The sequence below is a fragment of the Micromonospora zingiberis genome, from assembly GCF_004331455.1.
Classification (GTDB): Bacteria; Actinomycetota; Actinomycetes; order Mycobacteriales; family Micromonosporaceae; genus Micromonospora; species Micromonospora zingiberis.
In genome coordinates this window covers 230,687-275,109 of the sequence record NZ_SJJR01000008.1, presented here as the reverse complement: position 1 = coordinate 275,109, position 44,423 = coordinate 230,687, and the positions used below count along the sequence as shown (strand labels likewise).

32 protein-coding genes and 1 pseudogene (1 of these 33 cut by a window edge) are annotated in these 44,423 nt (G+C 71.2%); 13 read left to right on the top strand and 20 right to left on the bottom strand.

Annotation, left to right across the window (positions count from 1 at the left end; all coding sequences use genetic code 11):
* Window positions 1-2,343 (top strand): M36 family metallopeptidase (locus E0H26_RS14860; protein ID WP_131304218.1); only part of this gene is annotated, 2,343 nt, incomplete at its 5' end.
* Window positions 2,344-2,473: 130 nt separating this feature from the next.
* On the opposite strand, the gene E0H26_RS14855 is transcribed toward E0H26_RS14860, so the two are convergent.
* Window positions 2,474-2,956 (bottom strand): SRPBCC family protein, encoded by a 483-nt coding sequence (locus E0H26_RS14855; protein ID WP_131304216.1) that lies wholly within the window; start codon window positions 2,954-2,956, stop codon window positions 2,474-2,476.
* A gap of 44 nt (window positions 2,957-3,000) precedes the next feature.
* On the opposite strand from E0H26_RS14855, the gene E0H26_RS14850 reads away from it, so the two are divergent.
* Genes E0H26_RS14850 through E0H26_RS14840 form a run of 3 tightly spaced genes read left to right on the top strand, consistent with a single transcriptional unit; the run spans window position 3,001 to window position 4,442 of the window.
* Window positions 3,001-3,375, top strand: coding sequence for an ArsR/SmtB family transcription factor (locus E0H26_RS14850; RefSeq protein WP_131304214.1), 375 nt, complete (start codon window positions 3,001-3,003; stop codon window positions 3,373-3,375).
* A gap of 27 nt (window positions 3,376-3,402) precedes the next feature.
* Entirely contained in the window at window positions 3,403-3,732 is a 330-nt protein-coding gene (locus E0H26_RS14845) for an ArsR/SmtB family transcription factor (protein ID WP_131304213.1), read from the top strand.
* 17 nt (window positions 3,733-3,749) lie between these two features.
* Window positions 3,750-4,442 carry a cation efflux transmembrane domain-containing protein gene (locus tag E0H26_RS14840; protein WP_131304211.1) on the top strand — a complete coding sequence of 231 codons (693 nt, stop codon included), beginning with the start codon at window positions 3,750-3,752 and terminating at the stop codon, window positions 4,440-4,442.
* Window positions 4,443-4,455: 13 nt separating this feature from the next.
* On the opposite strand, the gene E0H26_RS14835 is transcribed toward E0H26_RS14840, so the two are convergent.
* The 8 genes from E0H26_RS14835 to E0H26_RS14800 all read right to left on the bottom strand — a co-directional run bounded on the left by E0H26_RS14835 (window position 4,456) and on the right by E0H26_RS14800 (window position 18,142).
* Window positions 4,456-5,130: a hypothetical protein gene (locus tag E0H26_RS14835; RefSeq protein ID WP_131304209.1), complete on the bottom strand. Its 675-nt coding sequence runs from the start codon at window positions 5,128-5,130 to the stop codon at window positions 4,456-4,458.
* 212 nt (window positions 5,131-5,342) lie between these two features.
* On the bottom strand, window positions 5,343-7,520 hold the full coding sequence (locus tag E0H26_RS29335) for a hypothetical protein (protein WP_165521874.1): 2,178 nt from the start codon (window positions 7,518-7,520) through the stop codon (window positions 5,343-5,345).
* A 164-nt stretch (window positions 7,521-7,684) separates the two neighbouring features.
* Window positions 7,685-8,632: a carbohydrate ABC transporter permease gene (locus tag E0H26_RS14825; RefSeq protein ID WP_131304208.1), complete on the bottom strand. Its 948-nt coding sequence runs from the start codon at window positions 8,630-8,632 to the stop codon at window positions 7,685-7,687.
* A complete protein-coding gene (locus tag E0H26_RS14820; RefSeq protein ID WP_131304206.1) occupies window positions 8,626-9,678 on the bottom strand; it encodes an ABC transporter permease in 1,053 nt (350 codons plus the stop codon). The genes E0H26_RS14825 and E0H26_RS14820 overlap by 7 nt, the downstream gene beginning before the upstream one ends.
* Before the next feature lie 47 nt (window positions 9,679-9,725).
* The gene (locus tag E0H26_RS14815) at window positions 9,726-11,336 is read right to left on the bottom strand and encodes an extracellular solute-binding protein (RefSeq protein WP_131304204.1); all 1,611 of its coding nucleotides are present in this window, start codon (window positions 11,334-11,336) and stop codon (window positions 9,726-9,728) included.
* A 14-nt stretch (window positions 11,337-11,350) separates the two neighbouring features.
* Window positions 11,351-14,866: a glycoside hydrolase family 38 N-terminal domain-containing protein gene (locus E0H26_RS14810; RefSeq protein ID WP_165521873.1), complete on the bottom strand. Its 3,516-nt coding sequence runs from the start codon at window positions 14,864-14,866 to the stop codon at window positions 11,351-11,353.
* Window positions 14,867-14,875: 9 nt separating this feature from the next.
* A complete protein-coding gene (locus tag E0H26_RS14805) occupies window positions 14,876-16,417 on the bottom strand; it encodes an FAD-dependent oxidoreductase (RefSeq protein ID WP_131304200.1) in 1,542 nt (513 codons plus the stop codon).
* Between the two features lie 21 nt (window positions 16,418-16,438).
* Window positions 16,439-18,142, bottom strand: coding sequence for an FAD-dependent oxidoreductase (locus E0H26_RS14800; RefSeq protein ID WP_206025128.1), 1,704 nt, complete (start codon window positions 18,140-18,142; stop codon window positions 16,439-16,441).
* Between the two features lie 269 nt (window positions 18,143-18,411).
* Between E0H26_RS14800 and E0H26_RS14795 the strand changes: the two genes are divergently transcribed.
* Entirely contained in the window at window positions 18,412-19,962 is a 1,551-nt protein-coding gene (locus tag E0H26_RS14795) for an FAD-dependent oxidoreductase (protein WP_165521872.1), read from the top strand.
* A 13-nt stretch (window positions 19,963-19,975) separates the two neighbouring features.
* Window positions 19,976-21,031 carry a LacI family DNA-binding transcriptional regulator gene (locus E0H26_RS14790; RefSeq protein ID WP_131304197.1) on the top strand — a complete coding sequence of 352 codons (1,056 nt, stop codon included), beginning with the start codon at window positions 19,976-19,978 and terminating at the stop codon, window positions 21,029-21,031.
* Between the two features lie 14 nt (window positions 21,032-21,045).
* Here the strand turns inward: E0H26_RS14790 and E0H26_RS14785 are convergent, their stop codons facing one another.
* Entirely contained in the window at window positions 21,046-22,071 is a 1,026-nt protein-coding gene (locus E0H26_RS14785) for a VOC family protein (RefSeq protein WP_131304195.1), read from the bottom strand.
* Window positions 22,072-22,188: 117 nt separating this feature from the next.
* Here E0H26_RS14785 and E0H26_RS14780 point away from each other — a divergent pair, with 117 nt between their 5' ends.
* Window positions 22,189-22,584, top strand: coding sequence for an MmcQ/YjbR family DNA-binding protein (locus tag E0H26_RS14780; protein WP_240742179.1), 396 nt, complete (start codon window positions 22,189-22,191; stop codon window positions 22,582-22,584).
* Between the two features lie 49 nt (window positions 22,585-22,633).
* Here the strand turns inward: E0H26_RS14780 and E0H26_RS14775 are convergent, their stop codons facing one another.
* From E0H26_RS14775 to E0H26_RS14765, 3 genes are all read right to left on the bottom strand, one after another.
* Window positions 22,634-24,403: a family 43 glycosylhydrolase gene (locus E0H26_RS14775; RefSeq protein ID WP_240742182.1), complete on the bottom strand. Its 1,770-nt coding sequence runs from the start codon at window positions 24,401-24,403 to the stop codon at window positions 22,634-22,636.
* 470 nt (window positions 24,404-24,873) lie between these two features.
* A complete protein-coding gene (locus tag E0H26_RS14770) occupies window positions 24,874-25,614 on the bottom strand; it encodes a DUF4184 family protein (protein WP_131304191.1) in 741 nt (246 codons plus the stop codon).
* A 31-nt stretch (window positions 25,615-25,645) separates the two neighbouring features.
* Window positions 25,646-26,020 carry an MmcQ/YjbR family DNA-binding protein gene (locus tag E0H26_RS14765; protein WP_131304190.1) on the bottom strand — a complete coding sequence of 125 codons (375 nt, stop codon included), beginning with the start codon at window positions 26,018-26,020 and terminating at the stop codon, window positions 25,646-25,648.
* Window positions 26,021-26,244: 224 nt separating this feature from the next.
* Between E0H26_RS14765 and E0H26_RS14760 the strand changes: the two genes are divergently transcribed.
* Window positions 26,245-27,042 (top strand): SAM-dependent methyltransferase, encoded by a 798-nt coding sequence (locus E0H26_RS14760; protein WP_131304188.1) that lies wholly within the window; start codon window positions 26,245-26,247, stop codon window positions 27,040-27,042.
* A gap of 60 nt (window positions 27,043-27,102) precedes the next feature.
* Entirely contained in the window at window positions 27,103-28,644 is a 1,542-nt protein-coding gene (locus E0H26_RS14755; protein ID WP_131304186.1) for a hypothetical protein, read from the top strand.
* 364 nt (window positions 28,645-29,008) lie between these two features.
* Here E0H26_RS14755 and E0H26_RS14750 read toward each other — a convergent pair.
* Window positions 29,009-30,394, bottom strand: a pseudogene (locus E0H26_RS14750) (LVIVD repeat-containing protein); the annotation flags it as partial.
* 280 nt (window positions 30,395-30,674) lie between these two features.
* Here E0H26_RS14750 and E0H26_RS14745 point away from each other — a divergent pair.
* From E0H26_RS14745 to E0H26_RS14730, 4 genes are all read left to right on the top strand, one after another.
* A complete protein-coding gene (locus E0H26_RS14745; RefSeq protein ID WP_131304183.1) occupies window positions 30,675-31,355 on the top strand; it encodes a DUF305 domain-containing protein in 681 nt (226 codons plus the stop codon).
* A gap of 126 nt (window positions 31,356-31,481) precedes the next feature.
* Window positions 31,482-34,652, top strand: a complete 3,171-nt coding sequence (locus tag E0H26_RS14740; RefSeq protein WP_131304181.1) for an ATP-binding protein — start codon at window positions 31,482-31,484, stop codon at window positions 34,650-34,652.
* A 109-nt stretch (window positions 34,653-34,761) separates the two neighbouring features.
* Entirely contained in the window at window positions 34,762-36,402 is a 1,641-nt protein-coding gene (locus E0H26_RS14735; RefSeq protein ID WP_131304179.1) for a bifunctional 3-(3-hydroxy-phenyl)propionate/3-hydroxycinnamic acid hydroxylase, read from the top strand.
* Window positions 36,403-36,627: 225 nt separating this feature from the next.
* The gene (locus E0H26_RS14730) at window positions 36,628-38,466 is read left to right on the top strand and encodes a Xaa-Pro dipeptidyl-peptidase (RefSeq protein ID WP_131304177.1); all 1,839 of its coding nucleotides are present in this window, start codon (window positions 36,628-36,630) and stop codon (window positions 38,464-38,466) included.
* Between the two features lie 42 nt (window positions 38,467-38,508).
* Here the strand turns inward: E0H26_RS14730 and hpxZ are convergent, their stop codons facing one another.
* The 6 genes from hpxZ to E0H26_RS14700 form a co-directional block, all read right to left on the bottom strand.
* Window positions 38,509-38,895, bottom strand: a complete 387-nt coding sequence (gene hpxZ / locus E0H26_RS14725) for an oxalurate catabolism protein HpxZ (RefSeq protein WP_131304175.1) — start codon at window positions 38,893-38,895, stop codon at window positions 38,509-38,511.
* 40 nt (window positions 38,896-38,935) lie between these two features.
* Window positions 38,936-40,615, bottom strand: coding sequence for a permease family protein (locus E0H26_RS14720; protein WP_131304173.1), 1,680 nt, complete (start codon window positions 40,613-40,615; stop codon window positions 38,936-38,938).
* A gap of 12 nt (window positions 40,616-40,627) precedes the next feature.
* Entirely contained in the window at window positions 40,628-41,320 is a 693-nt protein-coding gene (locus E0H26_RS14715; protein WP_131304171.1) for a cysteine hydrolase family protein, read from the bottom strand.
* Window positions 41,321-41,328: 8 nt separating this feature from the next.
* Window positions 41,329-42,018 carry a biuret amidohydrolase gene (gene biuH / locus E0H26_RS14710; RefSeq protein WP_131304169.1) on the bottom strand — a complete coding sequence of 230 codons (690 nt, stop codon included), beginning with the start codon at window positions 42,016-42,018 and terminating at the stop codon, window positions 41,329-41,331.
* Between the two features lie 49 nt (window positions 42,019-42,067).
* A complete protein-coding gene (gene atzF / locus E0H26_RS14705; RefSeq protein WP_131304167.1) occupies window positions 42,068-44,026 on the bottom strand; it encodes an allophanate hydrolase in 1,959 nt (652 codons plus the stop codon).
* A gap of 85 nt (window positions 44,027-44,111) precedes the next feature.
* Window positions 44,112-44,423 carry the final stretch of a GntR family transcriptional regulator gene (locus E0H26_RS14700; protein WP_131304166.1) on the bottom strand. The gene runs 354 nt beyond the window's last position, so the window shows 312 of its 666 coding nt (coding positions 355-666); the start codon falls outside the window, past its right edge — the gene reads right to left on this strand; it ends in the stop codon at window positions 44,112-44,114.

Sequence of the window (44,423 nt, the reverse complement as noted above, 5' to 3'; positions counted from 1 at the left end):
GCCACCCCGAAGAGCCCCAAGGTACTCAGCCGCACCGGCGGCGCCGCACAAAAGACCGTCGTCTCCGAAAGCGGCATCTCCGACGAACCCATCCCCGCCAAACTCGGCTGGCAACCCACCGAAGACGGCCTCCGCCTCGCCTGGCAACTCGTCATCGACGACGCCACCGACGCCCACCTCTGGAACGCCACCGTCGACGCCGAAACCGGCGAACTGCTCAACGCCGACGACTGGACCGTGCACCACGACGCCCACGAACTCTCCAGCAACCTGGACGCGATGGCGCCGGGTCGTGCCACGACGCTCAACACCGAGGCCTTCCGCTCGCGTAACCCGGTGCAGGACGGGTCGAGTTACCAGGTGTACGCCGGGCCGGCCGAGAGCCCGAACGACGGCCCTCGAACCCTGGTGACCAACCCGGCCGACGGGACCGCGTCGCCGTACGGCTGGCACGACACCAACGGCGTGCCGGGTGCCGAGTTCACCACCACCCAGGGCAACAACGTCCACGCCTACCAGGACCAGGACAACAACAACCAGCCGGACTTCGGTAGCAGCCCCGATGGCGGGGCCGGGCTGAGCTTCGACTTCCCGATGGACCTGAACGAGCACGCGCAGAGCTACCGGGACGCGGCGACGGCGAACCTGTTCTACTGGAACAACATCATCCACGACGTCACCTACCTCTACGGTTTCGACGAGGCGTCGGGCAACTTCCAGATGAACAACTACGGCCGTGGCGGTGTGGGCGGCGACTACGTCCGCGCCGAGGCCGCCGACGGTGGCGGCAGCAACAACGCCAACTTCTCCACCCCCGCCGCCGACGGCGGCACCCCCCGCATGCAGATGTACCTGTGGCCCGGCAACCAGTTCGGCGCCCAGAACCAGATCGTCGTCGACGGCGTCGGCTCCTTCGACGCCACCTGGTCGCGGTTCAGCCCCGCCCCCTCGGTCGCGGGCCTGCCCGGGCACCGCTTCGTCTACGGCGGCACCGGCTGCAACACGGCGACCTACCCGGAGACGCTGCCGGGTGGCAACTGGATCGCGGTGGTCGACGGCGGCACCACCGCCTGCACCTACCTGCTGCGTACCCAGGTCGCCCAGTCGCTGGGCGCCAAGGCGGTCGTGGTGGCGCACAACGCCACCGGCGCCGCGCCGGTGCTCACGGGCGCGATGACCACCGCACCGGTCACCATCCCGGCCGTCGCGGTCAACCAGGCCGACGGCAACACCATCAAGGCCGCCATCGCCGGCGGCGACGTCACCGGTTCGGTCCGCAAGCACCCGAGCCACCCCGGCATCCGCGACGGTGACTTCGACGCCGGAATCGTCATCCACGAGTACGGTCACGGCATCTCCAACCGGCTCACCGGTGGCCCCGGGATCAACTGCCTGAGCGGCAACGAGCAGATGGGCGAGGGCTGGAGCGACTACTTCGCGCTCACCATGCTGCTCGACCCGGCGTACGACTCGGCCGACGGGGTGCGCGGCATGGGCCCGTACGCCCTCTTCCAGGACGACCGCAGCGGTGCGGGTATCCGGCCCCGGCCCTACTCCCGCAACATGGAGATCCAGCCGTTCACCTACGACAGCATCAAGACCGGCGGCTGGCTCAACGGCACCTCGCTGGCCGCGCCGCACGGCATCGGTCACGGCTGGGCGTCGGTGCTGTGGGACGTGACCTGGGATCTCATCGACCGGCACGGGTTCAACCCGACCATCTACGACCCGTGGAGCACCGGCGGGAACAACCTGGCCATGCAGTTGGTGATGGACGGGTTGAAGATGCAGGGCTGTGGCCCCGGCTTCGTCACCGGCCGCAACGCCATCATCGCCGCCGACGCGGCGCTGACCGGCGGCGACAACTCCTGCACCCTGTGGGCCTCCTTCGCCCGCCGTGGTCTCGGCTACAGCGCCGTCCAGGGCACCACCAACCGGGACGACAACACCGAGGCGTTCGACACCCACCCGACCTGCCGCGCCGACTTCATCGGCCGCAGCGCCCAACCGGAGTTGAACACCCTCCCCGCCGGTGACGCCGCACCGATGAAGTTCAAGCTCGCCACCAACCGGGGCCTGGACATCCTGGCCAGCAACTCCCCGTACTCCCGACTGGTCGACTGCGACACCCTGCGCACCACCAACCCCGGCGGGCCGACCACCCCCCGACCCACTCCCGTCAAGGCCGTCAACCCCGGCAACTCCACGATGTCGGTCAGCGCCAACGGCCAGTACAACTACGTCTGGAAGACCGACCCCGCCTGGGCCGGCACCTGCCGCGAATTCGTCCTGACCCTCGACAACGGATTCCAGTACCGCAGCTACTTCAAGTTCATCGGCTGACCGCAGCGCTTGATCTGCACCGATTGAGCCGGGGGAGCGTTCCAGGACACGGAACGCTCCCCCGGTCCGTGCGCCGACCGGGCCATCGACGGTGGTTACCGCGCTCCTGGGCTGCCCCCGACGAGCCGGGTCAGGCGTAGAAGCCGGTACGCAGGTTGATGCCGTGCTCCAGCCATGCCTTCATGCAGCAGAGCATGCTCGTCCACCCCTCGCAGTTGCCGTACGAGGCGCGCTGACCCTCGGCGGTGGGACGCCAGCCTTCCTCGGCGATGGTGACCAGGGTGCGGTCCCCGCCCAGCGGCTCGAACTCCATCGTGACGGTCGTGCAGTAGGCCCCGGCGGCCGTCGGCTCGACAGTGGCCGGCTCGCCCGGGTCGTCCGCCGCCGCCCAGCGCAGCACGATGCGCCGGTCCTGCTCCACCTCCACCACCTCGACCGGGAAGGCGCCGGGAAAATCGGCGAAATCCCAGCTCACGGTGGCGCCGGTGGCGAGGCGTCCCTTCGCTCCGCCGGTGGTGAAGTAGCCGGAGAGCTGCTCCGGGTCGACGACGGCCTCGAACACCTCATGCACCGGGCGGCTGATCCGTCCGGCGATCTTGAACCGCAGGTCCATGGTGATCTCCTCTGGCGCACGCTGACATGTTGTATTTTTATAACATGTCAGCCGGCCCCGCAGACCCACTCAACGCCGACGCCGAACTGGACGGCGTGTTCAAGGCGCTGGCGTCCCCCACCCGGCGGCGAATTCTCGACCTACTGAAGGACCAGGCCCGCACCACCGGTGACCTGTGCGAGCAGCTTCCGCAGTTGGACCGGTGCACGGTGATGCAGCATCTACGGGCGCTGGAGGCTGCCGGGCTGGTCATCGCCCAGCGCAAGGGTCGCGAACGGTGGAATCACCTCGATCCACTACCGATCAAGCGAATCCACGACCGATGGATCGGCGAGTACGCCAGCGCGGCGGTGGACCGGCTCGCCACCTTCAAGTCAGCCCTCGAAAACCCGACCGGACAGCCCCGGCCCACCCAATAGTTCAGCCGTCGATGTACTATCGCCGTTGTGGCGACACTGACCTACGGAAGCGTCCTGGCCCGCTTCGGGCACGCTCTGTCGGATCCGGTCCGGGCCCGGCTGCTGCTCGCCCTCCGCGAAGGCCCCGGCTACCCCGCTGAGCTGGCCGACCTGCTCGGCACCAGCCGGCAGAATCTCTCCAACCATCTGGCCTGCCTCCGCGGCTGTGGGCTGGTCGTGGCCGTACCCGAGGGCCGCCGCTCCCGCTACGAGCTGGCCGATCCCCGGCTCGCCCACGCCCTCGGCGACCTGCTCGACCTCGTGCTCACCGTGGATCCGGCGGCCTGCCCGGATTCCCCCACCGACAACTGCTGCTGATGGCCACCCCACTGCCGATGGTTCCGAGCATCGCGGCCGGACCGTCGGCCGCGCGCCGGGCGGTACTGATCCGCCGGGTCCGCTGGTTCGTCGGCGCGACCATCACCTACAACGTCATCGAAGCGATCGTCGCGATCACCGCCGGCACCGTCGCCTCCTCCACGGCCCTGATCGGTTTCGGCCTCGACTCGATCGTGGAGGTCTCCTCCGCCGCCGCCGTCGCCTGGCAGTTCACCGCCACCGACCCACGGCGCCGCGAACGCGCCGCCCTGCGCGTCATCGCCGTCTCGTTCTTCGCCCTCGCCGGCTACGTCGGCGTCGAATCGCTGCGGGCGCTGTTCGCCGGCACCCGCCCGGAACACTCCACCGTCGGCCTGGCCCTCGCGGCGCTGTCGCTGGCGATCATGCCGATGCTGTCCGTCGCGCAGCGTCGGGCCGGCCGCGAACTGGGCTCCGTGTCCGCGGTCGCCGACTCCAAGCAGACCCTGATCTGCACGTATCTCTCCGCCGTGCTGCTCGTCGGCCTGGCCGTCAACTCGCTGTTCGGCTGGTGGTGGGCGGACTCGGCCGCCGCCCTCGTTATCGCCGTGGTCGCCGCCAAGGAGGGCCGGGATGCCTGGCGTGGGCGGTCCTGCTGCACCCCGGTCATCGCCGGTCCCCCGGGCCCGTCCGACAGGTGTACCGACAGCGGATGCGCCGACGGCCGGTGAGCACCCGAGCGGGTCACTCCCGCTCGGGTGCCGGCCCGTTGTCGTTGAGCCGGAAACTGTTCGTCGGCGACGCGTCGCCCAACTCCTCCAGGATCAGCCCGGACTGCCGGGAGTGCCGCAGGTACGCCGAGTTGCTGCTGATCAGGTAGGCGTCGGTGTCGTCGGTGGCCGAGGCGATGGTGAACCGTTGGCGCGGCTCGCGCTCGTCGCAGTCGGCGCCCTGCACGGTCAGCGGGCTGGTGTCGCCGGGGTTGTGCACCTGCCAGCAGACCGCCTCGCCGGTGCCCGGGCCACCACCGGCCCCACGGTACGCCCTGATCTGGAAGGTCTGTGCGTCCAGCGGCGTCGGCACGAACAGCTGCCGGCCGCTGTCGTCGTCGACCTCGGCCAGTCGCCCGTCCTCGGTCAACGACAGTCCTGACTCGAAGCCGTCCACCCTGACGATCGTCACCTGACGGGTGCCGGACAACTCCGGAGACGCGGCCGTCGGCGTCGGGGAGGCCGGTACGGACTCGGTGGGAGTCGACGTCGGGGAGGTCGGCGTACCGGTCGTCGGCGTACCGGTCGTCGGCGTACCGGTGACCTCGGAGGTGGCGGCCAGGTCGTCCGGCGTCGTCCCACCGCAGGCAGCCACCGGAAGGGCCATCGCCACCAGACCGACACCGGCCAACCAGCTGCGCATCGACATCACGTACTCCCCTCGCCACGACACCGCCGTCCAGAGATCGACGTACCCCGGCCCGATCGCGCTACACCAACGCGGGCCAATCCAACGCGTGGAGGTACCGCCGGCCCGGGCAGCAGGACTCCGGCGCTCCCGTGAGTCGCCGCGGTGCCGCCGGCCTCCGAGCGGAGGCCGGCGGCACCCGGCCCCGCCTCGGCGCGGAGCGCTTGGGCGGTTCAGCTCACCAACTGGTACGCGAACTGCACCTCCAGCCCGTCGGCGCCCGCCGCGTTGGTCACCCGCAGCCGCAGCCGCTTCGGGGTGTCCGTGCCGTCCACCGCGAACGAGGATGCCAGCGTGGTGGCCTGGAGGGTGGTGTTAGCGGCGAGCCCGGCGCTGCCGGCGGGCGTACCGTCGACGTCCAGCCGTACGGTGCAGGTGCCGGCGGCCAGTCGACGGGTCACCTTGACGATGCGGATGCGTTGACCGTCGAGGTAGAGCTGGTTGGCGAAGTCGACCAGGCCGTTGGCGACGGGTCCGTCCACCCGTGCGGTGAGCCAGCCGTCGAACTGCGCCACGCCCTTGTTGCCGACGAACCGGGTCTGCGCGGTCTCGTTGCCGGCGATCTGGTACGCCCCGACCGTGTTTCCGGCCAGGTCGTTGTCAGCGACCAGGACGTCGGCGGCGTCGCAGACCACCCCGTGATCCTGCCGGTTGATGCCGTCGGCCAACCCGCCGATGGCGTTACCGACGACCACCACCCGCGACGCGGTGGACCTGATGTTGATGCCGGCGCCGTGCCGGTACGCGCTGCCACCTCCGCCGTACCCGTTGGCGAAGCTCACCGGCAGGTCGAAGGCGGTCGGGCTGACCACCGTGATACGCCACTTGCCGTTCGCCTCGGTGGTCCCGGTGACCCCGGAGACGGTGACCCGGTCGCCACTTTCCCACCGGTGCGCCGCGGTGGTGGTGATCCGGACCCCACCGGAGCCGTTGTCGGCGATACCCGCCACGGTACGGGCGAACGTCGGATGGGCGGTGCGCCCGTTGTTGCCGATCAGGCAGCCGGTGACGGTGACCCGGGTCGAGCCGATGTCGATGCCGTGCCGGCCGCAGCCACGGATGACGCTGCCGGTGAAGGTGGCGCTGCCGGTGAAGCCGGAGCCGAGGCGTACCGCGTCGTCGTCGTTGTCGCCGGAGATGTAGGTGTTGGCGAACTGCACCTGCGCGCCGGCTTCCAGCAGCACCGGCACACCGTGGCCGTTCTCGAAGCCCCCACCTTCGAAGTAGACGAACTTCGGGGCGGCCTGCCCGGTCGTGTTGCGCAGCCAGAGGCCGTGCCGGCCGAACAGGATGGCGGTGGCGATGAACTTGATCGACCCGCCGAGCCCGTCGATGATCAGGTTGTCGGTGTCGTTGTTGCCGGTGCCGGCGGCGATGCCGCACTGCACGAACTCGACCGGGTCGGCGCGGGAGGTGTCGTTGACGCCGTTGAGCAGGATGACGTGTTCCCCGTTGAACCCGTTCCAGACGCAGTTGACGAAGCGGATCGAGTTACAGGCGCGCAGCGCGATGCCGTTGTAGCCGTCGCGGAACCGGACGTTGGCGAAGGAGAACATGTAGTTGCTGAAGCTGCTTTCGGCGCCGGAGCGTTCGGTGGCGAGCAGATAGCCGCCGGTCAACCCCTCGCCACGGACCTGAAGGTCACGCAGGCCGCCGCCGCGTACGCCGACCAGCCGGATGCCGTCGGCGGTGCCGGTGGCGACGACGATCTGGGTGGCGTAGTCGAGGGTGTCGGTGACTCCGGCGCCCTGGAAGATGACGGGTACCCCGCGCACCAGGACGGTCTGCTCGATGCGGACCTTGCCCGGGCCGATCTCGATGATCCCGCCGGTCGGCAGGGCGTCGACCGCCGCCTGCAGCCGCTCGGAGTCGTCCGACGTGCCCGCGCCGGTCCAGCCGAACCAGGCAAGGTCGAGGCGGTTGCGCACCGGGCGCACCCACCGTCCGGTGGCCGTCCCGGTGACCGCGAAGATCGTTCCGCCGTCGTCGGGGTCGGTGCTGCCGGCGTCCCAGAAGAGTTCACCGCCGCCGAGGCCGGGCCGACCGGCGTGGTAGCCGGCCAGTTCGATGCGCTGGCCGTCGGCGGTTCCGGCGGTGGTTCGCAGCTCGGCGACGCTGGCGATGTCGGCGGCACCGCCGAGGGCGTGCGGGCTGCGGCCGCGTGGTCCCGGCTCCGACGGTTGGGCATGGGCCGCCGTGGGAGCGAGCAGCGCTCCGCCGGCCAGTGCCGCGCCGGCCATGCCGAGCGTCGAGAGGGCCCGGCGGCTGATCCGGCCGTCGGGTCGTTCGGTCGGTGGCGCGTCGGCCGGCGGTGTCGGTTCGGAGTGGGGGTGCGGACGGTTGCCCTTCACAGCTTCCTCCTGGGTGGGGGGTGTGGTGGCCGGCGGCGGGCAGCGTCGAGCTACCGCCGTACCGGCGACGAGCGCGGTGAGGTGCCGGGTGCGGTGAGGTGCCGGTGCGGTGAGGTCAGGTGCCGGTGGTGCCGGTGGTGCCGGTGCGGCGTCGGTGCGGGCGGTCAGCCCTTGACCGCGCCGATGACGATGCCCTTGGCGAAGTGCCGCTGGAGGAACGGGTACACCAGGCAGATGGGGACGAGAGAGACGACGAGGATCGCCATCTGCAACGACTGTTGGGGTGGCACGACCTCGCCTGGCAGGTCTGCCCCGATGGCGGTGTTGTCGACGACGTAGGTGCGCAGCACCAGCTGTAACGGCCACTTGTCGGTGGAATTGATGTAGAGCACGGCGTTGAAGAACGCGCTCCAGTAGCTGACCGCGTTGAACAGCGCCACCACCGCGAGCACGGCCTTGGACAGCGGCATCATGATGCGGGCCAGGATCTGTAGTTCGCTGGCGCCGTCGATGCGCGCGGCGTCGACGATCTCCTGCGGCACCTCCAGGAAGAAGGCCCGCACGATGATCACCTGGAACGCCGACACCAGGGTCGGCAGGATCAGCGCCCAGTACGAATCGATCAGGCCCAACTGCTTGATCAGCAGGTAGTTGGGGATCATGCCGGCGTTGAAGAGCATGGTGAAGAGCACCAGCAGCAGGATCGGGCGGTGTCCCCAACTGCCCGGGCGTGACAGCGAGTAGGCGAGCAGGGCGACGACCAGGACGGACAACCCGGATCCGACGACCGTGACGCCGACGGAGACGAGAGTCGCGCGGGTGACCACCCCGCCGCTGAAGATTGCCCGGTAGGCGTCCAGGTTCGGGTTCTGCGGCCACAGCACGTAGCCCCCGGCGGCGGCGATCTGCTCCTGGTCGGCGAGGGACGTGGAGATCACCGCGAGGAACGGCGCGACGACCAGGGCGGCGGCAATGAGGAGCACGATGCCCTTGAGGCCGCGTACGGCGAGGTTCGGTGGGGCGGCGCCGTTGATGGTGCGCAGTCGCGCGGCGCGGGTGGCGCCCGGTAGCAGTTTCGGTGGGCCGGGCCGGTGCTTCGTCGAGGTCACCATTTCGCGTACAGGCCCCTCTCCCCGAACAGGTGTGCCACCTTGTTCGCGCCGAGCACCAGGATCGCCCCGATCAGGCCCTTGACCAGGCCGACCGCAGCCGAGGCGCCCCAGTTTCCGCCGACGATGCCGTAGTTGTAGACGTAGGTGTCGAGCACCTCGGAGGCGTCCAGCCCGACCGGCCCCTGCTGGAGGAAGATCTGCTCGAAGCCGACCGAGAGCACGTCACCGAGTTTGAGGATGAACAGCAGGATGATGACCGGGCGGATGGCCGGCAGGGTGACGTGCCAGAGCTGGCGGAGCCGGCCACCGCCGTCGACCGCCACCGCCTCGTACAGTTGCAGGTCGACCCGGGAGATGGCGGCCAGGAAGATGATCGTCCCCCAGCCGGCGTCCTTCCAGATCACCTGTGAGGTGATCAGCGCCAGGAACAGGTCGGGATTTCCGATGATCTCGACCAGTGGCAGGCCGTGGGTACGGGCGAAGGTGTTGTAGAGACCGGCGTTGCCGAGCATGTGCTGGAACAGCGCCACCACGATCACCCAGGACATGAAGTGCGGCAGGTACAGGATGGACTGGCTGATCCGCTTGAGCCGTTCGCTGAGCAGGCTGTTGAGCAGCAGGGCGAGCGCGATCGGAACGGGAAAGACGACCACGATCTGCACCAGCGAGATGACCAGTGTGTTCTTCAGTGCGTTGAGGAAGGCCGGGTCGCCGTTGACGATGACGGAGAAGTTGTCGAAGCCGACCCAGGGGGCTTCCCAGATCGTCAGGTACGGCTGGTAGTCCTTGAAGGCGATCACGTTGCCGAGCAGCGGGACGTACTGGAACAGCAGCACCACGACCACCCCGGGCAGCCCGAGCAGCAGCAGGAAGCGGTCCCGGACGAGCCGCTGCCAGCCGGAGAGCCGCCGGGGCGTCGGGCTGCGACGCCCCGGCCGAGGCTTCCCGATGGTGTCGGGGTCCGGCGACGGGTCGCCGGCGGCGGTCCCGCCCGGCGGGGCGGGCCGGCTCGGCGCCGGTTGCCCGGGCACCACGCTGGAAGCCATCCTCGGTCCTCCTTCTCGTTCGTCTCGTCGGTTCCGGCGCCGGCGGGTCAGCCGCGTTCGGCCCGGGCCTTCTCGTAGTCGGCCCGCATCTGGTCGCCACCGGCCCTCCGCCACGCCGCGACGGCCTCGTCCCAGTGGTCGAGCGGCTTGCGGCCGGAGATGATGTCCAACTCCGCATTGTCGATGATCTTGCTGAGTTCGCCGGCCTTGTCGATGGCGGCGTCCGAGTAGAGCCCCTCGGCCGGGTTACGCACGACCCGCGGGACGATCTTTTCCTGGTACGCCCGCTGCGCGTCCACCCGGGTTCGGTCGCCGGGGCCGAGCACGTGCGGAGACTCGGCGATGTACTCCAGCGGCAGCTTCACCTCGGTGTTGCCCAGGGCGGTACGCACCGGTACGCCGTCCTGCCAGGTGTAGTGCTGGCCCTCCGCACCGAACCGGCGGAACATGTACTCGCTGGTGCCCAGCGGGGTGGACAGCCAGTCACAGATGCCCAGCAGCTGGCGCAGCCGGTCGGGGCTGGCCTTCTTGAACGCGGTGAGGGCGAAGATCGCCGTGCCGGCGCGGTTGGTGCCCGCGCCGCCGTCGAAGCCCGGCGCGGCCATCCCGCCGACCTCGACGTTGTAGGTCGAGGCCAGGATGTCCCAGGCGGCGTAGCCGTCGGCGGTGATCGCGATGGTGCCGTTGCCGAACAGGTCCCGCAGGTTCAGCTTGCCGCCGACCGAGTCGGGGTGGAACAGCCCCGCCTGGTACAGCTCGGTGGCCCGGGCGAGGGCCTGCTTACGCTGGTCGGTCTCGTACTCGGAGGTGAACTTGCCACCCTCCTCCTGCCAGAGGTTCGGCACGCCGAGCATGTTGCTGACGAACTCGATCACCCGCTTCGGGTTGCCGAAGGCCCAGCGGTTGGCGCGGGCGTCGGTCAGCCCCCGGGCCAGCTCGACGAACTCCTGGTAGTTGGCCGGATCGGGGTTGAGGCCGCGCTGCCGGATGAGGTCCACCCGGGAGAACATGATGGTCCCGACGACCGCCCGGGGAATCGGGATCGCGTAGATGCCGGAGCCGAACGCGGTGGGCAGCCAGGAGTCGGTCGGGATGTTCGCCAGGAACGGGAAGTCCTTGACCGCGTTGCCGGAGACCAGGTCGCTGAGGTCGGCGCAGAGACGGGTGAGCACGTCGGCCCGCCGGGTCAGCCGGGCCGAGATCAGCATCATGTCGGGCAGGTCGCCCCCGGCGATGATGGTGGAGAGCTTGTTCAGGTAGTCGGCGGCCGGTGTCATGGTGATGTCGAGGTTGGCGCCGAGTCGGTTGTTGAGTTCCTGCCAGTACCGGTTGCCGCCCAGCGCCGGTGGCACCGGGTTGAACATGTTGGTCAGGACGCTGACGTCACCGGCCCCCTCGGCAGGCTTGCCGGAGAAGGCGTCGACGAGGTTGCGGGGGTAGTCGTAATAGCCGGCCATCAGGCCGTCCGCCGAGGCGGCCAGGTCCGGCCGGACGAGCTGGGACGGGATGTAGTCCGGCAGGGTGGCCGTGGCCGGGCCGCGCGGTGCCGCCGGCTGGCTGGAGCCGCAGCCGGCCAGCAGTCCGCCGGCGCCGGCCGCGAGGGCGGCGCCTCCGCTCAGGGTCAGGAAACGGCGTCTGCTCAAGCTCAGGTCACGCATGGCCGTACCTCCAATCAGGATGTCGCGGTGGGGGGTGAGGCGGGGTGCAGAAGGAGTGAGACGACCTGCCACGGGCCCAGCGGCACCGGTAGCCGGCCGTCCTGGTCGGGCGTCAGCGGTGCGATCGGTCGTTCGTCGGCGTGACAGCGCACGGCGTGGCCGTCCGGGCCCGCCGGGTGCGGCAGCCGGAGCCGGCCGGCGCGGCCGGAGAGGTTTTGCAGGCGCAGCAGCAGGGCGTGTCCGTCGCGGGCGGTGGCGACCGTGGCGTGTACCCAGTCGGGTAGATCCAGGTCCAGCAGGGTGGCCGTCGACGCGGGCAGCGGTCGGGGGTCGGTGTCGTACTTGTCGAGGCGGGTCACCTCGGTGACGGTGGCCGCGGCGCGGACCTCCCGGCCGAACCGGCTCGCCGCGACGGGGTCGAAGGCGGCCAGCGGGGTGAAGGCGTACCGCAGGGTCAGGGTGCCGTCCTGTTCCGGTGGCGTGTTGGTCGGCCAGTAGTTGTTCAGCACCCAGGAGAAGATCGTCCCGCTGGCCGGGGTGAACTGTTCCGCCCACCTGCCACGCACGATGTCACCGGCGGTGAACAGGGGCGCGTCGGCCGAGGTCCAGGCGACGGCCGGGCCGCCGGGTCCGGCGGAGATCACCACGCCGTGCTGGGTGGTGAACCAGTCGTGGCAGGCGCCGGGGGTGTGGTCGGTCGCCGGGTCCACCCAGCCCTGCTGCCGGTCGTAGCGCACGGTCGGCTGCTCGGCGGCGAACGGGAACGCCACGTACACGGATTCCTTGGCCAGCACCCGTTCCTTCACCAGGTGCACCCGCACGTCGACGCGGTCGGTGTGGTCACGCAGCAGGATGTCGACCTCGACCTGCGGCAGGCTGGGTGCGGTGCCGACGACACGCAGCCGCCACCCATCGTAGCTGCGGCGTACGCCGACCGGGCGCATCTGGGCCGCGACGACGGTCAGTTCGGGCAGGTCCACCTCGACCTGGCCGTCGGCCGGGCCGAGGCGCCGGCCCAGCAGGCTGCTGCGCGGGGCGGGCGGATGCTCGTGGGGCACGCCGGTGTGCGGGTGCTCGGTCCCGTCGCCCCGGGTGAGCGAGTCGGGACCGTTGACCACGTGCAGCACGGCACCGAGCCGCCAGGGTGCCTGCGGGTCGAGTAGCTCCCGCCCGGTCGCCCGGTGCCGCAGTCCGCGTACCGCGCCGGTGGCGGGGTCGAGGGTGACCTGCCAGCGGGCGCACTCCAGGGTGTGCGGTACGGGCTGCCAGTCCTGGTCGTCGCGGGCGGCGCCGCCGGTGGCGGCGCCGTCCTCGGCGCCCGGGGCGAGGGTACGGCCGGCGCCGACCGGCAGCGCCCGGTAGCCGAAGCCGGGGACGTCCGGCACGGTGATCCGGACCGTCCGCAGCCCGTTGCACTCGGCCAGCACCTCGGCGGACAGTGGCTCGCCGTCGTACTCGAACGGGGTGTCGCGCAGCGCCTCGACCTCGATCTCGATGTCGCGGCGCCAGGCCAGCGGGTTGTGCACCAGCAGGGTCGGGCCCACGGTGTGCACGAGTTCGCCGAGCTGGCTGAGCGAGCGGCGGGTCTCGTCCCGGGCGATCCGCAACGCGGTGTGCACCTGGTGCCGTTTCCAGTCGAGCTGGTCGTGCACCTGCTCGCCGTGCGGGTGGGCGGTGCCGTGCGCCCAGGTCCAGGTGTGTTCGCTGCCGAACAGCGCCCCCTCCCAGGCGGTGTCCAGGGCAGTCCGGTTGGGCCGGTAGCGCGGGTCGAGGTGGGCGATCAGTGCGGCGAGCCCTTCGGCGGCCGGCAGCGCGGCCTGTGCCTGTCGGTGCTCGGCGGTGACCGTGGCGCCGGTGCCGACGCCGTCCTCCCAGTAGCTGCCGCCGTCGCCGCGCCAGACCGGCAGCCGGTCGGCGAGCGGGCGGATCGCGGCCAGGTAGTCGGCCATGGTGGAGACCCGGATCCGGGGGTACGCGTAGACCGCGTTCCACCGGGCCGCGAAGCCGGCGTCGCCGTCGGCCAGGTCCTCGTTGTCGGCGTGGGTGCCGATCACCGCGAGGTCGGTGGGCAGGTAGTCGGGCCGGTCGTAGCGGGCCAGCAGCCGGCAGAAGGCGTGCGCACCACCGGCGATGGTCTGCGGATCACCGACCATGAAGCGCAGTTGGGAGTACTGGTCGGAGAAGTGGGTGAGGATCCGGTCTCCGCCGATGCCCTCCCACATCACCGGGCTGGCCAGGTGCTGCGTGTCGCTGTCGGCGTTGCCGCCCCGGTGGTGGTTCTCGATGCCGACGAACGCCTCGATGCCGAGCGCACGCAGGATCGACGGCAGGGCCGAACTGTAGGACGGCACGTCGGTCAGGTTGGCGTAGTCGACCGGGACGTCGTACTCGTCGCGGAGTCGGGCGGCCAGGTAGGCGGCCCGGTAGGTTTCCTCCAGGCTGACCACGCCGGACAGGAAGAGGCTGTGGAAGACGTTGACCGCGAGGCGTCCGGAGCGCAGTGCGGCGAGCACCCGCTGCGCCCGGTCGGTCGACCGGGTGGCCAGGTACTCCCCCACCACCAGCGAGCCGTCGACGGAGAAGGCGAAGTCGGGGTCGCGGTCGAGTTGCGCCAGGGCCCGGTCCAGGTTGCGGCTGTGCAACTCCTGCACCTTGCCCTGGGTGTCGGTGTAGCCGACGTCCAGGTGCACGTGCGGAATCAGGTGCAGGGTCCACTTGCGTGCGGGGTGCAGTTCGACGGTGCCGACGGTGGCGGCGTCGAGGCGGATCTCGGCGAGCGTGCCGGTGGCCGGTTCGGGCACCGGGAACCGCACCCGTACCTGCCCGAAGTGCCGCTCGGGGCGGCGCAGGTCGAACCGGTGGACCCGGCCGTCGAGGAGCACCTCGGCCGTGTCCGGCCAGGCGGTGCCCGCCGGCACGGAGACGGTCAGTTCCAGCAGTTCGTGCAGCCCGTCGGGGTGGGCCACGAACAGCGGGGTGGCGACCAGCTCGGCGGCCGGGTGCGCCGGTGCGGTCTCGGCGGCGGGGCGCAGGGTGAGGCGGTGCCAGGTGATGCCGCTGCCGAAGTGGTTGCCGAACTGTTCCCGGTGCCGGCGCGGTTCGTCGCCGGGTACCGGCACCGGGCCGGTGGCCGCCGCCGTGTCGAGGGTGGTGGTGACGGTGATGGTGTGCTCGCCGGGTGCGAGCCAGGCCGCCGGCAGCGGCACGTCGAGGGTGACGTCGCCGGCGATCGGCCCGTGTCGGTACGTCTCGGCGCGGTCGTCGCGGCGTACCCGGGGATGGAACAGCCCTCGGTGGATGCCGTCGACCTCGATCTCCAGGTCGGGGCAGGGGCCGTGGCCGGCGGCGAACTCCAGCCGCAGCAGCCACCCGCCGGTCGGGTTCACGCCGGGTGGGACGTGGACCGGTAGCGCGACCCGGTGGGGTTGCCAGCCGGTGCCCGCGTTGAGCGGACCCGGCTGGAAGGCGGGCAGGTCCACCCCGGGTACGGCGAGGGTGAGCACGGTCGGCGCCAGGATCGGTGCGGCCACGGCGGTCACCTACCGCAGCCCGGGCAGGTCGAGCACGCTGCCGTGTTCGGTGAGGGCGGCGGCGAGTTCGGCGTACCGGTACTCCTGCACCGGCCGGCCGGTACGGATCGTCTGGGCGGCGAGTTCGCCGCACGCCTCGCCGAGCATCCCGTAGTTGGGCTCCATCCGGGGCGACGAATAGCCGACGTGGCTGGCGGAGAAACAGATCCCGACGGTGAGGTTCTCGATGCCGCCGGCGGCGGGAAAGAGGCACTCGGCGGGGATCTGGTAGAGGTCGACCGGCGGATTGTGTTCGGTGCCGCTGAGGGTGCCCTCGCCGACGATGGTGTCGCCGCCCTCGGCGTAGTACTGCACCACGTGGCTGTCCATGCCGTACTTCCAGCAGCAGACCGGGGTGGCCGTGGTGTTGTTGGGTTTGAGCAGGTGGTGCTGGGTCAGCACGGTGGCGCCGAGCAGCCGCCGGGCCTCGCGGATGTAGAGCGCGTGCGGGAAGCCCGGCCCGTGCGGGCTGTCCAGGAACTCGTCGGTGGGCAGGCCGAAGGTGCGGGCGTCGGCGCGGAACGTCTCCGGCAGCGACGGGTCGTTGGCGAGGAAGTAGAGCATGCCCTGGTGCCAGCGGGCCTGCTCGGCGATGATCTCTTCCCGCCGCCGCCAGCTGCCGTCCGGGTAGTCCCAGGAGGCGCCCGGCAGGTCGAAGCCGATGAACAGTGCCTGGTTGGTCTGGTACTTGCCGTTCGGCAGCAGCGCGGTGTGCGTGACGATCGACGACAGTCCCGGGATGCCCCGGTGTTCCAGCAGCTGCCGCAGGTAGAGGTAGCGCTTCGGGTCGTAGTCCTCGGGCTTGGGGAAGGGCAGCCGGTCGGCGTCGCGGGTCAGCACACCGCGGAAGTTGTACGCCTGCGTCTTGTCGTCGCCCTCACCGGCGGCGCTGCGCGGTGCCGGGCCGACCGGATAGAGGGTGTTGGGGCGGAACGGCCCGCGCCGGTACGCCTGCACCGGTTGGAACCCGGCGTACGGCTCGTCGTAGCGGCTGGCCGGCTCGCGGCCCACCACGTACGGCACGCCGGCGGCGGCCATCAGGTCACCCTCGTACGACGCGTCGATGAAGAACCGCGCCCGTCGCCAGCCGTCGGCGGTGCGTACGCCGGTGATCCGCCGGCCGGTGACCTCGACGTCCTGTGGGCCGTGGATACGTTGGTGCAGTTGGACGGTGGCGTTCGCCTCGGTGATCAGCCGCTGGGCGACCCGTTGCGCCACCTTGGGTTCGAAGAGGTACTGCGCGTCGTCGGTGCCGTACTCGGCGCCGATGCCGGCGAAGTAGCGGCTGCGGGTCAGCCCGGCGTGGGCCTCGTCGACGTTGGGCGCGTCGGTCTTGACCAGGCCACCGGCGACGATCCCGCCGACGTGGCCGGTCGGTTCGAGGATGAGGCTGGTCAGCCCGCGCAGCCGTAGCCGCAGCGCGGCCATGATGCCGGCGAGCGTCGCGCCGTAGATGACCACGTCGGGATCACCGGGGGCGTTGGCCTCCGGTCCGGGATGCGGTGCGTCCATCGGTCGTTCCTCTTCTGCTGGTCAGGCGGACTGGGCGGGCTGCGGGCGAGGGGTGCGCGGCAGGGGCGGCGCGAGTACCGGCGTGGGGCCCTTGGCGGCCTGCGACGGCCGGGTCCGGCGGATGTCGTCCGGCCAGGCGATCGGGATGCCGAGGGTGTCGCCGAGCAGCCGCTGGAAGTCACCGGTCAGCGCGCTGGATTCGGCCACGGCCGCCGGCTCGTGCCCGCCGGTCAGGCAGTACGCGGCGAGCGCGCCGACAGCCTCGCCGATGCTCCATTCGACCGGGTGCAGCCGGTAGCAGCCGTTGGTGATGTGGGTGGTGCCGATGTTCTTGTTGGCCGGCAGCAGGTTGCGCACCCGGATCGGGATCAGCGCGCCGAGCGGGATCTGGAACGGGTAGCACTCCAGGTTCACGTAGTTGATGCCGGCGGTGCTCGGGTGCAGGTCGATGTTGTAGTGGCCGATGCCGACGGCGTCGGCGAAGACCTCCGAGCCGGCGCCCTCCGGCCGGTCGGTGACCGCCACGTGGTGTTCCAGCACGGTGAACCGGGCCCGGATCCGGCGGGACTCGCGGACGTAGACCATCTTGGCCAGGCCGTCGTCGGTGTCGGTCAGGTCGGGTCGCAGCCGCAGGCCGGGGTAGCCGTGCCCGCCGTCGGGGCGGGGCGCCTCGGTCTGCATCCAGTGCAGATAGGACAGCGAGAGTTCCTTGCAGCGTTGCAGCGCCCGCTGCCGGTCCGCCGCGTCCACACCGGGCCCGACCAGGGGTGCTTCCCAGTAGTCGATGTTGGGCCAGTTGACCAGGGTGATGTCGGTGTCGATCAGCGCCGGGTCGTACTGGCTACGGGCCCGGATGCGACGGAAGTGCCAGAGGTCGGGCAGGCGGACGGCGTCCATGTCGCCCTCGAAGATCCGGTTGACCCGGCCCTTCATCGTGTGGATGTCGATCTTCTCCCAGGACAGCTGCGGTCCGGGCCAGAACGGGTCGACGTGGGTCTTCCAGTGCTCGTACGACGCCGGCCGGTCGACCACGTGTTCCTCACCGGGCCGGTACTCCAGTGGGAAGCACCAGGTGACGGCCTGCTGGTCGGTCGGGTCGGCGACGGGCGCGGCGTAGCGTTCACCGGTCTCGTCCTGCGACTCGGCGCCGACCACGTGCTCGACGCCGGCCAGGTCCAGCAGGTCCCCGAGTTCGGTGGCGTCGGCGACCAGGGCGGCGGTGACGGTGAGCAGGTCGCCGGTGCGCCGGTTCTCCAGGGTCACCGCGGTGATCCGATCGCCGTCGGTGGTCGCGGCGACCGGGACGTGGTGGTGCAGGACGGTGACCCGACCGGCCGAGACGTAGCGGGCCAGCATCTCGTCGAGGACCGCCACGCCGACCCGGGGCTCGTGGCAGAGCCGGCTCACGTTGCCCAGGCCGGGGTTGAGCGTGGGGTCCGCGGCTGCGGCGTCGCGCAGTGGGTAGTTGCGCCGGTAGTAGTCGCGGATCCGGGTGCGCAGCTCGCGGTATCCGGGCGAGATGTGTGCCGTCTCGATCCAGGGATGCTCGTCGGAGGGCACCGCCTGGGCGGTGAGCTGCCCACCCAGCCAGTTGGTCTCCTCGGTGAGGACGACCCGCCGGCCGAGCCGGGCGGCGGTCAACGCGGCGGCGACGCCGCCCAGTCCACCGCCGACGACCAGCAGGTCGGTGGCCAGCTCGCGGCCGGCGGTTGTCGTCGCGCTCACCGGTCGCCCCCGATCTGCCGCTGGTCGGTCCGGCCGTCTGGTCGCCTCGGGTAGGTGCTCTGCACTCTTATCGCCGCCCATCACTCAGCTAATCGCTAATATATTTGCGATTGCCGCTCGGTTTTGGATTGCGGCTACGTTACATCCCGCCGTCCGTGAGATGTCAAGACATCGTTCAGCCCAATCTTCAGGGTGAATGCCGCTCCGTCTCGTATTAGCAAATATCAGCGTCTGTACAGCCGACTCTGCCGATGCTAGAACCAGAACCCATGACGACAACACCCGCGCTCCCCGGCCTGCACCACTACCTGCCCGCCCCGGCCAGCCGGGCGCAGGAGGTGCACGCGGACGTCGTCGTCTACGGCGCGACCTCCGGCGGGGTGACCGCCGCCGTCCGGGCCGCCCAGAGCGGACTGGCGGTGGTGCTGCTCGCCTTCGGCGACCACCTCGGCGGCATGAGCGCCGCCGGGCTCGGCACCACCGACGTGGGCCGGGCCGCCACCGTGGGCGGACTCGCCCGCCGCTTCTACGACCAGGTGGCCGCCGTCTACCGGGCGCCCGCGCCGCACTGGGACGTCGAGGCGCACGTCGCCGAGGAGATCCTCGACAGTTGGCTGGCCGCGGCCGGCGTCCGGGTGCACCGCCGGCAGCGGCTGACGTCGGTACGCCGGGAGTCCGGCCGCATCGTCGAGCTGAGCACCGACGACGGTCACCACTACCGGGCCCCGGTCTACGTCGACGCCTCCTACGAGGGCGACCTGATGGCCGCCGCCGGGGTCAGCTACACGGTGGGTCGGGAGGCGTCGCGCACCTACGGCGAGTCGCTCGCCGGGGTGCAGCACAGCCTCAACCACCAGTTCGAGCGCCCGGTCGACCCGTACCTCGTGCCGGGGCAACCGGCCAGCGGGCTGCTGCCCGGCATCTCCGCCGACCCGTACGGTGCGGTCGGCGACGGCGACCGGCGGGTGCAGGCGTACAACTTCCGGCTGCACGTCACGACGTCACCGCGCCGGATTCCGTTCCCCCGACCCGACGGCTACGACCCCGACCGGTACGAACTGCTGCGCCGCTACGTCGAGGCCGGCATCTTCGAGCTGTACGGACGCACCACCCGGGTACGCGGCGACGTGTTCGACATGAACAACCACGGCGCCTTCTCCTCCGACCACATCGGGGCGAACTACGAGTGGCCGGAGGCCGACCACGCCCGCCGCGAGGAAATCTTCCAGGACCACGTGCGTTACCAGGCGGGCCTGCTGTACTTCCTGGCCAACGACCCCCGACTGCCGGCGGCGGTGCGCGACGCCACCGCCGCCTACGGCCTGGCGCCGGGCGAGTTCACCGACACCTCCCACTGGCCGCACCAGCTCTACATCCGCGAGGCCCGCCGGATGGTCTCCGACTACGTGATCACCCAACACAACGGCACCGGACGGGTACGCGCCGAGGATCCGATCGCGCTGGCGTCGTACGTGATGGACTCGCACAACGCCAAGCGGGTCCTGGTCGACGGGCATCCCCGCAACGAGGGCAACGTGCAGCACCCGCTGGCGATACCGATGGCCGTGCCGTACCGGTCGGTGGTGCCGCGCGCCGCGGAGTGCGCGAACCTGCTCGTCGCCGCGGCGATCTCCGCCTCGCACGTGGCGTACGCGTCGGTCCGGATGGAACCGGTGTTCATGATGGTGGGTGAGGCGGTGGGTGCCGCCGCCGCCCAGGCGGTCGCGGACAAGGTGGCGGTGCAGGACGTCGAGTACGAGTCGCTGCGCAAGGAGCTACTCCGGGCGGGTGCGATCCTGACCTGGCCGCTGTCGCAATGAAGGAGGATGACGCGTGACGAAGCCACGCAGCGGGTCGCGCCAGGCGGACATCGCCCGTGAGGCGGGAGTGTCCCAGTCGACCGTGTCCATGGTGCTCAACGGGGCAGGTGACCTCGGCCGGATCTCGGCGGAGACCCAGCGCCGGGTGCTCAGCGCGGCCCGCCGGTTGCGCTACACGCCCAGCACACCGCAGCGCGCCGCCAGCAGCGGCCGGCAGATGCCGCTGCTGCTCGGTGTGCACACCTTCGAGCCGATCTTCCCGACCAGCGCCCGCGACTACTACTTCGAGTTTCTCCAGGGCATCGAGGAGCAGGCCGCGACCGACGGGTGCAACCTGGTGCTGTTCACCGCGGCACAGGACGAGGCGGGCGTCCGGCGGATCTACCGGGGCGGGGTGAACGGGCTGCGCCAGGCCGCCGGCAGTCTCCTGCTCGGCCACCACGCCCACCGCGACGACCTGGCCCGGCTCGCGGCGGACGGCCATCCGTTCGTCTACATAGGGCATCGGGAGGTGCCCGGCGCGGAGATCTGCTACGTGGGTGGCGACTACCGGGCCGCCACCGGCCGGATCGTGGACGACCTGGTCGCCATGGGACACCGCACCTTCGCCTACCTCGGCGAGACGGTGCGCTACGAGCCGCAGACCGACCGCTGGGAGGGCTTCGCGGCGGCACTGGACCGGTTCGGGCTGGCCGTGCCGGTGCCCGCGTTCGACCGCGCCGAGGAGTTGAGCGCCCAGTGGCTCGACGCGGCCCTCGCCGCCGGCACCACCAGCATCCTGGTCGAGTCGGTCAGCCTGCTGCGGGTACTCGCCGCGATGGCGGGTCTACGGGGGCTCACCATCCCCGCCGACCTCTCCGTGGTGCTGCTGGTCGACGACCCGGGCGGTGAGATCGCCGGGCGCTCATGGGCCTGTCTGCGGACGCCCCGCAACGCGATGGGCCGCCGTGCCGTCCGGCTGTTGACCGCCGTGCTGGCCGACCCCACCGGCGAGCACGAGCGGCAGATCCTGCTGTCCTGCTCGCACACGCTCGAGGAGACCACCGCCCCGCCGCGCGGCACCGGCTGACCGGCACCAGGCGATCAGGCGACGCCCGGGGTCGGCACCCGTACCGCGACCTGGGTGCCCCACGGGTCACGCACGACGATCGAGGCGTCGGCGCGTTGGTAGTCGACGCCGGCCGAGGTCAGCCGCTGTTCCAGGGCGTCGAGTTCACCGAGGCCGGCGACGTGCACGGCGACGGTCCGCAGCCCGAGGGAGTCGGGTCGTGCGCCGGCACCCGCCGACGACCAGACGTTGACGGCGAGATGGTGGTGGTAGCCGTCGGCGGCGAGGAACAGGGCACCGTCGGTACGGGCGGTCACGGCGAATCCGAGCGCGTCGGCGTAGAACCGCTCCGCCTGGGCGAGGTCACCGCCGCGCAGGTGGACGTGGCCCATCGTCAGTCCGGTGGCGGGGCCGGTGGCGCCGCGATCGAGGTGGGTGTCGATGAAGGCGTTCGGGTCGATGGCGGTGCTACCCATGACCACCCGGCCGTTCTCCCAGCGCCACTGGTCGCGGGGCCGGTCCACGTACAGCTCGACGCCGTTGCCGTCCGGGTCGGCGAAGTAGAACGCCTGGCTGACCCGGTGGTCGGAGGCGCCCTGGAAGGCGCCGGGAGCGGCGGTCGCGGTGTCCAGCAGGGCGCGGGCCAGGGCCGGCTCGTCGGGGAAGAGGAACGCCGAGTGGTACAGGCCGGCCTGCCGGGGGTCGTCGGCGGGCGCGTCGGCCCGGACGAGGCGCAGCAACGGTACGTCGTCACGGCCGAGCGTGACCTCACGGTCGTCCACGCTGATCGGGCTGAGCCCGACTCCCTTGGTGTAGAACTCGCGCAGCCGGTCGAGGTCACCGGTGAGCAGCTCGACCGGCCCCATCCGGGTGCCGGCGCCGAGCGCGCTCTGCGGCGGCTGCGAGCCCGCCGCGCTGCTGCCCGGCCGGATGAGGACCCAGCCGACCGTGCCGATGAGGCCGAGCGCGACGACGGCGGCGGTGGCCAGGGTCCAGCGTCGGCGGCGAGCGGCTCGGCGGGACGCGGCGAGGACGGAGCGGCGGCGGGTGGCAGCGGACACGCGGCATGGTCCTTTCGTCGCGGCAGCGCCCCGGCGAGGCGCCCCGATTTAGTTGAGAGTACAACTACCATCGGGACGCTCGGCGGCCGGCGTCGCGGGCCCGCACCGTCGACGGTCATGCCGTACGGTGAGGCGATGACCGACCTGGTGGAGACGATCCGTCGGGTGTGCCTGGGGCTGCCCGAGGTCAGCGAGCGCCCGAGCCACGGCACCCCAGCCTGGTTCGTCCGGGGCAAGAAGTCCTTCGCCTACGTCTGGCCCGACGGCCACCACCAGGACGATTTCCCGCACCTGTGGTGTGCGGCGCCGCCCGGCTCGGCCGACGAGTTGATCGCCTCGGACCCGGGGACCTACTTCCGGCCGGCCTACGTGGGGCATCGCGGCTGGGTCGGCGTACGCCTCGACTCCGGCGTCGATGCCAGCGAGCTGGCCGAGATCATCGAGGACGGCTACCGGGCGGTGGCACCCCGCACGTTGGTGGCGCGCCTGGACGCGACCGCGCCGCAAGGCTGAACATGCCGGTGGGCCCGACCTGATGGCCGGGCCCACACGGGTCAACGGGTCACTGGAAGGACACGTCGTCGAGGTAGAAGCTGTCGGTACCCGACGCCGTCTCGACGTAGAAGCGCGCATTGGTCAGGCTGCCGCTCCACGACACGGAGGCGGTGCCGGTGAGCTGCGTCCAGCCGTTGGCGTTCACCGTCGTCGCCGGGGTCAGCTGGATGTAGTTCGTGGTGCCGTTGGCGGTCACCGCCAGGGTCGGCCGCACCGAGGGAGTGCCGCTCTGCGAGCGGACCCAGAGGGTCGTGGTGTACGTCCGGCCGTTGGTCAGCCGCGAGGTCATGTCCTGGCTGGGGCCGTTCCACGAGCCGGTGCGCCCGGAGTGCAGCAGCGACCGTGAGCCGCTGCGTACGACGCTGGTGTTGGACGACAGCGTGCCGCTGCCGAACACCGACCAGCCGGTCGTACCGCTTTCCATGTTGCCGTTGGTCAGCAGGTTTCCGCCGCTACCCGAGCCGGCGGTGAACCGCCAGTTGTTGAAGTTGAACAGGTAGCCGCTGCCGCCGGTGAAGCGCAGGTAGAGGTCCCGGGTGCCGGTGGCGCCGCTGACGTTGCACGAGGTGTTGGTCCAGTTCTGCCAGCCGCCGGTGCCGGAGACGGCGCAGGTGCCGACGAGCGGGCCGGTGGTGCTGTCCAGCCGCAGCTCGATGTTGCCGCCGCTGGTGCCCGAGGCCACCCGGGCGGTGAAGGACGACGCGCCGGTGCCGAAGGCGACACCCCGGACCCGGATCCAGTCCCCGTTCTCGATGAAACCGACGTTGACGCCACCTTCGCTGGACGGTTCGGTCTCGATGCCGCTACCCCAGTTGATAGTCTCGGCCTCCTGGGTGACGTACGGGTTCAGGGTGCCGACCTGTGGTGGGCCGGCGGTGGTCATGTTCATCACCGGTATCGACCCGTCGGCGTTGTAGGAGAACCGTTCCACCGCCACCGAGCGGGTGAATCCGCCGCCGCCGGGCAACGCCCCGTTGTGATAGAAGAAGTACGAGTTCCCCGCGTAGTCGATGATCCCCGGGTGGTTGGTGAAGCTGGCGCCCTGCCGGGGCATGACCGTGCCACGGTAGGTCCACGGCCCGGTCGGGCCGGGTGCCGTGGAGTAGGCGATGAACTCGCCGCAGCACTCCGCCGCGAAGATGTTGTAGTAGACGCCGTTGCGCTTGTAGACCCAGGGACCTTCCTCGTACAGCGTAGGACGGCTCGGGTTGCCGGTGCGGGTGCCGAAACCCGCGGTGGTCAACGGGATCTGCGTCGGGCTTCCGGAGAACGAGATCATGTCCTGGTTGAGCCGGACGTACCACAGGTTCGGGTTGCCCCAGTAGAGGTACGCCTGACCGTTGTCGTCGATGAAGGCGTGCGGATCGATCTCACCGTTGCCGACCAGTGGGCGGCCGAGCGCGTCGCGGAACGGCCCGGTCGGCGAGTTGGACACCCCGACGCCGATCACCATCTGCCCGTTCGACCGCTGCCGTACCGGCACGTACCAGTAGAACTGACCGTTGCGTTCGATGACGTGCCCGGCCCAGGCGTTCGCGTCCGCCCAGGCGAAGGTGGCCAGGTTCATCGGCACACCGTGGTCGGTCCAGTTGGACATGTCCGTCGAGGAGAAGACCCGCCACTCCCTCATGGTGAAGTACGTCGACCCGTCCTCGTCGCGGCCGGTGTAGACGTAGACCCGGCCGTTGTGCACCAGCGGCGCCGGATCGGCGGTGTAGATGTGCTGGACGATGGGGTTGTCCGCCTTCGCCGGGGCGGCGAAGAACGTCAGCAGCATCAGCGGAACGGCCAGCCAGGCGATACCACGCCTGACTCTGGTGCTGCGCAGCAGCGGAGGTACGAATTTCACAATGGACTCCTGGTGGTGGTGAGCGTCCGGCACCCACCGGTCCGGGACGGGACTGCTGAGGGTGGGCGGGATCGCGATGCCGTAACGGGACAGGCCATACGAGACGGTGGATGTTAGCGCCAACATCAATTCATCGGCGGCTCCCGTCGGGCGCGAGCGTCACAGGCGAAATCCGTTGCTGTCCGGCGAGGCAAAGGGAGCCGCGTACCAGTTCGCGGGACATGCGGCCCGACGCCTGCGGCTGCCGAACCCGACGGCTCGACCCCTGGCTCCCGCGCGTTACGTTAACATGTGAGCGATCACATGAACAAGAAACCGATCGATCCGTCCGGGCATGCCGCGACCCCGCATCGGCGGACTCGTGGGACCGGATCGGATCGAGCCCTCCCGATGCCGTTTCACCCCGGCGGGCGGGCCGGCCAGATCCGCACCGCGAGACCGCCGGCCGGCAACGCCACGGCGGTCAGGTGGATCAGGCGTACGCCGGTGGCGGCGGGGAACGACGCACCCGGCAGCAGCGGCACGGCGACCAGCCCGACGACGGCGACGACGGTGACCGCGGCCCAGAAGACCCCCGGTCGGCGGGCGGCCCGCTCGGGTCCGCACCCGGGCCGGGTGCGACGCCGTCCGAGGCGGGCCAGGCACCAGATCGCGACCACGGCGCCGAGCCCGGTGCTGGTCAGATCCGACACCGTCCACCAGGCCACGTCGGTGACGCTCGACCAGCGGAGACCGAAGACCATCAGCCATTCGTCGGTGTGGGTCAGCCAGTCCCAGGCAAGGTGGCTGGCCGCGCCGAGCAACGCCGAGCTGATGGTGATCCACCAGCGGTGGCCGCCGTGTGCCAGCGAGACGCCGGACCACCAGCCGTACCGGCGACCCATTGGCAGGTGGGCCGCGACGGTGTCGATCGACGACCGGAACACCCAGGCGTACGCCAGCGCCACGGGTAGACACCACCAGATCAGCGCGGACCAGGCGTGCGTGTCGGCGAAGCTGTGCCCATCGGACCCGGTCACCAGATAGGCCACGTCCGGCGCCACGGCACCGGTCGACAGCGCCACCCCGTCGAACCACCGTGGCCGCCACAGCTTCATCACCAGCACCGGCGCCAGATGCGAGGGGAACGTCAACGGCACGGCGGCAGCCTAGGCCGCCACCGTGCCGGCGTCACCCGGCTTCTTCGTCGAACTCGGCGGCGACCGGTTCCGGTGCGCGCATCCGCCAGGCGTCGGTGACCAGTTCGGTGAGGCGCCCGACGTCCACCCGCGCCAGGCGCAGCATCACCAGCGGCAGCCCGTCGTAGCCCGGCACGGTGAAGAAGAGCTCTGGCTCGCCGAGCAGCAACGCCTGCTTCTCGGCCTCGTCACCGACGTACAGCACCGCGATGTCGGTGCGGATGGTGCGCGGCTTGCCGGGCTGGCGCTCGGGGTAGGACCAGACGAAGCCCTTGTCGGCGACCCGGAAGTCGAAGCCGGCACTGTCGATCTCGACCACGTGGGGCAACGCCAGAGCCAGGCGACGCACGTCGTCGGCGTCAGCCATCGCGATTCCCCCGGGACACGGCCTGCTGCATGGCGTCAGGTTAGCCGCCGGGTCGGACATCATCGCGGCGTTCGGAGATTGCGGCCGGGCTGTCGTGCGTCCGGGCGTCGATCTTCCCGGCACGCGCCTTCCGGCCGTCGACAGTGGACCGGCGCTGGGTACGATGTGCCGGTCTCGTACCGCAGCGTCCCGCACCCGACGACTTCTGCCGAGGGGAGCCTGGCATGACCGGCCCTGACTCCGAACTCGCCGCGAGCCTTGCCCCCGAGGTGCCGCACGCCGCCCGGATCTGGAACTACTGGATGGGCGGCACGGACAACTTCCCGTCCGACCGGGCGGCCGGTGCCGCGGTGGCCGAGGTCTATCCCGAAATCGTCGTCATGGCGCAGCAGTCCCGCCGGTTCCTCATCCGGGTTGTGCGACACCTGGCCGCGCAGGCGGGCATCCGGCAGTTCCTCGACATCGGCACCGGTCTGCCCACCCTGCAGAACACCCACGAGGTGGCCCAGTCGGTCGCGCCCGAGTCGCGGATCGTCTACGTGGACAACGACCCGATGGCGCTGGTGCACGCCCGGGCGCTGCTGGGCAGCACGACCCCCGCCGGGGTCACCAGCTACCTGCCCGCCGACTACCACGAGCCGGAGAGGATCCTCGCCGCGGCCGCCACCACGCTGGACTTCGACCAGCCCGTCGCCGTGATGTTCATGGGCGTGATGGGTTACGAGCCCGACCTGGACGTGGTGCGCTCGATCGTCGGGCGGGTGATGGCCGCGACCCCGTCCGGCAGCCACCTGGTGCTCTGGGACGGCACCGACACCAGTCCAGCAGTCGTCTCCGGCGCCGAGCGGCTGGCCCAGAGCGGTGGTGTGCCGTACCTGCTGCGCAGCCCGGAGCAGCTCGCCAGTTGCTTCGAGGGGCTGACGATGGTGCCGCCGGGTCTGGTGCCGATCACGCTGTGGCGCCCCGACGACGCCGACGCGCAGGCGATCGACGCGTACGGTGCGGTGGCGCGCAAGCCGTGAACACTGATTCGTAGGGAAACACCGGATTCGGCGGATGCCCCGACCCCCTAACGTCGGGGCATGCGCAGACCTCCGTTCGTGGGCCGGGCCGCCGGTGGCCGGGTCGACGTGGCCGCCTTTCGCCGCTGGGCCGGCGCCGTACTGGCCCTGACCTGCGTTGCCGTCCTGGGCGCCGGATGCAGCAAGGTCAACCTGCCCGGTTCCGGGGACGCCGACGACCGGTACGGGTACGCCCCGAAGCCGGACGGCTCAGTGGTCTACCAACCGGACGTGGTACTCGTCGGGGGCGGCGGGAAGGCCATCCGCTCGGTCAGCGAGGACGGGTTCACGTACGTCGTGGACGGCGGCGCGCCGGGGGCGGACGAGATCCAGCCCGGCAAGATCATGTTTGCCACCAGTCAGGCACTCGGCCGGGTGGTACGGGTGGAGAAGTCCGGCGGCGACCGGGCGGTAACCCTGGCTCCGGTACGACTGACCGACGTGGTGCGGGACGCGCACATCACCTTCGACCAGCCACTCGAACTGGCCGCGCAGGCGTTCGCTCCGCTGCCCGACCTGCTCGGCGAGGTGGTCGAGGAGGCGGCGCCGGCCACCCCCGTACTGCCGGACGCGGCGGATGCGACCGGACTGGGCGGCAACACGATCGCGCTGGGCGCGAACCCGGGCGGCCGACCCGACCTGCGGATCGCCGTACCGCCGATCGCCCTCGGTCCGGCCCGCGCCCCCGGTGGCGAGGGTGCGGCCGATCGCGTCGAACGGAAGATCGGCGACTGGGGCGTCACCGCGTACAAGGACACCTCGAAGTTGGGCCTGACGGCCCAACACGGTACGGCGGCGTCCGGCCTCAAGGTCGACTTCGACATCCAGTTGCTGGTCAGCAACCTGCGGGTGTCGGGCGACCTGAAGGTGACCAAGGGAGTGATCCCCCAGCCCCAGTTCCGGGTCGAGGGGGTGCACGGCCTCGCCGTCACGATCGCGGCCGGCGCCCAGGGCGGGTTGAGCGACAACAAGAAGGCGCGGGTGGAGTTCCCGATCGAGGTGACCCAGCCGATCATCATCGGCGGTTTGCCGGCGACGCTCAAGCAGACGTTCAAGTTCCTGGTGCAGACGGCGTTCACCGCGAAGAACGGCAACATCTCGGCCACCGGTCGGTGGGGCCTGGACGGGCCGATCGGGTTCGAGGGATGGTCGGTGCTCACCCCCACGTTCTCCGTGCAGGAGAGCATCATGCAGTCGCTACGGGGGGTGTCGATCGGCGTCGAGGCGATCGTGGTGGCGGTGGAGTTCCGTTTCGGGCTGATGCTCGGCCTGCCGGTGGCGGGCGCCGGGCTGTTCGTCGGCGTGGTGGCCTCACTGGGCTTGACCAACGGCTCGGCGGCCGGCCGGGTGGGTCTGCCGCTGGCCGGACCGGCGGTGAAGTGTCGGGGGTCCACGCTGGTGCTGACCGTACGGGCCGGCGAGGGTTTGAGCGTGTCCGGGCCGTTGACCAAGGCGATCGAACACACCATCGGTGTGAAGATCCCCAAGGAGGCGGACTTCATCAGCGGGGAGATCGTCAACCGCAGTGTCGTCGAGCCCGACGTGCCGCTGTGCCGGGGCTGACCCACGGACCCTGAACGAGGGCTGCGGCCCGGCGAAAATCGCCGGGCCGCAGCTTGTGGTGCTCGTCAACCGCGTGTGCGGATCAGCTCGTCCGCACCGAGCCGTTGACCTTGCTGTCCCGGATGGTGGCACCGATGGCGTCCACCGAACCGTTGACCTTGCTCTCCACGATCGACACCACGGAGGCGTTGACCGCGTGGATGGAGCCGTTCAGGTTCGAGTCGAACACGATCAGACCGGCACCCGGGTTGACCTTGATCGCGCCGTTCTGGGTCACCCCGTCCATGCAGGTGACGCCGGACTTGATGGTCAGGCTGCCGTTCTGCTTGCCCCGCAGGATGGTGGTGCAGGCCGGGTAGCTGGGCTGGGTCTGCACGTTCAGCTCGTCGAAGGCGATCGCGCGAGCGTTGTTGGTCAGCGGGTCATCCAGCTTGAGGACGTCCAGACCCTTCTGGATGTCGTTCGAGTAGATGTACCCGTTGTGCCAGTAGGTCGACCAGGACCCGCCGAGGACGGCACGGGTGTCCGAGAGCGGACCCCGCTCCCAGAAGGCGATCTCGACCGGGTTGGACGAGTCGGTGAAGTCGATCACCGAGATGCCGCCCTGGTACCACGCCTGGACCATGATGTCGCGGCCCATGGCGGGGATCAGCGAGCCGTTGTGCGCCACACAGTTCTCGAGGGCGGTGTTCTCCCGCGGGATCTTGAAGTAGCTCTTGAAGACCAGCTGACGGCTGGCACCCGAGCCCACGATGTCGTAGATCGCGTTCGCGCCCTGGTTGGTCCGGTACGCGGACCGGCAGATCGCGCCGCTGCCGCCGCCGAGCTCGTCGGTGAAGAGCACCTTGGTGCCGGCGTTGTTGAACGTGGCCGAGTGCCAGAACGCGAAGTTCGTGTCCCGCACCTCGCTCAGGATCACCGGGTTCGTCCGGTCGGAGATGTCCATCAGCACGCCGTCACCCATGCAGGCACCGGCAGCCAGGTCCAGCTCCGGGTACACGGTGATGTCGTGGCAACCGCTGGTGTTGGTGTTGCCCCCGCCCGGGAAGAGCACCGGCGTGGCCACCACGGCGGAGCTGGTCGGGTCGGCCAGCGGCGTCTTGATGATGGAGATCTTGTCGTGCGGCGGCTTGCAGTACGCCCCGCTGCCGTTGGCCGGCGGGCCGTACGACTGGACGTAGACGTAGACGTCCTTGCCGTCCTTGCTCGGCGCCAGCGTCAGGGTGTGCGAGCCGCAGTCGGTACGGACCGACTTGATGTAGCGCGGGTTCGCCTTGTCGCTGATGTCGAAGATCCGGACGCCCTCCCAGTGCGCCGGGTTGCTCACCGCGCCGCCCGCGCTGTTGCACGAGTCGTCGCTGCGAACCGCGTCGACGGCGAGGAACAGCAGGTCGCCGTAGACCGACGGGTCGCCCTGCGAACCGGGACAGACGACCTGGCTGACCACCTGCGGCGAGGACGGGTCACTGACATCGAAGATGTTGAACCCGTTGTAGTTGCCGGCGAACACGTAGTTGCCCTGGAACGCCAGGTCCGAGTTGTACGACGACTCGTTGGCGAACGCGCCGAACTTCGGCACGTTCGCGATCTGGGTCAGGTTCGGGCTGTGGACGATCTCGTCGACACCCGGGATGGTGTTCGCGGCGGCGCTGGCGGATGGTGCCGCCCCGACCGTCGCGAGCAGAAGGGCGCCTGTGGCGGCCAGGCTGAGTGCCAGCCGGCGGCTCCCTCGTGGGGTTGGTTTGAACATGTAGGAACACCCTTCGTCTGGGTGAGCAGGGGTAGCGGGAGGTTAACCCCGTTCCCCCGAGAAGATCCTCGGCCTTGTGGTCACGGTTTCGCAACACGAACGGACGTTGGCGGGTGCAAATTGCACCAGGTGGGGCGCAAAGCAACTCTTCGCTGTCCCCAACCCTCCCGCCGCAGGTCAGGCCCGCGCTAACATCCCGGCCAACCTCGAACGCAATGGCGGGAGTCAAGTTGTGCTAGGTGTACGGATCCGAGCGCTTCTCGGGCGATCGCGGAAGTTTGTGCTGATCGAACTGGCCGTACTCGCGATACTGGCCGCCGGCGTGGCGGCGGTTGTCTGGTGGCCCGACGGCGACGACAAGCCGGCCGCGACAGCGAGCGAGCCGACGCCGATCGACCTGCCCGGCCTGCCGGACTCCACCGCTCCGGTGCTGCTGCCCGGGCGCCCCGGTGAGTCGGCGCAGTCCGTCCCGGCGAACGAGATGACACCCGTGGCGCGGGCACCGCACAACAACGCCGACATCCGCTTCGTGGCGATGATGATCCCGCACCACGAGCAGGCCCTGGTGATGGCCAAGCTGGCGCCGGAACGGGGCGAGAACCCGCAGCTCAAACTCATCGCGGAGCGGATCCTCGCGGCCCAGGAACCGGAGATCCGGATGCTGGAGGCGTGGCTGGCCGACCGGGGCCTGACCCGCGACGCCGCCGGCAACCACGAGCACAGCATGGGCGGCATGCAGTCGGCCGAGGCGCTCGACCGGCTCACCGCCGCCCGCGGCGACGATTTCGACCGGCTGTTCGTCGACATGATGGCCGACCACCACCAGGGCGCCATCGACATGGCCGGCGAGACGTTGGTACTCGGCATCGACCCGATCATCAACCAGATGGCCAGCAGCGTGACCGTCGAACAGAGCGTCGAGATCAAGCGGATGCGCGAGGTACTGGCCGGCGGACGGTAACGCCGACGGCGCCGGTGGCGCCGGTCCGGTCAGGACGCCACGGGTCGCCCCGCCGCTGCCGGGGCTGGTTGCCGGTGACTGGCATACTCGGCCCGGCCAGGTCGGGCCGGACATCATGGTGGTGGAGTGCAGTTCCGGGTGCTGGGGCCACCGGAGGTGGTCCAGGACGGGCGCGTGGTGCCGCTCGGCGGGCCCAAACAGCGAGCGCTGCTGGTGCTGTTCCTGCTCCGGCCCAACCGGTTCGTCGCCACCGACTGGCTGATCGACGCCCTGTGGGACGGCCGGCCGCCGGCCAGCGCCGAGATGACCCTGCGGACGTACGTGGCCGGGCTGCGCCGGGTCGTGGAACCGCACCGCTCCCCCCGCGCCGCGGCCCGCGTCCTGCGCAGCCAACCCCGGGGTTACGAGCTGCGGGTCGAGCCCGACGACATCGACGCGGTCCGGTTCCGCCGCCTGGTGGAGCGGGCGGCGGACCGGCTCGCGGCCGGTGACCCGGCAACGGCCGAACGCGGCTACGGCGAGGCGTTGCGGCTCTGGCGGGGTGAGCCGATGACCGGGGCCACGGAGTTGACCGTGGTGCGGCCCGAGGTGGCCCGGTTGACCGAGTTGCGGCTCATCGCCGAGGAGGGACGGTTCACCGCGGCCGTCGCCGCCGGCCGGCACGCGACGGTGCTCGCCGAGCTGCGCCAGTTCGTGGCCGCCAACCCGGTCCGCGAGGCCGCCCGCGCCCAGCTGATGCTGGCGTTGTACCGCGCCGGCCGGCAGACCGAGGCGCTGGCCGCGTACGACGAGGGACGCCGGATCCTGGCCGGTGAGTACGGGCTCGATCCGGGTGCGGAACTGCGTGAGCTGCACACGCTGATCCTGGAGCAGGCCGTTGCCCGACCGACGGGCACGCCGACCGTCCACCCGGGTAGCGGCGACGCCAGCACGCTGGGGGCCGCCAATCCGGCGGTCGTGCCAGCGGTGCCGGGCGACCCGGCCGGAGCGCTGATCGGTCGAGGTGCCGAGCTGACCCACCTGGTGGCGACGTTGACCGGGGCGACCCGGCGGCACGGCCGCAGCGCGCTCGTGGTGGGCGAACCGGGCATCGGCAAGACCAGTCTGGCCGCGACGGTCAGCGCCGTGGCCACGGCCCGGGGCGTGCCGGTGGTGTGGGGACACTGTCCCGACCTCGGGCAGGCGCCGCCGTACTGGTTGTGGCGGCAGGTGATGCGGACCCTCACGGCGCTGCCCGGGGCCGCCACCAGCGGGTCGGCTCGACGGCTCGACGGGTTCACCGCCGGCCCGCCGGACGGGTCGGTGGGCCAGGTGGCGCCTGATCCGGCGGCCCGGTTCCAGGCGTACGAGGCGGTGGCGGAGTTGGTCCGCGCGGCGGCCGAGCCGGCCGGGCTGCTCGTCGTCCTGGACGACCTGCACGCCGCCGACCCGGACTCGTTGCTGCTGTTGCGGTTCCTGGCCCCGGTGCTGGCCGGCACCCGCGCGCTCGTCCTGGCCACGCTGCGGCCGTACGAACACGATGCGGCGCTGGTGGCGACGGTGGCCGAACTGGCCCGTGGACCCGGCTTCGGTCAGCTGCGGCTGACCGGGCTGGCCGCCGACGCGGTGGCCGACCTGGTGCGTCAGCACACCGGTGCCCCACCGGCCGAGCCGGTGGTGGCACGGCTGGTGAACCGGACCGGCGGCAACCCGTTCTTCATCACCGAACTGCTCCGGGCGCGAGCCGACCCGGCCGGTACGGACCTGCCACCGAGCATTCGGGACACCGTCCGGTTGCGGCTCGGTGGGCTGCCCGCCCCGGCCCGCGAGTGCCTGGCGCTGCTCAGCGTCGCCGGCCACGATCTGGACGCGACCACGATGGCCGAGGTCCTCGCGATGCCGGCGGAGACCGTCGCCGAGGCGCTGACCGGGGCCTACACCGCCGAGTTGGTGACCGAGGCCGAGCCGGGTGCGGTGCGCTTCCGTCATCCGTTGTTCGCCGAGGTCGCGTACGCCGAGTTGCTCCCGCCCCGGCGGGCCGCCCTGCACGCCCGACTGGCCGGCGCCTACGAGCGGTCCGGAACCGTCGGCCCGGCCGAGTTGGCGCACCACTATGGGCAGGCGGTCGGGCTCGGCCACGGCGCGGAGCAGCTGAAGTGGTCGCTGGCCGCGGCCGACGACGCCACCCGGCGGTTCGCCTACGAGGATGCCCTCGGCCACCTGGACCGGGCGGCACACCGGCTGGCCAGGGCCGTCGGCTCCGCGTCGGCGGCCCGCACCGAACTCGCCGTGCAACTGCACCGGGCCGCGCTGCTCCAGATGACGGTGGGCGTCGGCGCCGACGCCGTCGACCAGGTCTGCGCCCGCGCTCGGGACCTGCTCGGGCTGGTCGGTCCGGCCACCGACGTGCGCCCGGCGGTGTGGGCGCTGGGCGAGCTGGCCGCCAACCAGGCCGACTTCGCCGGCTGCACCGAGTTGGCCGAGCGGTTGGTCGGAGCGGACTCCGACGGTACGGACCTGACCGTCGCGGCGGGTGACTACCTGCTCGGCGTGGTCGGCTACTTCACCGGCCGGCTACCCGCCGCCGACCAGCGGCTCACCGCCGCGATCGACCGGCTCCGGGTGGTGGATCGCCGGCTGCTCGGCCGGCAGGTGGGTCGCCTGCCGGTGTTGGCCGCCTACAACTTCCGAGCCCTGGTCAGGTCGCTGCGCGGAGACCGAATCGCCGCCCGGCGGGACATCCAGGACGCCGAGCTGCTGGCCGAGGAGCTGGACGACCCGTACGGCCGGGCCAACGCGGCACTGTTCGCCGCCTGGATGGGCATGCAGGAGCGGGACGTGCCGACGGTGCGCGCCGCGGCGGCCCGCTGCCGGGAGATCGGCGCGACCAACGGCATGCCGCACTTCGTGGCCACCGGCGGATTCTTCCTGGAGTGGGCCGCGGCCCGGGCGGGCGCACCCGACCGGCTGCCTGCGATGCGCGCCGCGGTCGAGGGGATCTACCGCCCCGGGCTGCGGGCCACCCGGACCGTCACCCTCAGCGGGATGGCCGAGGCGTATCTGGCCGCGGGTGACCGCGACACCGCGGCGGCGCTGGCCGAGGAGGGTCTGGCCGTGGTGGACCGGCTGGGCGAGTCGGTGCTCGCCGCCGAACTGCACCGGGTACGCGGTGTCGCCCGCGACGATCCGGCCGCGCTGGTGGCCGGTGCCCGGCTCGCCGCCGAGCAGGGCGCGGGCCTGCTGCTCGCCCGATTCCCTTCGCCGGCAGCGACCCGGCCGGTCGCCGGCGCACCCGGGCCGGAGCCGGCCGGCGCCTGATCGCCCTCCACGACATCTCCACGCGTCCTCCACACCCGGCTGCTGTGCTGGTCACCGCCAGATCCGAGCCCGGGGCGCCGCCCTGGGCGGTCCTGTGGGAGGAACAGTCATGAAGCCCGCCCAGCCGGCGCCACATCCGGCAGCCGCAGAGGTCGACGTCGTGGTGGTCGGATGCGGCCCGGTCGGCGCACTGACCGCGAACCTGCTCGGCACGCGTGGGGTGAGCACGTTGGTGGTGGAGCGCAGTACCGCGCCGCACGGTCAGCCCCGGGCGTTCTCCTGCGACGACGAGGCGTTGCGGATCTACCAGCAGATCGGCCTGCTAGACCGGATCGCCGGCGACCTGCACCAGCCGACGCGGGCCGACTACGTCAACGCCGCCGGCCAGACGTTCGCCACCATCGCCTTCTCGGAGGTCGACTTCGGATTCGGGCACGCACCGCTGAACTTCTTCGACCAGCCGCTGCTGGAGCAGGCGCTGCGCGGCGGGCTGGACCGGTTCGACCACGTCGAACTGCGCCTGGGTACCGAGTTGGTGAGCCTGGATCAGGACGACGACCGGGTGCACCTGGTGCTGCGGGACGTGGCCACCGACGAGTCGTACCCGGTGCGGGCCCGGTACGTGCTGGGCTGCGACGGCGCCCGCAGCACCACCCGCGCGGCGGTACGGATCCCGCTGGCCGGGGCGAGTTACGCCGAACCGTGGCTGGCCGTCTCCGGGGACGTGGCGTCGGAGGCGATCCGGATGGCGCACACCACCTTCGTCTGCGACTGGCGGCGGCCGGCGTTCGTCTCCCCCGGCTCGCGGGGCAGTTACCGGGCCGAGTTCATGCTCCAGCCGGGCGAGACCGAGGCAGACATGACCCGGCCGGAGCGGGTCGCCGCGCTGGTCGAGCCGTACGTCGACCCGGCGCGGTTCACCGTCACCCGGGCGGTGGTGTACACCTTCCACCACCTCATCGCGCAGCGCTGGCGGGAAGGTCGGGTCTTCCTGCTCGGCGACGCGGCCCACCAGATGCCGCCGTTCCTCGGGCAGGGACTGTGCAGTGGACTGCGGGACGCGGCGAACCTGACCTGGAAGCTCGCCCTGGTGCTCTCCGGCGGTGCCGGCGCGGCACTGCTGGACACGTACGAGACCGAACGGCGCCCGCACACCGCGGCGATGGCGGACACCAGTGTCCGGCTCGGGCGGGTGTTCCTGGCCCGCAGCCGTCGCGCGGCGTGGTTGCGGGACACCGCGCTACGGGCCGCGCAGACCGTGCCCCGGGTACGCCGGTTCGTGCGGCGCTTCGAGTTCAAGCCGTTGCCGGCGTACGACCGGGGTCTGTTCGCCGGTGGGCGGCGCGACGGTGCGGTGGGCACCATGTTCCCGCAGCCCCGGGTCGCCGTGCCCGGGTCGGCCACGCCGGTCCTGCTGGACGAGGTGCTCGGTGCCGGCTTCGCGGTGCTCGGCACCGCCGTCCGGGCCGAGGGACCGTCGGGACTGCCGGTGCGTACCGTCGTGGTGCATCCGGCCGGCACCGAGCCGGCCACCCTGCCCCCGGCCGAGCCCGACGGTGACCGGGTGCACGTGGTCGACGTCGACGGGCTGATCACCGCCTGGCTGTACCGGAACCGGTGCGAGGCGGTCGTCCTGCGACCGGACCGCTTCGTCTTCGCGCTCGGCGGTGCCGGGGACCCGGCGGCGGTGGGCCGGTTGGCGGCGGCGCTCGGTGCGCCCGAGTCCACCGGTCAACCGTCGCCGGTCTGACCGTCCGAAGCGGACCTCCCCGGCCGGGTGGGATTCCGACAGCGCCGTCGCTGCCGGGATCCGGCCTGGCCGGGCGGGCTACGCGGGGGTGCCGCCGGAGGGGTGGCCAGGGCTAGCATGTGGATCATCGAACTTCATCCACTCCTGGTCGACTCCGGCCACCAGCCGAGCGAAGGGACACCACACGTGCGTCGAACCCCCCATCTAGCCCTCTTGGGCGTCGGCGTGACCGGGGCGCTGGTGCTGAGCGCCAGTCCGGTCTCCGCGCAGCCCACACCCGCCAGCACACCGGGCATCGTGGTCAGTGACGGCATGACCCAGCCGGTCTTCTCGCTCGCCGACGCGATCGAGGAACGGGTGTACGTGGAAACGCCGGTGGACACCGACGGCGACGGTCGTCTCGACCGGGTGGCGATCGACATCTCCCGGCCCCGGGAGACCGCCACCGACGGCTTCAAGGTGCCGGTCATCTTCGAGCACAGCCCGTACCGCAAGGGCACCTGGGGCAGCGTGCCGTACCCGAGCGTGCTGGTCGACGAGCTGCCGCAGAACCAGGTGACCCACCCGTCCACCCGGCGGACGGCCGAGGTGACGGTCCAGCGGGCGGTGGCCAAGGCCAACCTGCCCGGTCAGCTGGACGACTACTACGTGCCGCGCGGGTACGCGGTGGTGCTCGGCCAGAGCGTCGGCACCGGCGACTCCGACGGCTGCCCGACCAGCGGCGACCAGGCCGAGACGCTGGGCACCAAGGCGGTCATCGACTGGCTCAACGGTCGGGCGAAGGGTTACGACGCCAACGGCGCGCCGATCACCGCCGACTGGAGCACCGGCGCGGTCGGCATGACCGGGGTCTCCTACAACGGCACCCTGCCCAACCAGGTGGCCACCACCGGCGTCGACGGACTCAAGACCATCGTGCCGGTGGCCGCGATCAGCAGCTGGTACGACTACTACCGGGCCAACGGTCTGGTCGTCGCGCCCGGCGGCTACCAGGGCGAGGACGTCGACATCCTGGCCCAGTACACCGCCGGCCGGGCCCGCGCCGAGGGGCCCTGTGCCGACGAGATCGCCGAGCTGACCGGCCGGCAGGACCGCGTCACCGGCGACTACTCGACGTTCTGGCAGGACCGTGACTACCTCGACGCGCGGAAGGTCAAGGCGAGCGTCTTCGTGGTGCACGGCCTCAACGACTGGAACGTCCGCACCGAGCAGTTCGCCGGCTGGTGGGACGAGCTGGCCAAGCGCGACGTGCCGCGCAAGCTCTGGCTGCACCAGGGTGGACACAGCGGAGCGGGCAACACCGCCTCGGTGACGCTGCCCGGCGGCCAGACCTGGACGTACAAGCAGACCGAGAACCGCTGGTTCGACTACTGGCTGTGGAATGTCGGCAACGGCATCATGGACGAGCCCACGGCGGTGCTCCAGCGGGAGGACCGCAGCTACACCACCTACCGCACCTGGCCGGATGCGGCCACCCGTACCGTCGCGCTGGCGCTGGGCGCGACCGACGCGACCGGCCCGGGCACGCTCAGCTCCGGCAAGCCGCCGAAGGCCAAGGTCGAGCAGACCTTCGTCGACGAGGGACGCGACATCCACCCGAACGCCCTGGTGGCCGGGCCGGACGCGGCGAACCCGCACCGGCTGGTCTACCGCACCCCCGAGCTGACCCAGGACGTACGCATCTCCGGGCGCGCCGAGATGCGCCTGCGGATGGCGATCGAGAACAAGCCCGACGCGAACCTCACCGCGTACCTGGTCGACTACGGGCCGGTCGGCTCGACCGGCGCGCCGACGGTGGTGACCCGGGGCTGGATGGACCCGCAGAACCGCACCAGCCCGGCCCGCACCCAGCCGTTGAAGCAGGGCAAGCTGTACGACCTGCGGTGGACTCTCCAGCCGAAGGACTACGTCTTCCCGGCGGGGCACCGGATCGGCGTGGTCGTCTTCTCCACCGACCAGGCACACACCCTGCTGCCGTTGGGCGGCACCGAGCTGCGGGTCGCTCCCCAGCACAGTGAGCTGCGCCTGCCCGTGGTGGGTGGACGCAGCGCACTCGGCTTCTGAGCCCGAGGGGCGCCGGCCGGTGCGATCGGCACCGGCCGGCGCTCAGTCGGCTCCGCCCGCCGGCTCGGAGACGTGGGCGGTGACGATGCGCCAGCCGGCCGGCAGGCGTACCCAGGTCTGGGTCTGTCGGCCGGTGGTGGCGGTGCCGGCGTAGCCGAATCGGGTGGTGACCACCGCGAGGTCCGCGCCGAAGGTGGTGACCACCGGGTCGACCAGCCGGCGTCCGGGTGGCAGCGGCGGCTGCGCGGCCCGCCACTTGCGCTGCTCGTCCAGCCCGTACTGGTGGTCGGCGATGCCGAAGCGTACGGTCCGGTCGGAGTCCCAGAAGTAGCCACAGATCCGGTCCGGGTCCCCGTCGACCAACGCCTGCTCGTAGTCGGCGAAGGCCGCCGTCACCTCGGCGACCACCTCCGGCCGGTCGATCTCCATGCGTGCCGTCCTTTCTGGCTGCCCGGCGGGATCAGGAGGTTCAGCCGCTCACCGCCGGCTCACGTTTGCCGCCGTCCGCCGGGTCGGTGGCCGAGGTCGCGCCAGAATCGGCCGGTACGGAGTCCGTCGGGTTCGGATCGGCCGGGGCCGGGCCGCCGTGCAGGCGGTCCAGTTCGATCTCCTCGGGCGCGGGCACCCGGGGCGGGTACTTGCCGAGCGCGAAGATCGCGCAGATCACCGCCACGAAGAGGTAGCCGAGCGCCACCTGCCCGTTGGCGTTCCACTGGACCTCCTCGCCGTGGATCAGGCCGATGAAGCAGAGCACGGCGCCGGCTGCGGCGAAGGCCGCCGCGTGGAGGAAGCGTTTGTCGATGATGAACGCGACGATGGCACCGAGTACCAGACCGGCGAGAATGGCCCCCTCGCCGAGAATGCGCAGGCCGTCGTAGACCACCCCGGCTCCGGCGAGGGCCTCGTCGCCGACCTCGGCCGCGCTGGTACCGGCCGCCGCGAGGGCGTTGTTCATCTGCCCGGTCGCCCAGGCGGCGATGTTGGGGATCAGCGCCGCCACCACCGCCGCGGCGTGTGCTCGCGGTGTCGCCTGGAACGCCTGGGCGCCGATCAGCAGCCCGATGTAGAGCAGGATCGGCACGATCGCCGCGGTCGGGAAGATCGCGCCGAGCAGCGAGAACATGCCCAGGAAGCAGAGCAGGGCGATGACCACACCGGTCGCCATCGAGTAGCCGGTCCGCCCACCGGCGGCCTTCCAGCCGGGGTGGCCGACGTAGACGGCCGGCGGGAACGGTGAGCCGAGGGCCGAGCCGATCACCGCGCCCGCACCGTCGGCGAGCAGGACACTGCGCAGGTTGTAGTTGTCGCCGGCGGTGGCCGCGCTCTCCACGTTGGTCATCGCCTCGGTGAAGTTGTAGACGCCGAGCGGGATGGCGGTGGCCAGCAGCGGCGCCATGTCGGACAGGCCGCGCAGCAACAGGTCGAGTTGCAGGGTGGGGAAGGCGAACGCGATGTCCCGCGCCGCCGACGTGACGTCCGGCACCGACATCGCACCACCGAGCCAGCCGATCGCCGTACCCAGCAGCAGCGCGGCCAGCCCGATCGGGAAGTTGAACGGCAGTTTCACGTCGGTGAGCAGGCCGATCAGCAGGAGCGCGAGGACCGGCAGGGCGATCCAGGCCAGGCGCCACATCTGGCCGGCCGGGTTCATCGAGATGAAGGTGATGGAGATGCCGGCGAGGGTGCCGAGCAGCGCCGCCCGGGGCGTGTACCGGCGGATGTACGGCCCGACGAAGGCGCCGATCAGCACGATCACGCCGATGATGAACGCCCAGGCCAGCCCGGCCTCCCAGGCGCGCACCGGGTCGCCGGTGCGCAGGAAGATCGGCAGCATGATGACGAACACGACGATGAACATGTGTGGCACGCTCGGCCCGTACGGCAGGGCGGTCACGTCGGTGCGGTTCTCCCGACGCGCCAGCCGCCGGGCCAGGTAGGTGTAGTAGATGTTCCCGGCGACCAGGGCGATGCCGAGCGCCGGCAGGATCGTGCCGAACACCTCCCGCTCGGGAAGGTTCACCACGAAGACGCAGAGCCCGGTCAGGGTGAGCACGTTGACCAGTACGTTGACGCCGAAGCCGAAGAACGCGTTGGTGTCGCCGCGCACCCAGTACGGGAGCCCGACGGCGGTGGACCTGGTGGAGACCATGACTGCTCCCGGTCAGGAGGAGGGCTGCAACACGGGTGTGGAGGGCAGCACGGCGAGGACGTCCGTCGACTCGGCGACCCATCCGAAGATGCCGCCCTGGGCGGCGATCATGTCGAGTCCGACCCGCTGGAACTCGGGAAAGTAGGACCCGACGCAGTCGGCGAGCACGAGGCACTCGTACCCGCGATCGTTGGCCTCCCGGACGGTGGTGTGCACGCACACTTCGGTGGTGACGCCGGTGACCAGGAGGCTGTGGATGTTCCGTTCGGTGAGCAGGGCGTCGAGTCCGGTGGCGTAGAAGGCGCCCTTGCCGGGTTTGTCGATGACCGGCTCGCCGGGCAGCGGTGCCAGTTCGTCGACGATGTCGTGGCCGTACTCGCCCCGGATCAGGATCCGGCCGTTGGGCCCGGCGTCACCGATGCGCAGGCTCGGTGCGCCCCGGTGGAGTTTGGCCGGTGGGCAGTCGGACAGGTCGGGCAGGTGTCCCTCGCGGGTGTGCACGACGGTCAGGCCCGCCGCGCGGGCGCCGGCCAGCAGCGCCGCCAGGGGTGTGATGGTCCGGCGTAGCTGCTCGACGTCGTTGCCCAGGCTCGCACCGAACCCGCCGGGTTCCAGGAAGTCCCGCTGCATGTCGATGACCAGCAGCGCGGTGGTCGAGAGGTCGAAGGAGTACGCGGCGGGCCGCGCGGCGGCGATGGTCAACATTCGTCACCTCACTGTGTCGTGGCGGCGATGACGTCGTCGGAGGTGGCGACGCAGCCGAAGACGCCGCCCTGCATGGTCACCATGTGCAACGCCGCGTCATGGTTGCCCTTGTCGGTGGCGCCGGTGCAGTCGGCGAGGATCAGGCACTCGTAGCCCCGGTCGTTCGCTTCACGCATGGTGGTGTGCACGCACACGTCGGTGGTGATGCCGGTGAGGATCAGGTGGGTGATGCCCCGGGTCCGCAGCACCAGGTCGAGATTGGTGGCGTAGAAGGCACCCTTGCCCGGCTTGTCGATGATCACCTCGCCGGGGGCGGGAGCCACCTCGGGCACGATCTCCCAGCCCGGCTCGCCCTTGACCAGGATCCGGCCGCATGGTCCGGGCGCGCCGATCTCGGCGCCGATCTGGGCCGAGCGCCAGCGCTTGTTCGCCGGCAGGTCGGACAGGTCGGGATCGTGTCCCTCACGGGTGTGCACGACCAGCATCCCGAGGGCACGGGCGTGCGCCAGCAGCCGGGCGGTGGCCGGCAGGCCGGCCCGGGTGAGGCCGATGTCGTAGCCCATCGCGTCGACATAGCCGCCCGGACCGCAGAAGTCGGTCTGCCAGTCGATGCAGAGCAGCGCGGTGTGTGCGGTGTCGGCCGCACCGTCGTACGGCCACGGGTAGGGGGCCGCCGTTACCGGTCCGATCCTGCCCATCCTCTCCCCTCCTCCTGATCGTCACCTGCGGTGCTTTCTTGTCGTGCGGTCAGCGTCGAGCGACGGACCGGCGGTAGGCACGCCAGCCACCGGCCGCGCTGATGTCCTCCGCGTCGGCCCCGACCGCGTACGCCTCGCAGAGGAAGCCGAGCACCTGCCGCCCGTCACCGAGCCGGATCCAGCCGAGCGAGAGCGGCGCCGGCACACCGGCCAGCAGCCCACCGACGGCGGTGACCGGCAGCCGCCAGAGCTCCACCTCGATCGACCGGCCGTCCGGCGTCGACTCGGCGACGCGCAGCAGGCCGGGCAGTCCGTCACCGTCCGAGCTGGGCAGGCGGTAGAGCCGATAACGTGGGGCCGTCCGGGTGGCCTCGACGAGCACTGCGCCGCGATCGGTCAGCTCGGCGTTGCGCGACTCGCCGGAGAGGTGCCGCCCGACGACCGCGACCAGCACCTCGGCCGGATACGCGGCGGGCTGCCCGGCCCGACTGCCCGCAGTGACCCGATCCGCCCCGGTGCCGGCCCGCTCGTTCCCGGCGGTGGCAGCGCGGGCCGGCTCGTGCCCGGCGGTGGTGGCGGCCAGATCGGTCCTGGCGGGAGCGCCCGCCGGCTCGGTGGCGGAGGCGGCGGCGGTGGCGGGGGCGGCGGTGGCGGTGGCGGCGGTGGCGGCGGTGAACTCGGCGGCGAGCCGGGCCAGGGTGGTGTCGCTGAACGCCGGGCCGACCAGGGTCAGGCTCGCCGGCCGGCCGGCGGCGGTGAATCCGTTGGGGATGGTCACCGCAGCGAGGTCGAGCAGGTTCGTGAACTGGGTGTAGCGGCCGAGCATGGCATTGCGCCCGATCGGATCCTCGGCGATCTCGGCGAGCGTGAACGTCGTACCGACGGTGGGCACGACCAGCACGTCGATCTCCTGCCAGAGCTGGTCGACCTGGGCACGCAGGGCACGCAGGCGGTGCTGGCCCCGGAAGGCGTCGATCGCGTCGTGGCGCCGGCCGGTCTCCAGCACGGTGCGGGTGACCGGGAGAACGGACTCCGGGTGCTCCCGGAGGAAACCGTCCAGCCCGGTGAGCCGCTCGGCCACCCAGGGCCCGTGATAGAGCAACTCCCCCGCCTCGATGAAGGCGCCGAGCGACACCGATCGGGCGCCCTCGACCAGGGCACCCAGGCGCTGCACACCGGCGGCGAACCGGACCGACTGCCCGGCGTCGCCGAAGAATTCGAGGTCTTCGGCGCGGGGCACCCCGAGGCGCAGCGTCCCCGGCGTACGGGCCGGCACCCGCTCCACCGGCAGCGGCCGTCCCCACGGGTCGGCCGCCGAGACGCCCCGGGCGGCGTGCAGTACGTCCACGGCGTCACCGACATTCGGGGCGAAGATCGAGACGCAGTCCAGTGACCGGCAGGCCGGCACCACACCGGCCGTGCTGAGCAGACCCCGGGTGGGCTTGAGGCCGACGATGCCGTTGAACGCGGCCGGTACCCGACCGGAGCCGGCGGTGTCCGTACCCAGGGCGAAGGCGACCTGGCCGGCGGCGACCGCGACCGCCGAGCCGGAGCTGGAACCGCCGGAGATGAGCCCGCCTCCGAAGACGCTCTCGCAGCTGCCGTACGGCGAGCGGGCCCCGGTCAGGCCGGTGGCGAACTGGTCGAGGTTGGTCTTGCCGACGAGCAGGGCACCGGCGTCGAGCAGCCGACGCACCACCGGCGCGTCGGTGCTGGCCTGGTATCCGAAGTCGGGACAGCCGGCGGTGGTGGGCAGGCCGGCGGCGTCGATGTTGTCCTTGACCGCGAACGGGATCCCGTACAGCGGCAGTGCCCCGGCGTCACCGTCGGCCATCAGCGACGCGGCCCGGGCACGCAGCCGGTCGGCCGGCACGGTGCTGATCCAAACCGGTCCACCATCCTGTTCGGGCATCCCGGCCAGGACGCGTTCGACCAGCTCGATGGGGGTGAATTCCGCACGCAGGTACGCCGTCCGCAACTCCGAGACCGACCCGATCCGCTCTGGCATACTGTCGATTGTCGACAGTTCGGTTACGGCGACCGGCGCGAAATGTAACGACGACATGACGCCGACTCGGAACCGGTCGCCCCCGCTACCCGAGGTACGAGCGTGCCCCGTGCCCGGAGAGGGTGGCCAGGACCGCCTCCGGGTCTCCCCCGGCAACGGCCTCGAACAGCCGCTCGTGCCGCTGCACCCCGTCCAGCGGCTGCGCCGCCTCCGCCTCGCGGCGCAGGTTGATCGCCATGTAGAGCTGCAATTTCACCAGAATCGAGTCGTACACCGTGGAGAGCTGCCGGTTGCCGGCGAGCGCCACCAGCGCCACGTGGAACGCCCGGTGCGCCTCGGCGACCGCCAGCCGGTCCCCGGCCCGGGTCGCCTCCCGCATCTGGTCCAGCGCCGCCCG

Coding starts and splice junctions, on each gene's coding strand:
- E0H26_RS14855 (WP_131304216.1), bottom strand. CDS start 2,956: ATGGACCTGCGGTTCAAGATCGCCGGACGGATCAGCCGCCCGGTGCAT.
- E0H26_RS14850 (WP_131304214.1), top strand. CDS start 3,001: ATGTCAGCCGGCCCCGCAGACCCACTCAACGCCGACGCCGAACTGGAC.
- E0H26_RS14840 (WP_131304211.1), top strand. CDS start 3,750: ATGGTTCCGAGCATCGCGGCCGGACCGTCGGCCGCGCGCCGGGCGGTA.
- E0H26_RS14835 (WP_131304209.1), bottom strand. CDS start 5,130: ATGTCGATGCGCAGCTGGTTGGCCGGTGTCGGTCTGGTGGCGATGGCC.
- E0H26_RS14825 (WP_131304208.1), bottom strand. CDS start 8,632: ATGGTGACCTCGACGAAGCACCGGCCCGGCCCACCGAAACTGCTACCG.
- E0H26_RS14820 (WP_131304206.1), bottom strand. CDS start 9,678: ATGGCTTCCAGCGTGGTGCCCGGGCAACCGGCGCCGAGCCGGCCCGCC.
- E0H26_RS14815 (WP_131304204.1), bottom strand. CDS start 11,336: ATGCGTGACCTGAGCTTGAGCAGACGCCGTTTCCTGACCCTGAGCGGA.
- E0H26_RS14805 (WP_131304200.1), bottom strand. CDS start 16,417: ATGGACGCACCGCATCCCGGACCGGAGGCCAACGCCCCCGGTGATCCC.
- E0H26_RS14795 (WP_165521872.1), top strand. CDS start 18,412: ATGACGACAACACCCGCGCTCCCCGGCCTGCACCACTACCTGCCCGCC.
- E0H26_RS14780 (WP_240742179.1), top strand. CDS start 22,189: ATGCCGTACGGTGAGGCGATGACCGACCTGGTGGAGACGATCCGTCGG.
- E0H26_RS14775 (WP_240742182.1), bottom strand. CDS start 24,403: ATGCTGCTGACGTTCTTCGCCGCCCCGGCGAAGGCGGACAACCCCATC.
- E0H26_RS14765 (WP_131304190.1), bottom strand. CDS start 26,020: ATGGCTGACGCCGACGACGTGCGTCGCCTGGCTCTGGCGTTGCCCCAC.
- E0H26_RS14760 (WP_131304188.1), top strand. CDS start 26,245: ATGACCGGCCCTGACTCCGAACTCGCCGCGAGCCTTGCCCCCGAGGTG.
- E0H26_RS14755 (WP_131304186.1), top strand. CDS start 27,103: ATGCGCAGACCTCCGTTCGTGGGCCGGGCCGCCGGTGGCCGGGTCGAC.
- E0H26_RS14735 (WP_131304179.1), top strand. CDS start 34,762: ATGAAGCCCGCCCAGCCGGCGCCACATCCGGCAGCCGCAGAGGTCGAC.
- hpxZ (WP_131304175.1), bottom strand. CDS start 38,895: ATGGAGATCGACCGGCCGGAGGTGGTCGCCGAGGTGACGGCGGCCTTC.
- E0H26_RS14720 (WP_131304173.1), bottom strand. CDS start 40,615: ATGGTCTCCACCAGGTCCACCGCCGTCGGGCTCCCGTACTGGGTGCGC.
- E0H26_RS14715 (WP_131304171.1), bottom strand. CDS start 41,320: ATGTTGACCATCGCCGCCGCGCGGCCCGCCGCGTACTCCTTCGACCTC.
- biuH (WP_131304169.1), bottom strand. CDS start 42,018: ATGGGCAGGATCGGACCGGTAACGGCGGCCCCCTACCCGTGGCCGTAC.
- atzF (WP_131304167.1), bottom strand. CDS start 44,026: ATGCCAGAGCGGATCGGGTCGGTCTCGGAGTTGCGGACGGCGTACCTG.